Genomic DNA, 57,671 nt, shown 5'->3' on the forward strand with positions numbered 1-57,671 from the left:
ACGACGACACCGCGTTCTTCTGGGAGGGCGTCGCCGCGGGCGAGCTGCGGATCCAGCGGTGCGCCGACTGCGGGACGTTGCGCCACCCGCCGGGCCCGGTCTGTCCCTCGTGCCGCTCGACCGCCCGCACGTACGTTGAGGCGAGCGGCGAGGGCGAGGTCTACAGCCACGTCGTCCACCACCACCCCCCCGTTCCGGGACGGGAGACGCCTTTCGTGGTGGCCGTGGTGGAACTGCCGGAAGGGGTACGGATCGTGGGCAACGTGGTGGACTGCGCTCCTTCGCGGGTGGGTATCGGTATGCCGGTGCGGGTGACGTACCGCCGGATGGACGACGAGCTGATCCTGCCCATGTGGGCCCCCCGGGAGGCGTGATGCGGACACTCACCCGCGACGAGGTGCGGACCGGAACCCTCCTTCCGGAACTCGCGATCGAGCTGAGTCCCACCGTGGTCGTCTCGACCGCGCTGGCGACCATGGACTTCACCCCCGTCCACCACGACGTGCACCGGGCCAGGGCGCAGGGGTCGAAGGACGTCTTCCTCAACATCCTGACCACCATGGGCCTGGTCGAGCGCTACGTCACCGACTGGGCCGGGCCCGAGGCGCTGATCCGCGGCATCAACGTGAAGCTCGGCGTCCCGGCGTACGCGGGCGACCGGCTGGTCTTCACCGGCACGGTGCTCACCCGCGAGGAGGGCGAGTTCACGGCCGAGGTCCGCGGCAGGGTCAGCCTCGGCGACCACGCCTCGGGCACCGTCAGGTTCGCCCTCCCCACCCACTGAGCCGCTCCCGCTCCCCGAGCCCTCTCGTCCGCCCAGCCCTTCCCACCCCCCTGAGCCTTCTCTGAGCTCTTCCGATCCACCGAGCCCTTCTCATCCACGCGGAAAGGCCCCATCACCGTGGTCTCCTTGTCGGGGCGCGCGGCCGTCGCCGGGATCGGCGCGACCGAGTTCTCCAAGCAGTCAGGCCGGTCCGAGCTGCGGCTCGCCGCCGAGGCGGTGTTCGCGGCGCTCGACGACGCGGGCCTGGCGCCCGCGGACGTGGACGGCATGGTCACCTACACCCAGGACGCCAACCAGGAGATCGCCGTGGCCCGCGAGGTGGGCGTCGGCGACCTGTCGTTCTTCTCCCGCGTGCACTACGGGGGCGGCGCGGCCTGCGGCACCGTGCTGCACGCGGCGATGGCCGTGGCCACCGGGGTCGCCGAGACCGTGGTCTGCTACCGGGCGTTCAACGAGCGCTCCGGCCAGCGGTTCGGCAGGCCCGACGCCCGGATCGGCGGCGAGCCCTCCTCCCAGGGCCTGGAGATGAGCTGGCACGTGCCGTACGGGCTGATGACCCCGGCGGCCTGGGTGGCGATGTTCGCCCGGCGGTACATGCACGTCTACGGCGCCACCTCCGAGGACTTCGGCCGGGTGGCGGTCGCCATGCGCAGGCACGCCGCCACCAACCCGGCCGCGTGGTTCCACGGGCGGCCGATCACGCTCCAGGAGCACCAGGCGTCGAGGTGGATCGCCGAGCCCCTGCACCTGCTCGACTGCTGCCAGGAGAGCGACGGCGCGGTGGCCCTGGTGGTCACCTCCGCCGAGCGGGCCAGGGACCTGCGCAGGTCACCGGCCCTGATCGCCGCGGCGGCCCAGGGCGCGGGCGCCGGTCAGATGATGATGACCAGCTACTACCGCGACGACATGACCGGCCTGCCGGAGATGGGGGTGGTCGCCCGCCGACTCTGGGAGCAGTCCGGGCTCGGACCGGCCGACATGCAGACGGCCATCCTGTACGACCACTTCACCCCGTTCGTCCTCACCCAGCTGGAGGAGCTGGGCTTCTGCGGGCGCGGTGAGGCGCGCGACTACATCGCCGACGGCGGCATCGAGATCGACGGGCGCCTGCCGGTCAACCCGCACGGCGGCCAGCTCGGCGAGGCGTACATCCACGGCATGAACGGGATCGCCGAGGCGGTCCGGCAGATCCGCGGCACCTCGGCCAACCAGGTCCCCTCCGTGAGGAACGTGCTGGTCACCGCGGGGACGGGCGTGCCGACCAGCGGGCTGGTGCTGTCCTCGGAGTGAGCGCCGCGAACGTCCCCGAGTACCCGGACGTCCCCGATACCCGGACGGCCGCGTGCCCGGCAGGGGGCACGCGGCCGCCGGAGCCCGCGGGGGAGGGGCCGTGCGCCCGGAGGCCGGGCGCACGGCGGTGGTTCAGCAGCTCAGGTTGCCACCGGGGGCGACGCCGAGGATCTGGGTGAAGCGCTGGTAGGAGTTGATCCGGCTCTGCACCTGCGCGGGGTTGCGGCCGTCGCACTCCAGGCTGCCGTTGATGCTGCGGATCGTCTGGCCGAAGCCGTGGCCGTTGACCATCGCGTTGTGCGGGGTCATCGTGCCGGGGCCGTTCTGGGTGTTCCAGTACCACAGGGCGGTCTTCCAGGCCACCGACGCGTCGTTCTGCACCAGGTACGGGTTGGCGAGCAGGTTGATGCCGAGCGCGTCGCCCGCGGCCTTGTAGTTGAAGTTCCAGCTCAGCTGGATCGGGCCGCGCCCGTAGTAGGCCGCCTGACCGGCCGGGCAGCCGTACGGCTGGCTCGTGTCGCAGTAGTGCGGGTAGTTCGCGGTGTTCTGCTCCACGACGTGGACCAGGCCGCCGGTCTCGTGGTTGGCGTTGGCCAGGAACGCCGCGGCCTCCTGACGCCGGACGGTCTCACTGCCGGTCTTGGCGAAGCCCGGGTAGGCGCTCAGCGCCGCGGTCAGGCCGCTGTAGGTGTAGAAGGGGTTCCGGTTCGGGAACATCTGGTTGAACTGGGCCTCGCTCACCACGAACCCCGAGGTGGGGGGCGGGTCGGTGGGCGTCGTGCCGCCACAGGTGTGCGGCTCCCAGTACCAGGTGCTGATCACCGGGTCGTAGCCCGGGTTGTCGTGCTCGGCCCGGTAGTACTTGCCGTCGGTGTACCTGACGATGCTCCCGGCGGTGTACCAGGTGCCCGCCGCCCAGTTGGGGTGGTTGCAGTTGCCCGTGGGCGGGGGAGTGGTGGTGCCGCCGCCGCAGGCGCCCCTGTCGGCCCACACGGAGTTGGTGCCCGGCGCCTCGTTCTGGGTCCACCACTGCGCGAACCAGTTGCGGCCGTTGTGGGAGGCGGTCATGCCGTTCGTGTAGACCGTCGAGGAGTTCCACGCGGCCACACAGGCCGCGGCGGCACTCCGGGCGGAGTTCCCGACGGAGCTCTCTGCAGTGCTCCCGGCGGCGCTCCCGGCGGTGCTTCCGGCGGCCGAGGACATCGGCAGGGCGACCGACAGTCCGCCCGTGACCGCCAGGGCGGCGAGGGTGGCCATGATGCGCTGTCTCAACACTTGATCACTCCTTCGTGCGGCAGGGGCCGCGGAGGGTCGGCGAGGGGGGTCGGTCCGTACGGGAGCCGTCGCGCCACGCTCGTCCCACCGCTGCGCCGTCCCGCTCCGGGTGGGCGTCCCACCGGGTCGGGGCGGCGTATGGCCGAGGGCGAGAGCGGACCGCACGGAAGGCTTGCCGGCCCGGTCAGGACGGGCGGTGCGGGGGTGCGTCGCATGAGCGCTCCCAGTGGGGGAAACCGGTGGGCGTGGTGCGTCCGGACGGTCGGACCATCCCGCGACGACGGTTCGCGTCGCCGGGGTTCGCGCAGCTCCAGGTCGGATCGGGTGGATCGTGCAGCGGGTCGTGGAGGTCCCCGCTTAACTTTCTCTTAAGAAAGTTTCCTAAGAGTTACCGTGATCCTAGCCTTGACAGATCGTTGTCACAACCCCCTGCGGACCGTCGGGCACAGGCTCCGTCCCCGGGTGCGTTCCGCGCCTGCCACGGTTCGGCCGGGTGGGTTCACGGCCGCTTCCTCTGTGTCGCCGGCCCCGACGGGCTCACGCCCCGGCCGCTCCTTTCGTGTCACCGCTCCCGACGGGCTCACGCCCCGGCCGGTCCGGTCTTCTCGTACCGGCCGGGGCGTCCTCTTCCGCCGGCCGGCCCGGCGTGCCGCGTCCGGCCGTACGGGGCGAGCGGGCGACGCGCTCGTCCCTCACCGACAATTTTTCTTGTATTGACTTTTTAAATGGTCGGTCACTATCGTCGTGGCATGGCCGGAGCCGGGGTGATCGACAAGGCCGGTGCCGCCGGGACGGAACCCGGCCGGTCCGGGTCCGGTCGCCCGCCCCGGTGAGCCGCCACCACGGCGAACACCCCCGGCACCCGGTCACCACCGGACGGTCGGGCCGTCACCGCCGGCTGGCCGGGCCGTCACCGCCGTCACCCGAGCCCGTGCTCGGCCACCGCCTCGCGATCACGCGGGCGGCGACGACACCAAGGAGTCCTGAGATGTCACACGAATTCCGCCTCACCCATGACGTCGAGCTCAAGGCCACCCCGGGACAGGTGTGGGAGGCGATCGCGACCGGTCCCGGCGTCGACTCGTGGTTCATGGGCAGGAACGAGATCGAACCCCGCGAGGGCGGCAGGGCGTCCATGTCGATGCCCGGCTTCACCGGCGAGTCCACGGTCACCGCCTGGGAGCCTCCGCACCGGTTCGCCTACCGCTCCGACCCCGGCGAGGACGGCGCGTTCATGGCGTTCGAGTACCTCGTCGAGGGCCGCGACGGCGGCACCACCACACTGCGGTTCGTGCACAGCGGCGTGCTGACCGGCGACTGGGAGGCGGAGTACGACGCGCTCCGCAAGGGCAACCCGCTCTACCTGCGGACCCTCGCGCAGTACCTGGAGCACTTCCCCGGTCGCACCGCCGTGCCGGTCACCGCGTTCGGCCCGCAGCGGCCCGGCCCGGGCACGGCCTGGACCGGCCTCACCCGCGCCGTGGGTCTGGCCGAGCAGGTCGAGGAGGGCGACAAGGTGCACTTCACGGTCGCGGGCCGGACCGTCGACGGCGTGGTCGACACGGTGCTCGCCCCCACCTTCCTGGGCGTGCGCACCGACGACGCGCTGCTGCGGTTCGTCGACGGCGGCGGCCTGATCATGACCGGCCACCACGTCTTCACCGACGTCGACCCGGCCGAGGCCGAGCGGACCTGGGGCGCCTGGCTCGCGTCCGTCCCGGCCTGAACCACCCGAACACGAAGACCGCTTCCGAGTACGAGGACCTCACCATGAGCACCGCCCACCCTGCGATTCCCCGCACCGGCGCCGCCACGTGCGAGCCGGCCCACCGGATCGGAGCGTCCCGATGAGCCGCCCGTGGATCGGCCTCGCCGTCCTCGCCCTGCCGACCCTGCTGCTCTCGCTCGACATCAGCGTGCTCTACCTGGCCCTGCCGCAGCTCGGCGGCGACCTGCGCGCCGACGCCACCGAGCAGCTGTGGATCCTCGACATCTACTCGTTCATGATCGCTGGGTTCCTGGTCACCATGGGGGCGCTCGGCGACCGGATCGGCCGGCGCCGGCTGCTGCTGATCGGTGCCGCCGCGTTCGGGGTGGCCTCGGTGGTGGCGGCCTACGCCACCAGCCCAGGCATGCTGATCGCGGCACGGGCACTGCTCGGCGTCGCCGGTGCGACGCTGATGCCCTCGACGATGGCGCTGATCCGCAACATGTTCCCCGACCCCAAGCAGATGGGCCTGGCCATCGGGGTCTGGTTCAGCTGCTTCATGGGCGGGATGACGCTCGGCCCGCTCGTCGGCGGCGTACTGCTCCAGCACTTCTGGTGGGGGTCGGCGTTCCTGCTGGGCGTGCCCGTCATGGTGCTGCTGCTGATCGTCGGCCCGTTCCTGCTGCCCGAGTTCAAGGCCGAGCGGCCCGAACACCCGCTCGACCTTCTCAGCGTCGTCCTGTCGCTCGCCGCCATCCTGCCGGTCATCCACGGCCTCAAGACCCTCGCCCGCGACGGCTGGCAGCCCGTCGCGCTCGCGGAGATCGCCGTCGGCCTCGCGATCGGCGTCGTCTTCGTCCGCCGGCAGCGGGCACTGGCCGAGCCCCTGCTCGACCTGCGCCTCTTCGCCGACCGCACGTTCAGCACGGCCCTGGGGATCATGCTCCTCGGCGGGGTCGTCATGGCGGGTCTGTCCCTGCTGTCCTCGCTGTACCTGCAGAACGTCACGGGCCTGTCGCCCCTGGCGACCGGGATGTGGCTGATCCCGCAGAACGTCGCCATGGTCGCGGGCTCGATGGCCGCACCGGCCCTGGCCCGCAGGCTTCCGGCGTCCACCGTCGTCGCGCTGGGGCTCGCGATCTCCGCCGCCGGCCTGCTGGTGGTCACGCGGGTCACCGTGGCCGACTCCGGCATGCTCGTCGCCGGGCTGGTGCTGGCCTCCGCCGGGATCTCGTTCCCGATGGCGCTCACCATGAACCTGATGCTCGCCGCCGCGCCGCCGGAGAAGGCCGGTTCGGCCGCGTCGGTCTCCGAGACCAGCGGGGAGTTCGGCGTCGCCATGGGCATCGCGACGCTCGGCAGCCTCGGGACCGTGGTGTACCGGTCGGTCCTCGCCGGTGACCTGCCCGCGGGGATCCCCGGCGAGGTGGCGCGCACGGCGACGTCGAGCCTCACCGGGGCGGTGTCGGTCGCCGGTGAGGTCCCCGGGCTGCTCGACGCGGCGCGGAACGCGTTCACCAGCGGGCTCAACGTCGTCGGCGCGGTAGGCGCGGCCGTCTTCGCCGTGCTGACGCTGGTCGCCGCGATCACGCTCCGGACCTCCGCCGTCGAGGCGCCGGTGTCCGAGGAACAGCCCGCCTGAGCCGTCGTCCGTCCGTGACCCCGCGGCGGTCCCGCCGGAACCCGTCGCGGCTCCACCGTGGCCCGTTCCGCTGTTCTCGGTCCGCTGTTCTCGGTCCGCCGCCCGCCGCCCGCCGTCCTCCGTCCGGAGGGCGGCGGGCGTCGCGCGTGCGCGGAGGCCGGGAGGTCCGGGTCTCCGTGCGGGTCCGAGGACGTCAGGGAGCGGTCATCATCGGCACGGCGAAGAAGACGATCATTGCGATCGCCACCGCGATGACGAAGCCGGCCACCTCCCACGCCCAGTCGTGGTGGGAGGTCTTCACCTTGGTCCTGCGGGCGTGCGACGCCCGGCTCCCGCGCCTGTGGGACGCGGCCCGTCCGGAGGGGGAGGGGGCCGGCTGTTCCGTCCGTGTCGTCGTCTGCTCCGCGGGCTCCGGTCGCGGCGCCTCGGTACGGCCGTTCCACGGGAACTCCGGGGGCAGGGCCGGACCGGGCGGGGGCACCGGGGGTGCGGAGGGCGCAGGGGCCGCCGGGGGCGCCGGGAGCGCCGGGAGCGCCGCCGCGGGCACGTCCACCGGGGCGGTCGTCCATCCGTCGTGCCGCGTCTCGTACGGCGTCGGCGTGGGGTTCTGCGGGACGGGCCGGAGCGGGGCCCCGGAGGGCAGGTCCTCGGGGAGATGGTCCTCACACACGACCCAGCTGGGCAGGCGGAACCGCGCCTGGTTCGCCGGGGCGCTCAGGTGGTCCGGCCGGGGCGTCCAGAGCGGGAGGGCGGTCGGCATCTCGCCGGTCACAGTTCCGGAGGAGGTGTCCGCGAACCAGTCGACGGCGTGCGGCCGTACGGGATCGGACGTCCCGGAGGCAGGGGGGCCGTCGGGCGAGGGAACGACAGGGGGTGCGAACTGGGAGGCCGGGGAGGGCAGGGGAGCCGGGGGGACCGGCGCGGCGAGGACGGCCGGGACGGCCGGGGTGATCGGGGCGGTGGGCGCGGGCGGCACCGGAGTCACCGAGGCCACCGAGACCGACGGGGCCACCGGGGACGACGGCCGCGCGTGGCGCTCGCGCTCGTCGGCGGCGAGGGCGTCGAGCTGGTCGGTCTGCAGCGGCCAGCCGGGGAGCGGGTGCGCGGCCGGTAGGTCGTCGAGCACGTCCCCGGAGGCGCCTGCCGGTTCGAAGGGGACAAGGGGGCGTGCCCGCCCGGAGCCGCCGAGGGTGCCTGCCTGCCCGGAACCCGTCCGGTCTCCGAGGGCCGGGAAGGGGGACTCGGTGACGTGCTCCCCCGGAGGGCGTTCCCCGTCCCGGGGAGCGGCGGCGACCAGCCTGTCGGTGTAGGCGCGGGCCGCCCGCGCCTGTGGGGTGGGCGGGCGGAACAGGTCCTCCTGTCCGTCCTGCCGCCCGGGGGCGTCGTCCAGCACGTCGCCGGGGATCGGGGCGGGCATCGGGGCCGCCCTGCGCGGCCGGGGACGCTGGAGCCTGCGGCGGGGGCGCAGGGCCGCCGCGTCCAGGGCGGTGAGCACCGAGTCGCCCAGCTTGGGCATCGGCTCCGTGCTGGCCTCGTGCGCGGACAGGACGTCCGGGTCCGGCGGTGCGAAGGGATCGGGGAAACGGTCCTCGGGCGCCTCGGGCGCAGGGAGGGCCGGCGCACCGGAGAGCGGGCCGAACGACGCTTCGGGCGCGGTGCCGTTCTCCACCGACGGCAGGGGCCACTGGGGCGTCGTCGGCCACAGCTGCCTGACCAGCGGGGCCATCGGCCGCCTGATCGCCGGGGCGATCGAGGCCCGGGGCCCCAGCACGGCGGAGCGCAGCCGCGCCGGCGGGGTGGCCCAGGGGGCGAGGTTGAGCACGTCGCGGACCGGCGCGACGGCGAGGGCGCCGAACACCTCGGCCAGGTGCCCGGGGATCCGGGCCGAGGCCAGGGCGAGGCTCAGCGACTGCGACAGGCGGCGGCAGGCGCTCACGGTCAGCTCGTCGGCGGTGTCGGCCGCCACGTCCAGCACCCAGGAGAGCTCGGCGGCGTCCATCTCGCACACACCCGACAGGTACAGCACCTCGCGCTGGTGGGTGCGCAGGTCGGCGAGGACGCGCTGGACCAGGGTCGCGACCGGGTCGAGGCCGGTGACCGGCGGCGAGTAGACGATGTCACGCTGGTAGATCTCACGGCGGGCGAGCGCGTACAGCGCCGCGCGCGGCGGCTCGGTGTCCGAGACGTTGGAGAGGACGGCCACCAGGACGTCGGAGGCCGAGCCCGCGTCGCCCAGCTGGTCGTGGGCGTAGGCGAACAGCCCTGCTGCGTGACGGTCGTACAGCTCGGCGATCAGTTCGGTGCGCGAGCGTTGACCGAGGAGCGGTTGGGTCACGGGACCGGATCCTCTGGTGTTTCGGCGAGCGGGGGGGAGAGCGGGGGACGTCTGTGAAGCCTGCGACGTACGGTGCCGGTGGGATCAACTTCAGCGATGTGGGTCATCATGTCAACTCCTGGCCACCTCACGCACTACTGAATGCCCTTTTGCCGAGAAATACACATGACGATCTAGCTCGGCAAAGCAGGGAAGACAGGCCGGTTAAGTCGGGCATAGGCTGACCCGGGCGGGATCATGGGGACGGTTGTGACAGGGGAACCGCAATCCTGTCGAAAAAAGAGGTTGCGCATGATCACATTCAATGGTGTCACCAAGCGCTACGCCGACGGGACCGTCGCCGTGGACGATCTGAACCTTGAGGTGCCCACCGGAGAGATGACCGTCTTCGTCGGACCCTCGGGGTGCGGCAAGACCACGTCCCTCCGAATGATCAACAGAATGATCGACCCGAGCGGCGGGCGGATCCTGCTGGACGGCGTGGACGTCACGACGATCGACCCGCCCACGCTGCGGCGCGGTATCGGCTACGTCATCCAGCAGGCCGGGCTCTTCCCGCACCGCAAGATCGTGGACAACGTGGCGACGGTGCCCCTGCTGCTCGGCTGGGACAGGAAGAAGGCCCGCGCCCGGGCGATGGAGCTGCTGGAGAGGGTCGGGCTCGACCCCAAGATGGCGGGACGCTACCCCTTCCAGCTCTCCGGCGGGCAGCAGCAGCGCGTCGGCGTGGCCCGCGCGCTCGCCGCCGACCCGCCCGTGCTGCTGATGGACGAGCCGTTCAGCGCGGTCGACCCGATCGTGCGCACCAGCCTTCAGGACGAGCTGCTCCGGCTCCAGGCGGAGCTGAACAAGACCATCGTGTTCGTCACGCACGACATCGACGAGGCCATGAAGCTCGGCGACCGGGTGGCCGTGCTCCGCGTCGGCGGGCGGCTGGCCCAGCTCGACGACCCCGCGACCCTGCTGGCCAGGCCCGCCGACGACTTCGTCCGCGAGTTCCTCGGCCGGGACCGGGGCATCCGGCGGCTCTCCTTCATCTCCGACGAGGGGGTGGGGCTGCGCACCGACCTGCTGGTCCCGGCCTCCACCGACGTCGCCTCGGCCCGCGCCTCCGGCGAGGAGTGGCTGGCCGTGGTGGACGAGAGGGAACGGCCGCTGGGCTGGGTCGCGACCGGGGACCTGCCCGCGTCCGGCACCCTCGCCGACCTGGAGCTCGCGCCGTACGGGACGTACGTCAGCGGGCGGGACTCGCTGCGCGGCGCGCTGGACGCGACGCTGCTGTCCCCCTCGGGCAACGCGGTCGCGGTGGACGGCTCGGGCAGGGCGGTGGGCGTCGCCACCCGCCGGTCACTGGACGAGGCGCTGACCGAGGTCGCGGCGGGCGCGGGCTCGCCCGCCAAGGGCTCCGGTGGTCGGGGAGGCGTCGATGGATGAGGAGCCGCTGGTCCGCTGGGACTGGATCGGGCGCAACTGGCCCACGATCCAGGAGCTCCTCGCCGACCACGTCGTGATGGCGTTGGTGCCGGTCCTCGTCGGGCTGCTCATCGCGCTCCCGCTCGGGCTGGCCGGGGTCCGCTGGCGGTGGCTCTACCAGCCGACCGTCGGCCTGATGAACGTGATCTACTCGCTGCCCTCGCTGGCGGTCTTCATCGTGCTCATCCCGCTGACCGGCCTGGCGACCCGGCTGACCGTCATGGTCCCGCTCACCTTCTACGCCATGGCGGTGCTGATCCCCGCGGTCGTGGACGGCCTGGGCTCGGTCCCCGACCACGTGCGCCAGTCCGCGGTGGCCATGGGCTTCACCCCGCTGCGCAGGCTGCTGCAGGTGGAGCTGCCGATCGCGGTGCCGGTCGTGCTGGCCGGGCTGCGGGTGGCCACGGTCGCCGGCGTCAGCCTGGTCAGCGTCGGCGCGCTGGTCGGCAGGGGCGGGCTCGGCTACCTGTTCATCGACGGCTGGCAGCGGCAGTTCTACACCCCGATCGTCGTCGGCATCGTGCTGGTCGTCGTGCTCGCCGGGATCGCGGACCTGCTGCTGATCCTGGCGCAGCGCCTGCTCACCCCGTGGTCGCGGGCAAGGAGGTCCGCGTGAACTGGCTGCTCGAATTCTTCGGCGACCCGGCCACCTGGTCGGGGCCCGACGGGATCCCGGCCCGGCTGCTGGAGCACCTGGAGTTCGCCGGGCTCTCGCTGCTGCTGGCCACGCTGATCGCGCTCCCGCTGGGACTGCTGATCGGCCACACCGGCAGGGGCGCCGTGCTGGTGGTCTTCGCCGCCAACGCGGCCCGCGCCCTGCCCACGCTCGGCCTGCTGGTCCTCATCGTGCTGCTCATGGGCGTCGGGACGATCCTGCCGGTGCTGATCCCGCTGGTGGCGCTGGCCGTCCCGCCCATCCTGGTCAACACCTACGAGGGCATCCGCGGGGTCGACCCCGAGCTGCGCGACGCCGCGTACGGGATGGGGCTCAAGGGCGGGCAGGTGCTCGGGCGGGTACTGGTGCCGGTCGCGCTGCCGCTCATCCTGCTGGGGCTGCGGCTGGCCGCGATCCAGGTGGTGGCGACCGCGACCGTGGCCGCGTACGTGGGCCTGGGCGGCCTGGGACGGTTCATCATCGACGGCCTGGCCACCAAGAACTTCCCGAGCACGATCGGCGGGGCGGTCCTCGTAGCGCTGCTGGCGCTTCTCGTCCAGCTCGGGTTCACTCTGGTTCAGCGCGTGACGGTCTCCCCGGGGGTGAGCGAGCGCCAGACCATCCGATAGTCTCCTATACCCCCCGCTTTGGAAGGGAATAGCACGATGAAGCGCCTGATCAGCACCGCGGCGGTCCTGTTGTCCGCGGCGCTCACACTTACCGCATGCGGCGGCGGAGATCCGCTCACCAGCGCCTCCCCGGCGCCCGCCGGATCCGGATCTGCCTCCGCGCCCGCAGCCGGGGGGAAGGTCGTCATCGGTTCGGCGAACTTCCCGGAGAACGTCCTGCTGGCCGAGATCTACTCCCAGGCCCTGGAGGCCAAGGGCGTCCAGGTCGAGGAGAAGCTCAACATCGGCAGCCGCGAGGTCCTGTACGACCAGGTCAAGAGCGGCGGCCTGACCGTCCTGCCGGAGTACATCGGCTCGCTGCTGGCGTTCGTCGACAAGAGCACCACGGCCAAGTCCAAGGACGAGGTCGTGGCCGGCCTGAAGGAGAAGCTGCCGGCCGAGCTGGAGGTGCTGACCCCGGCCGCGGCCGAGGACAACAACTCGCTGACGGTCACCAAGGAGACCGCCACCAAGAACGGCCTGACCACGATCGAGGACCTGGTGAAGGTCTCCAAGACCTTCTCGGTGGGCGGTCCCCCGGAGTTCCAGAGCCGCCAGGAGAAGAACTTCAAGGACACCTACGGCCTGGAGTTCAAGGAGTGGAAGAAGACCGGTGACGCCACCGCCGACGCCATCAAGGACGGCACCGTCCAGGTCGGCAACGTCTTCACCACCGACCCGAAGATCATCGTCAACGACCTGGTCTCCCTCCAGGACACCAAGAGCGCCTTCGCCGCCGAGAACATCGCCCCGCTGGTCAACAAGGCGGGCGTGAACGACACGGTGCGCACCACGCTCGACGCGGTCTCGGCCAAGCTCGACACCCCCGGCCTGGTCGCGCTGATGAAGCGCGTCGCGGTGGACAAGGACGACGCGGCCACGGTCGCCAAGGACTGGCTCACCCAGAACGGCCTGCTGTAGCGGTGACGCGCTCCGCGTGACGGTCTCGACGGAAGGCGGGTAGACCTCCACCCGCCTTCCGTCGTTCCCGGCGTGGAATCACGGGGGACCGCCGTCCCGGGGAGCGGGTGTCTCCACGGGCGGTCCCGCCCTCACGAAGACGGCGTCGTCCTGTCCGCCTTCTCCTTCCCCTTCGCGGGGGTCGGCGTCGTCGTCGGCATCGTCGGCATCGTCGGTGTCGTCGGTGTCGTCGGTGTCGTCGGTGTCGCTCGGCTCCGTCTACGCCTCCGCCGGGACGGCGTCGTCCCACAGGCCGGTGCCGTGGGCGCCGACGAGAGCGCCGACGCGGGCGAGGACGTCGGCGGCGGGCAGCGGGTCGAGGCGGCGGCCGTCGCGCAGGCGCAGGGTGACCTCGCCGACGGCGGCCTCGCGCGCGCCGATGACGACCTGGTACGGCACGAGCCTGGCCTCCCGTACGCGGGCGCCCAGGCTGCCGCGTTCCGGACCGGCGATCTCCGCCCGCAGGTCCAGGCCGGCGCATCGCCGGGCGAGCGCCTCGGCGTCCGGCAGCTCGGCCTCGGAGACCGGCAGGATCACCAGCTGGACGGGGGCGAGCCAGGCCGGGAAGGCGCCGCCGTGCTGCTCGATGAGGTGGGCGACGGCCCGCTCCACGCTGCCGACGACGCTGCGGTGGACCATGACCGGCCGGTGCTTCGCGCCGTCCGCGCCGATGTAGTGCAGGTCGAACCGTTCGGGCTGGTGGAAGTCGACCTGGACGGTGGACAGGGTGGACTCCCGGCCCGCGCCGTCGGCGACCTGGACGTCGACCTTGGGCCCGTAGAACGCGGCCTCTCCCTCGGCGGTCTCGTAGGGCAGGCCGGAGCGGTCGAGGACCTCGGTCAGCAGGGCGGTGGAGCGCCGCCACATCTCCGGGCCGGCGACGTACTTCCCTCCGGGGCCGGGCAGGGAGAGCCGGTAGCGGGCCCGGGTGATCCCGAGCGCCTCGTACGCCCGGCGGATCATCTCCAGGGCCCCGCGCGCCTCGTCGGCGACCTGGTCCGGGGTGCAGAAGATGTGCGCGTCGTTGAGCTGGATGGCCCGCACCCTGGTCAGCCCGCCGAGCACGCCCGAGAGCTCCGAGCGGTACATGCCGCCCAGCTCGGCCATGCGCAGCGGCAGCTCACGGTAACTGTGCGAGCGGGAGCGGTAGATCAGCGCGTGGTGCGGGCACAGGCTCGGCCGCAGGACGACCTGCTCGGCTCCCAGCTCCATGGGCGGGAACATGTCGTCGGAGTAGTGAGACCAGTGCCCGGAGATCTCGTACAGCTCCCGTTTGCCCAGCACGGGCGAGTACACGTGCCGGTATCCGGCCCTGCGCTCGGCGGCGCGGACGTACTCCTCCAGGGCGTGCCGTACGGCCGCGCCGTCGGGCAGCCAGTAGGGCAGACCCGCGCCGATCAGCGGGTCGGTGTCGAACAGCTCCAGCTCGCGGCCGAGCCTGCGGTGGTCGTGCATGGTGATCTCCTCGCGTACATCGGGCGAGTGATCCCACAACGAAGCCCCGGGGCACTCGCCCCGGGGCTTCGGACAGAACATCGGTCAGCGCGCCGGGACACTCTCCGGCGTCGTCGTCATGGCGGCGCGCTTCATGCCGGAAACGGTAGCAGAGACGCCGCGATGTCCACGAGGACGTTTCCCGGCGGAGGTCCGCCCGGACACGGTGGGGCGAGCGGCCGACCGGCTCCGGGATGATGGGGGCATGAACCACTTCGTCGAGGCCATGGCCCAGGTGGTGACCGGTGTGACGGTCGTCACGGTGAAGGACGACCGCGACGACGTGGGGGTCACGGTCGCCACCTTCACCTCGGTCTCGCTGGATCCACCGCTGGTGATGGTGAGCCTGGACAACGAGGGGTACCCCAACGAGCTGCTGCTGCGGCAGGACCGCTGGGCCGCCAGCGTGCTGTCGGCGGGGCAGAAGGCGATCGCCAGCCGGTTCTCCACGGCGGGACGGCCGGGGGCCCGGCTGCTGCTCGCGGGGACCCCGCACCACCGGGGGAGGCTGAGCGAGGCCCTGGTGGTGGACGGGGGCGTCGCCGCGCTGGAGGCCGAGACGGTCACGGTCGTCCCGGCCGGGGACCACACGCTCTTCATCGCGAAGGTGCTCGGGGTCGACTACGTCGACGCGTCGGTCACGCCGCTCTCCCGCTACCGGGGCCGCTACCGCTGACGGCCCGGTGTCCCGGAGCGGCCGCGGTACGGCCACGGGTCACCCGTGGCCGTCGTCTGGCCGTCGTCTGGCCGTCGTCTGGCCGTCGTCTGGCCGTCGTCTGGCCGTCGTCCGGCCGTCGTCCGGCCGTCGCCGGTGCGCGACCGGGGGTCAGCGGATCGTCCACCAGCCCGGCAGCATCAGCGGGCCGTACGACGGCAGGCCCAGCTCGCCGGCCAGGTGGGCGATCGGGCCCCACGCCTCCAGGCGGACCTGGGCCAGGGCCGCGGCCTTGTCCTCGCTGGACTCCGCGGGACGCAGCCGCTCCAGCGGGCTCAGCTTCGGGTAGGCGCGCACCGGCGCGTCCACGGGCAGCCCGGCCTTCTTGCGGGCCAGGGACAGGGCGTCCTCCAGGCCGCCGAGCTCGTCGACCAGGCCCCGCTCCAGGGCGTCGGCCCCGGTCCAGACCCGGCCCTTGGCCAGCTCGTGGGCGCGTTCGCGGGACAGGCCGCGGCCCTCGGCGACCTTGTTCACGAAGTCGTCGTAGACCCGGTCGAGCCAGGCGTTGATCCGCGCCCACTGCGCCTCGGAGAAGCCCTTGGTGGAGGAGAGCATGCCGGAGTTGGCGCCCTCGCCGACGGTCTCGGAGGAGACGCCGATCTTCTCCAGCAGCCCGCTGATGACCGCCTTGCCGCCGAAGACGCCGATGGAGCCGGTGAGCGTGCCCGGCTGGGCCACGATCGCGTCGGCCGCCATCGAGACCATGTAGCCACCGGAGGCGGCCAGGTCTCCCATGGAGATCACGATGGGCTTGCCCGCCTTGCGGGTGAGCACGACCTCGCGCCAGATGGCGTCGGAGGCCGTGTACGAGCCACCGGGGCTGTCGACGCGGAAGACGACGGCCTTGACGTTGTCGTCGCGGCGGGCCGCGCGCAGGGCGGCGCAGATGGTGTCGGACCCCATCGCGCCACCGCCCCCGAGCGGGCTGCGGCCGCTGCGGCCGAGCCGGATCGCGCCGCTGCCGTGGACCAGCGCGACGGTCTGCTCGCCGGGGTGGGGGAGCTTCCTGGCGGTCAGCGCCTTGGCGTAGCGGCCGACGTACTGCAGGATCGCGTCCTCGCCGACGGCGCTCTTGACCTCGTCGTAGACCTCGTCGCGGTAGGCCATCCGGTCGACGAGCCCGGCCTCCAGGGCCTCGGCGCCGATGAACGGGCCCTGGTCGATGAGCTCGCGCACCCTGACCGCGTCGATGCCGCGTCCCTCGGCGATGCCCGCGACGACCTGCTCGGTGACCGACTCGGTGATGCGGCTCATCGACTCGCGGTGGGCCTCGGTCATGTGGTCCTGGGTGAAGGTGTTGGCGGCCGTCTTGTACTCGTGCCGCTGGCCCACCTGGTACTCGACGCCGAGCTTGCCAAGCGCTCCCCGCAGGAAGCGCTGCTCCATCGCCACGCCGGTGAGCCCGACGTCGCCCGAGGGCTGCAGGTAGACCCGCTCGAAGCCGCTGGCCAGGTAGTAGGGGACGGTGCCCGCGCCGAGCTCGCCGAAGCTCTCGGCGAAGGCGACGGTCAGCTTGCCGGCGTCCCGGAAGTACTTCACCGCCTGGCGGAGTTCCTGGACGACGGCCAGCCCCGGCGACTGGGTGCCGATCTTCACGATCAGCGCCTTGACCCGGTCGTCCTTCCTGGCCCGCTTCAGGCCGGAGAGCACGTCGGTCAGGCTGGTCTTGCGCATCGCCATGATCGCGCTGAGCGGATCGGAGGGAGGACCGTCGGTGAGGCCCTCGGTGAGGTCGAGCTCAAGCACCAGCGGAGCGGTACGTCGCTGCCGGAACCGCTCGACGGAATCGATGATCACCTTGGTCGCGTCCATGCTCTTCACCCTAAGCGACACATACCGGGCTTACGCGGCCCGGCGGCGGCGACCTGTGAGGCGGTGGGCTCAGGCGGGCCTGCGGGCGTTCACCTGCTTCCTCAGCAGCGAGGTGGACGCGGCCGGGGCGGAGCCCTTCAGGCGCTGCCTCTCCACCGAGGTCAGCACGGCCTTCAGAGTGCCCTTCCCCTTGATCGTGGTGGTGAGGTTCACCGCGCCGTTCGCCCAGTTCAGCCAGGAGGCGAGCAGCTCTCGCTCCATCACGGCCCGCGCGGTCCTCTTCGCCGGGACGAGCACCCGGTACGCGGCCGCCGGGCCGGAGGCGCGGGTGATCTCGGGGAAGACCTTGCTGGCCTTGCCCACCAGGCCGAGGTAACAGCCGAGCGTCGCGTCCGGGATCCTTCCCTTGCCCCGGCCCATCTCGGCCGCCCACTGCGCGGCCGTCAGCGTCCTCGTCGTTCCCGGGGTCCCTGCGGTCCCTGCGGTCCCCGTGGACCTGCCGCGGGTGCACACCGCCGGCGCTCCCGCCGACGCCCCGGGCGGGGGGACGGTCACGGTCACGGTGATCGTCACCGTCGGCAGCGGGATCGGGCTGGGCGCCGGGTCGTCCGGCGTGGTCGTCGGGGAGGGACCCGAGCTCGGCTCCGGGCTGGGGTCGGTGCCGGGGTCGTCGGCGGGAGGGTCGGCCGGGGGGTCGCCGGGGCCGCCCGGGTCGTCGGCGGCGGGCGGGGGCGGGGTGACGGGGGAGCCGGGGGTGCCCCCGGCGAGCGCGGCGTTCAGGTCGAGGCGCGGGGTGGTCACCGTGCCGTGGACGATCGGCCTGCCCGACCTGGTGAGCACCTCGGCCAGCGCGTCCGGGGTCCCCGGGGCCTTCTGGGCCGCCAGCGCCAGTGCGCCGGTGACGAACGGGGTGGACATCGAGGTGCCGCTGTAGACCTGGTGGCCGCCGCCCGGCACCGCGGACTCGATCTCCAGGCCGGGGGCGAACAGGTCGAGCACGGAGCCGTGGTTGGACCACGGGGGAACGCCGTCGTCGTCGCCCGTCGCGCCCACGGTCACCGCTCCGGAGAAGCAGCCGGGCGCCCCGGCTCCGGCGACGCCCTCGTTCCCGGCCGCGGCCACGACGGCCACGCCCTTGGCGCGCAGGTCGTCGACGCGGCCTTTCATCGCGCTCAGCTCGGGCTCGGCGTCGCACGCCCCCTCGTACAGGCCGCCGCCGAGGCTCATGTTCACCGCGGCGACGTTCCTGCCGCCTTCCTTGAGCCTCGCGACGTGCTCCAGGGCGAGCAGGATCGTGGACTCGAAGGCGGTCAGGCAGGCCGCGCCGGTGCCGTCGCAGTCGTCGACCCTGCTGAAGACCTGGAGCGCCACGATGTCGGCGTCCGGCGCGACGGCGTGGGCGATACCGGCCACGTGGGTTCCGTGGTCGCACAGGTTGACCTGGCCGTCCACGCAGGCGGGGGTCTCGGCGTCGGCGGATCCGAGATCGCTGGTCTGCCCGTTGGGGCACAGGGACCGGGCGCCGTCGTCGGTGGCGGAGAAGCAGGCCTGCTCCACGACCTTGCCCCCGAAGTCGGGGTGGTCGGCGTCGATCCCGGTGTCGATGATCGCGATCGTCTGGCCCTGTCCCCGGGTACCGGCGGCGTGCGCCCTGTCCGCGCCGATCAGCTGGAGGCTGGAGGCCAGCGTGGCCGCGGCGGAGGCCGACGCGAGGGAGGTGCGCGAGCCCGGGGAGACGGCGGAGACGGCGGAGTAGGTGCGGTCGCGCCGGATGGAGCGGACGCGCGGGTCCTCGGCCAGCCGCTCCAGGGACTCACCGGTGGCCTCGACCACGATGAACGAGGTGTCCGCCGGTTCCAGGACGACCTCGGAGTCGGGCAGCGACCGTGCCTGGCCGGCCACCGGGGCCGCCTCGGCGGGAGCGGCCAGCTCGACGATGACCCGGGTCCCGTCGTCGTCGCCGGCCGGCCCGTCGCCGGCCAGCCCGGCCTCCAGCTTCGGCAGGGCGGCAGGGGGGCCGCCGTCGGAGGGGGTCTCGGCGGGCGGGGCGGTGGTGCCCGTCGTCCCGCCGTCCGGGGGTGTCACGGGTGGCGGGGAGGTCGCGCTCGCCGACGCGGCCGGAGGGGCCGGTGTGCCGTCGGCGAGGGCGGGCACCGCCGGAGCGACGCTGAGGATCATCGCCATGGCCACGAGAGCTCGAAGTCGCACGCGTCCTCCGGGGGGATGAAACAGGCGATTCGGAGTCTAAGCAGACGTATGTCCCGCGTGAATACCTTGCCGTGAATTGAGAGGATCTTCGGAGAAAAGCTCGACCCTCCGCGGCGTGACGCGCACGGAGGGTCGAGTGGTCGGAATGTTACTTGAGCCCGTTGGCGATCGCGGTGATGAGTTCGCCGTTGGTGGTGTCGCCGCTGGTCTCCCAGAAGAACGCACCGCCCAGACCCTGGTTCTTGGCGTAGGTCATCTTCCCGGCGATGGTGGCGGGGGTGTCATAGCTCCACCAGTTGCCGTTGCAGAAGGCGTACGCCGTGCCGCCGACGGTGCCGGTGGGCGGGCACTTGGTCTTGAGGACCTTGTAGTCGTCGATCCCGGCCTCGTAGGTGCCCTGGGCCGCGCCGGTGGCGCTGCCGCCCGGAGCCGCCTGGGTCACGCCGGTCCAGCCGCGGCCGTAGAAGCCGATGCCCAGCAGCAGCTTGCTGGCCGGGATGCCCTTGGCCTTGAACTTCTGGATCGCCGCGTCGGAGTTGAAGCCGGCCTGGGGGATGCCGGGATAGGAGGTGAGCGGGGAGTGCGGAGCGGTCGGACCCTGAGCGTTGAACGCGCCGAAGTAGTCGTACGTCATCGGCATGAGCCAGTTCAGGTCGTTGATGGCCCCGGCGTAGTCGGCGGCGTCGATCTTGCCGCCGTTGGAGCCGTCGGCCGTGGTGGCCGCGGTGATCAGGGCGCTGGAACCGAACTTGGAGCGCAGCGCGGAGATGATGTTCTTGAACGCCGCCGGACCGCTGTTGTCACAGGTCAGGCCACAGGCGTTGGGGTACTCCCAGTCGATGTCGATGCCGTCGAACACGTCGGCCCAGCGCGGGTCCTCGACCAGGTTGTAGCAGGAGTCGGCGAACGCGGCCGGGTTCTGCGCGGCCTGGGTGAAGCCACCGGACCAGGTCCAGCCGCCGAAGGACCAGATGACCTTGATGTTCGGGTAGGCCTTCTTCAGCTTGCGCAGCTGGTTGAAGTTGCCGCGCAGCGGCTGGTCCCAGGTGTCGGCCACGCCGTCGACGCTCTGGTCGGCGGTGTAGGCCTTGTCGTAGTCGGCGTAGGAGTCGCCGATCGTGCACCTGCCGCCGGTGGTGTTGCCGAAGGCGTACAGGATGTGCGTCAGCTTCTCCGCGGAGCCGTTGGTGACCAGGTTCTTCACGTGGAAGTTACGGCCGTAGACGCCCCACTGGGTGAAGTAACCGACGATCTTCTTGCCGCCGGGCGGCTGGACGGTCGGGGTGACCGTCGGGGTCGGGGTCGGCGTCGGGGTCACCGTGGGGGTGACCGTCGGCGTCGGGGTGGGGGTCGGGTCGGTGGTCCCGCCGCCGCTGCAGGGGGCGCCGTTGAGCTTGCAGTTCAGCACGCCGGAGATTCCGCCTCCGGTGCCGTTGAAGCCGAAGCTCGTCGAGGCGCCCGCGGCCAGGGCGCCGTTCCACGCCTTGTTGACGAAGGTGTAGTGGTTACCGCTCTTCGTCAGGTCCGCGTCCCAGGCCGAGCCGATGGACGTGCCGGAGGGGAGGTCGAACTCCACCTTCCAGCTCGTCAGCGCGCTCGTCCCCGCCTTCACGACGACCTTGCCCTCGAAGCCGGAGCCCCAGTTCGAGGAGGTCGAGTAGGTCGCGGTGGCGGGTGTGGCGGCCGTCGCGGTGCCGATTCCCAGTGGAACCAGCAGCGCAGCCGCCGCGATGAAGGAGCCGATGGTGATTCGTCGCAAGGGTCGCTCCAGGTCAGAGAGTGCCTAGCCCCCGTATTCATAGGAAAGTTTCCTATTAGTTTCCAGAGCGTAAGTGTCCGGTGCACCGACGGTCAATGCCTTGTTCGCGGATATAAGGCCGATTTAAGGTTTTTGGCGGTGCACAGAAGGGCCGATGCCGCCGGGGATGACGGTCCGTGAACAGGCCGGGGCGGGCACCGGCCCGGAGGACGTGCGCCCGGTACGGAGAAGGGGCGGGCGGGGGACGCGGACGGGCCGGTCGCACCGGGGTGCGACCGGCCCGGGGCCGTTCCCGCGGCATCCTTGCGGACGGGGAGAACCTCGGGTCAGGCGGGTCCGGCCGGCGGTCCGGTGACCGGCGCGGGCGCGGGGGCCGGTTCGGCCGCCGCCTCCAGCCGCTCCACGGCCATCTCCTGCTCCGTCCGCTCCAGGACCGTCCCCTGCTCCACGACCCCGGCGGTCTCGGCCGCGTCCTCCACGACGGCGGGCTCGGGCATCCCGGGGTGGCGCAGCCACAGGGCGCCCAGCGGCGGGACGCTCAGCGAGGCGGAGTACGGCAGGCCGTGACGCGGCTCCTCGACGGCCTCGACGCTGCCGAGGTTGCCCACGCCGCTGCCCGCGTAGTCGTAGGCGTCGGTGTTGAGCACCTCCTCCCACCGGCCGGGGAAGGGCAGCCCGAGGCGGTAGTCCCGGTGCGTCGCGCCGGAGAAGTTGGCCACGCAGGCCACCGCGGAGCCGTCCTCGGCGTACCGCAGGAAGGAGAACGTGTTGCCCAGCGCGTCGTCGGCGTCGATCCAGCGGAAACCCTCCGGGGAGGTGTCCAGGCTCCACAGTGCCGGGGACTCCCGGTAGACCCGGTTCAGGTCGCGGACCAGCCGCTGCACCCCCCGGTGCCCGTCGAAGTCCAGCACCCACCAGTCCAGGCCGCGCTCCTCGGACCACTCCGAGCCCTGGCCGAACTCGCACCCCATGAACAGCAGCTGCTTGCCCGGGTGCGCCCACATGAAGGCGTAGAGCGCGCGCAGGTTCGCGAACCGCTGCCACTCGTCACCGGACATCTTGCCGAGCAGCGACCCCTTGCCGTGCACCACCTCGTCGTGCGACAGCGGCAGCACGAAGTTCTCCGAGTACGCGTACATCAGCGAGAACGTCATCTGGTGGTGGTGGTACTGCCGGAAGACCGGCTCGTGCTTGAGGTAGGCCAGGGTGTCGTGCATCCAGCCCATGTTCCACTTGAACCCGAAGCCGAGCCCGCCCAGGTGGACCGGGCGGGAGACCCCCGGCCACGCGGTCGACTCCTCGGCGATGGTCACGATGCCCGGCGCCTCGCGGTAGGCGACCGCGTTCATCTCCTTGAGGAACGCCACGGCGTCGAGGTTCTCCCGGCCGCCGTACTCGTTGGGCGTCCACTCGCCCTCGCGCCGCGAGTAGTCCAGGTAGAGCATCGAGGCGACCGCGTCCACCCGCAGCCCGTCGACGTGGAACTCGCGCAGCCAGTACACCGCGTTGGCGACCAGGAAGTTGCGCACCTCCCGGCGGCCGAAGTCGAAGATGTAGGTGCCCCACTCCGGGTGCTCGCCGCGCGCCGGGTCGGCGTGCTCGTACAGCGGGGTGCCGTCGAACCGGGCCAGCGCCCAGTCGTCCATCGGGAAGTGCGCGGGCACCCAGTCGACCAGCACGCCGATGCCCGCGGCGTGCAGGCTGTCGACCAGGTGGCGGAAGTCGTCGGGGGAGCCGAACCGGGACGTCGGCGCGTAGTAGGACGTCACCTGGTAGCCCCAGGAGCCGCCGAACGGGTGCTCGGCCACCGGCATGAGCTCCACGTGGGTGAAGCCCATCTCCGTCACGTACTCGACGAGCTGGACGGCCAGCTCCCGGTACGACAGGCCCGGACGCCACGAGCCGAGGTGCACCTCGTAGACGCTCATCGGCTCGTGCGTCGCGCCGCCCGCGGCCCGGCGCCGCATCCACTCCTCGTCGTGCCAGTCGTACTCCGACCTCTCGATGATCGAGGCGGTCGCGGGCGGCAGCTCGGTGCGCCGGGCCATGGGGTCGGCCTTGGCGCGCCAGACCCCGTCGGCGCCCAGGATGCTGAACTTGTACCGGTCGCCGGGGCCCAGCCCGGGGACGAACAGCTCCCACACGCCCGACCTGCCGAGCGAGCGCATCGGGTACGCCACGCCGTCCCAGTGGTTGAAGTCGCCGATGACCCGGACGCCGCGGGCGTTGGGCGCCCACACCGCGAAGGCGGTGCCCTCGACGTCCTCGTGCCGGATGACCCGGGCGCCGAGGACCTCCCAGAGCCGCTCGTGCCGTCCCTCGCCGATGAGGTGCAGGTCCACCTCGCCCAGCGTGGGCCAGTGCCGGTAGGGGTCGAGGGCCTCGTACGGCTCGGCACCGGGGTAGGAGACCCGGAACCGGTAGTCGGGGACCTTGTCCAGGCCGGGGATCGTCACCGCGAACACGCCGTGGGCGACGTGCTCCATGTCGTGGGCCTCGCCGTCCACGAGCACCTGGACCTGCTGCGCCATCGGCCGCAGCGTCCGGACCGTCACGCCCTCGGGACCCGGATGGGACCCGAGGATCGAGTGCGGATCATGGTGCGCTCCGCCCGCGAGCCGGTCCAGGTCCAGGTGCGCGTTCATGCTTACTCCCGTAGATCGTTGGCCCCTACCTTGCCCTACTCGGGTGCTCCACCCATGCCCCTGTCCGCTATCACCATGCGCGTCGGGAAAACGTGCGGAGGAGAGTGAGGTGAAAGTCACGATGACGGGTCGTGCGGGGCCTGTCCCAGCACTTTCCGCCGACCGTATCCGATCATGGATCGACTCCGGGGAGGACGCTCCGGACGGGCGGAGCGGTCTGGGGACGGGTTTCGGCGGCGGCGCCGGGTGGAGCCCGGTCCCGGGCCTCGGGACCGGGGCAGCGGGGACTCAGTACGGGTTCTTGGCGGTGACGTCGCGCGGGGTGATGCGGAACCCCTGCCAGTGGCTCGGCATCGGGTCGGCGTCCTCGTCGCGCGGGACGTGGTGGAAGCCGACGTTGACCCACAGGACGGGGTCGGCGACCCGCTCCCCGTTGACGTAGCGGTCGACGGACCGGGCGCACCGCGGGGACGGGTTGACCGTCGCCAGCCGCTCGCAGGCGTGGTAGTCGGTGACGTAGAGGTCGGCCCGGGTGAAGGCCTCGTCCGCCGGGCCGCGGTACTGCGCGCTGTCGGAGTTGTTGATCTCCCAGGAGACGGGGTGCCGGTCGGCGTTGCGCACCTTGCGGTCCACCACCCGCCACCAGCGCATCGGCTTGCTCACCGTCGCGGTCTCGGTGGTGAACGCCGTCCGGGAGAGCCGCCGGTTCGCGGTGCCGGAACCGGTGAAGTCGTACTGCTCCACCACGTCGTCGGCCCGTCCCGCCACGTCGAAGTCCAGCCGCCAGAAGACGTTGTGCGTGTGACTGGCCTCGAACTTCGTCTCGCCCACCCCGATCGGCCAGCCGTACTCCGGCGTGGTGGTGAACCCGGCGAGGGACCCGGTGGCCCCCACCCGGGGGGTGATCGCGCCGTCGTCGGCGAAGGCCCACTCGGCGAGGTAGGTGTACCAGCCGACCTGGAAGGCGGCGAACACCACCAGCTCACGGCCCTGGGCCGTCACGTTCAGCCGGTCGGGGACCGCCTTGAGGTGCGCGTGGCCGCGGGCCCGGGTCGTCACGCAGACGAACTGCTCGCGGCGCTCGCCGAGCGGGCAGTCGGCGGCCCGCAGCGGGACGGCGGTGTGCCCCAGCGACCCGATGTCGTGGTAGCGCGGGCGGCCCCGGTCGTACGGGACGTGGATCTGGGCCAGCGAGGTGCTGCGCAGCACGGTGAGCGCCCGCTGGCCCCGGGGGGTGTAGACGATCCTGCTCAGGGTCAGCCCCTCGACGTTGCGCATCTCCCAGCACAGCTGCCAGCGCGCCCCGTTGGGCAGGGTCTTGTCGATCCGGTACGGCGCGTTGCACGGCGCCGCGGGAGGCGGGGTGGGCACCGCCCCCGCGGGGGCGGCCATCGGAGGCCGGCCGGACGCGACGGCCGATCCCGGCGGCCCGGCGGTCGTGGCCGCCGCGGTGGCCGATCCCGGTGGCCCGGTGGTCGCGGTGGCCGCGGTGGCCGCGGTGGCCGCGGCGGTCGCCTCCGACGGCGCGGCCGGTGCGGTGAGGACCCCGGCGAGCAGGGCGCAGGACAGCAGGAAGCGCAGGGACACCGGTCACCACTCCAGGGTGTGGATCTTCTTGGCGGACAGGTCGACGACGATCCGGCTGGTGTCCAGCCAGGTGCCGTCGGGCAGCCGGACGAACAGCCGCAGGCACCGGTGGGTCTCGCACTCGCGCGCGGACCCGCTCTCGCCGGACGGGGTGAAGATCAGCCCGCGCAGCCCCAGGGCCGTCGCGGACCGCAGCGGACCGCCCCCGGCCTTGGCGTACGCCTCGCGCAGCCCCCTGGCGTACTCCCGGTCTCCCAGCAGGAGCCCGGCCGCGGTGTTCTCCTCCTCCTTGGACGGCGGCGGCTGCACCCCCCGCGCCACGGTCTCCCGCACGACCGTGCCCCGGCCGAGGTCCACGGTCCGCACGATGAGCCGGTCGCCGCCGTAGTCGTACAGGTAGGCGTCGGCGCGGCGGTGGCCCGCGGAGTCCTTGTCGTCGTCGCGCTCCACGTAGAGCAGCTTGGTCCGGCCCGCGGCCAGGTGCGACCGGGAGCCCGCCGACGCGATCGCGCCGGCCCGCGCCACCTCCTGCCCGGTCAGCGGGTCCTCCAGCGCCGGCAGGCGCGCGGAGGAACCGGCGGCCCGCGACCCCTGTTCGCCCGAGGCGAGCAGCATCGCCCCGGCGGCGGCGACCACCCCCGCCCCGGCGGCCATGACGATCAGCCTTCGTCCCATCAGCGCCCCTTTACTCACCGTTGACATTCCCTTGCGAAGGGTAGCGATCGAGGAAAGTCGGGACGGCTTGAAAGGGGTATTGCGCCATTGGTCGCTGTAGTCGGCGTTTGCGCACTCGATCCGCTTCCGTGGTACGCCGCACGCTTTCGCGGCATACCGCGAGACCTTCACGACATGTCAGGAAGCTTCCGGCGGGTCGGGCGGTTCTACGGCATGCCGGGGAGCAGGTCCCACTCCTCCCAGGAGACGTCCCGGCCCGGCCAGCGGACCGAGGTGTACGGCCAGGAGCCGGCGAGCCAGGCGCGGACCGCGACCTCCAGTTCCTCCTCCAGGCCGGTGCCCTCCTCGTCGGCCCGCACCCAGAACGACACGTCGGCGTCGGCCCCGCGCTTCTCCGGCGGCTCGACGTAGACGCACCCGAGCAGGCGCGACCCGTCGGGGCTCGTCACCGCGTAGTTGAACGACCTGCGCAGCAGGGCCTCCTTCTGGTGCCAGGCCAGGTCGATCAGGTTCTCCTCCAGCGTCATGCCGTCGAGCGGCCAGCCGCCTCCCAGGGGGAAGCGCTCCCGCAGCCGGGCGGCGCTGCTCATCACGGCGTCGAAGTCGCGTACGGCGTCGTGCACCGTGATGGGCCGGATGTGGAACCGCCGGTGCCGGACGCCCGGGGGGATCTCGTGGGTTCTCGGTAGGAACGACATGCGGGCAGCCTGTCGCGCCGGCCTTGGCACCGGCTGAACCAGCGCTTGGCGAAGGCCGGCGGCAGGACCGAAAACAGAGACCGAACATGATTCGGTCATCTTTTTCCTCAATCTTCGGATGTCCGCTAATCGCATTCGTCCCCGTGATTACGTTGTCGCGCCGTGATGGAAGGGCGCCGGACGGTGAAACTCCGCGCATCGACCGCAGGTCGGAGGGGTGAGTTGACGCCCATCCGGATGCCGCGCTTTCCGGAGACGGGAAGAGGGTGTATTTCCCGTGACCGGCGGCCTGCGCCACGTGGAAATTTGTGCGTCCCCTCCCGCTCCGGAACCACCATCTCCACAGGGACGAGCGATGGCAGAAGAATCTCCGTATGACCGGCTTGCCCCGATTGGAGCGCTGTATTAGCATCTGCGATGCAAAGCGCGGGGAAGTGAAGAGATAGAGGGTACAGGGAAGCAGAACACGGGGTCGTCTCAGTCCGATACAACGCAGTCCGATCTCGACGCAGGCTGGACGTACCCTTTTCACAGGTGACCTCCGACCTGCGGTCGACCATGCTCCAGAAACTGTTCTTCTCTCGTGGAAGGCGCTCTTGACATGACGTTCGTAGGACCACTCCAGGAGCCTGTTTCCGTCGGGGAATCGGTGTCGGAACTGACCGCCGCATCGAGTTACCGGCCGACCGGGAATCCCTATGTGAACGACACCCCCTATCACCGTCCAATGGACGCGGAACGGCTCTCCAGGATCAAGTGGGATCAGCCGTTGTCGGAAGAGGGTCTGCTTTCCGATGAAAGCCTGGTCGTCAACCGGCTGCTGATGAACATTTACGAGAGCGACGCGCTCTTCCTGCCGTCCTCGGGACTCGCCGGAAAAGAGAAACAGTTCGAGGAATTCTACGGGCGGAAGGCGCGGCTCCATTCCGACATCGTGCGGCCGGTCGCCGAGTCCTATGTGTTCGACTCCCTCGGGTCGGACGTCCGAATAAACGGACGCTGGGACTGCGACGCCTTGGAGGCGCACGTCCTGGCCGCCATCGACGAGGCGGTGAACGACGACCGCCCGGCGCTGCGCGCGATCGAGCAGGCGGCGGACCCGCGGCGGGCGGCCGAGATGATGATCGCGCAAATGGCGCTCGACGGCCTCACCGAGGCGACCGCGATGTCTCAGAATCTGGGCGGCGCGTACGGGCCGGAGCAGAGCGAGGTCTTCAAGATATTCATCGACGAATTCGGGTACGGCGTCTTCGACGCGAAGCACAGCACCCTGTTCGTCGAGCTGTGCCGCAGCGTGGGAATGAGCGCCGAACCGCACCACTACTGGTTCTCCTACCTGCCCAGCTGGATGGCCGGGAACAACTACTTCTACAAGGTCACCAAGAACCGGTCGGAGTTCTTCCGCTACATCGGCGGCATGGCCTTCCTGGAGGCGACGTTCGCGCCGTCCTTCGCCGCCATGACGAAGACGTTCCGCGCGGTCTACGGCGACGGGATCGACACCCGCTACTTCGACGAGCACGCCCACATCGACCAGCACCACGGCCGGATGGCGGTGAACGACCTCCTGCTGCCGCTCGCCCGCAAGCACGGCGACCACGCCATCCGCGAGCTGCTGCGCGGCATCGAGGACGTCCGCGCCCTGGGCAGGCTCAACGACGCGGACCTGGTCGGGCAGCTCACCTGGCGGCCGGAGGCCGTCACCGCGGACACGGGCTCCCGCGAGGACCGGGACGACCCGCGCGAGATCGACTCCGGCACGCCGTTCGAGACGATGGTCAGCGACCACGACATGACCGTCTCGGTGCTGGCCGGTACCGCCGAGCTGCACTGGAGCGCCACCGGGGGGCCGCTGGAGGTCACCGCGGGCCAGGCGGTGCGCGTCCCCAGGGGGCGGCTGTACGGCCTGCGGTCCGAGGGGGGCGCCACGCTCGCCTTCACCCGGTCGGCCACGCGGGCCGGCTCGTGAGCGCTCGCGTCCGGGTGGAACTGGAGTGGCCCAGGCACAACGCCGTGCGCGCCGGTGACGAGACGTACTTCTTCCTGGAGCGTTCCGGTTCCGTCCACCTGATCCACAGCCGCTGCCCGCACCGCGGCGGCCCGCTCCACCTCGGTGAGATCGAGGACGAACGGCTGCGGTGCCCCTGGCACGGCAGCACCTTTCGCGTCGACCGCCTCTGCGACCGCGCCGTCCCCACGATCCAGCGCGGTTCCAGCGTCGTCGCCTACCTGCCGGCCGGTCTCGGCGAGGCGGTCCCGGTACACCAGATGGTCTTCGCGAGCTAGGGGCGATTCATGACACCCATCATCAAGAACGTCGAGGGCTCACCGAAGGGCCCGGAGCCCGCGGCCGAGTCGCTCTTCTGGTCCGAGGTCGCCGGTGCCGAGGCCCTGCTGAAGCACGGCATGGACGCGATGAACCGGCGCGACTACACCACCGCCGCCAACCTGTTCGCGGGGGCGGGAGGGGCACAGCCCGGGTACGGCCCGGCGAACCTCCTGTTCAACCGCGCGGTGCGCCAGCTCGTGCCGCGCTGGCACTTCGCGATGCTCAACGACCAGGCCCGCAACGAGGCCTACCGCAAGGCCATCTCCGCCGTGGTGCGCCCCGGTGACCTGGTGCTGGACATCGGGACCGGGGCCGGGCTGCTGTCGCTGCTGGCCGTCGAGGCCGGTGCCGGGATGGTGGTCACCTGCGAGATGGAGCCGGTCATCGCCGCGATCGCCCGGCGGACCATGGTCGTGAACGGCGTGGACTCCCGGGTGAAGGTCGTGGAGGCGAAGTCGACCGATCTGCGGGTGGGCGTCGACCTCCCCCGCAGGGCGGACGTGCTGCTCACCGAGATCTTCGACTGCGCGCTGCTCGGCGAGGGCGCGCTGCCGAGCCTGGAGCACGCCCGCCGGGAGCTGCTGCGCCCGGACGCCGTCGTCGCGCCGCAGGGCGCCCGGCTGTGGGGCCGGCTCGTCGAGAGCGAGGAGCTGTTCGCCCGCAACCACGTGGGCAACGTCTACGACTTCGACATGACGCTCTTCCAGCAGTTCAGGTCGATGGAGTACTTCTCGACGTACCTGACCGGTTACCGGCACCGGCTGCTCGGCGACCCGTTCCCGCTGTTCGACTTCGACTTCCGTACCGGGGAGTGCGAGCGGGAGCGTGTCGTGCCGGCGCCGGTGACGGCCGACGGCACCTGCCACGCGATCGTCATGTGGTTCGAGCTCGACCTGGCCGAGGGCATCACCCTGTCCAACGGTCCCGAGGACCACGGGACGCACTGGCGGCAGGCGGTGCAGACCTTCGAGCGGCCCCTGCCCTGCCGCGCCGGCGAGCCGCTGCGGCTGCTCGCGTCCCACGACGACGACCGGGTGCTGGTGCGGCCCGGACCCCTCGGTGCCGCCCCGGGCGGCGAGTCCGTTTCCGGACACAGGTAGCCGACAACCCCCGAGGATGGGCGGGCGTCCACCGTCGTCCCCGTACTTCCGCCCATATTGAGGAGAAGATGAGTACCACGGCTGATTCATCCAAGGAACTGCACAAGACCCTGACGATCAGCCGGGGCGTCGGCCTGGCGGTCAGCATGATCGTCGGCAGTGGGCTGCTGGTGCTCCCGGGACTCGCCTACGCCTCCGTCGGATCCGCGGCGGTCTTCGCCTGGGTCGCGGCGGCGATCATGGTGATCCCCCTGCTGCTGGTCTTCTCGAAGCTCGGCTCGCGCTACCCCAGCGCGGGCGGGGTGATCGGCTTCATGCAGGCCGCCTTCGGAAGGCGCGTCGCCTCGCCCGTCGCCTACGTGCTGCTCGGCGCCACGGCCTGCGGCGGGGCGGCGATGGCGATCACCGGGGGCAACTACACGGCCGTGCTGCTCGGCATGCCCGACGCCGTCTTCCCGGCGACGCTGGCCTACCTGGCGGTGGTGGCCGTGCTGAACGCCCTGGGGTCGCGGCTGGCGGGCGGGGTCCAGACGGTCGTCACCGCGCTGCTGGTGCTGCTCATCGCGGTCGTCGCGGCCGTGCCGTTCGTCACCCCCGGTTTCGAGATGCAGGGCTCGGTGTCGCTGCCGGTGAACTGGCTCGACCTGCTCCCCGCGGTCGGGCTGGTCTTCTTCGCCTTCACCGGCTGGGAACTGGTCGCCTCGACCACGGAGGAGTACCACAACCCCCGGCGCGACCTGCCGCTGGTGCTGGCCGCCTCCTTCGTCGTCATCGTGGTCCTGTACGTCGGCATCGCCACCGCCGTGCAGGTGTCGCTGGACCCGAACGACCCGATGGTCCGGCAGGCGCCGGTGGCGGCGGTCCTGAAGCAGGTCTTCGGTGCCGCGGCCGGGACCGCGGCCGCGGTGCTGGGCGCCCTGATCGTCTTCGCGACGCTGATGGGCGGCACCTGGGCCACCTCGCGGATCATCTTCGCCACCGCCCGGGAGCGCCTGCTGCCCGCGCGGCTGACCGTGTGCAACAGGGTCAACGGCGCCCCCGTCGCGGCCATCGTGGTCGCCGTGCTGATGTTCGGCACGGTCGTGGTGCTGCACGGCGTCGAGGTGCTCACGCTGGACCAGGTCTTCCGGCTGTCGGCGGTGAACTTCATCATCGGCTACGCCATGTCGGCCCTGGCCTACGGCACCCTGTTCCGGGGGCCCAGGAACTGGCTGCTGGTGGTGCTGGCGTGCGCCCCGGTGGTGGTGCTGCTGATCGGCTTCGGCTGGATGCTGCTCTACCCCCTCGGGCTGCTGATCGCGGGCTCGGTGGTGCACGTGCTGACCGCCGAGAAGGACCCGGTGCCGGTGGCGGCGCCCCCGGCCGACTGAGCCGGTTCCGGTGTACCGCACGGCCTGCCGGGTAGCACCGGACCGGGTCCACCGGTCCGGTGCCACCCCGGACCGCGCGTCCGCCCCCGTCTGGGCACACGCTCCCGGCGGGGCACCGTGCGGTGACCGCGGTGACCGCGGACCGGGCGGGCGGAGTGGGCACACGGACGGAAGAGGGATGACAGCCATGGCACTGGTCGATCGGGACGACGTCCGCGAGCTGCTGGGGTCGCCGGACCCCGACGCGACGCTGGTCTACGTCGAAGGCGCCTGCCGGGTCGTCCCGGCGGACCGGGTCGAGGGACTGAGCGTCGTCAGCCGCCGCGAACTGCAGGAGCAGCTCGGCGAGGACGCGGCGGGCGGCGGGCTGAGCGACGAGCGGCTCGACGAGCTGGCGCACCGGCTGGACACCGTGGTCCGTGAGCTCGGTGGCTGACCGGCCGCCGGCCGGGCGGGACCCGTGGTGGCGTACCGCCGCCATCTACCAGATCTACCTGCGCAGCTTCGCCGACGGCGACGGCGACGGCGTGGGGGACCTGGCGGGGCTGCGCGACCGCCTGCCCTACCTGGCGGAGCTCGGCGTGGACGCCCTGTGGATCACCCCGTGGTACCCGTCGCCGATGGTCGACGGCGGCTACGACGTGGCCGACCACCGCGACATCGACCCGGTCTTCGGCACGCTCGCCGAGGCCGGGAGCCTGATCGAGGAGGCCCACGCGCTGGGCGTCCGGATCGTCATCGACATCGTGCCCAACCACTGCTCCGACCGGCACCCCTGGTTCCAGGAGGCGCTCGCGGCCGGGCCGGGGTCGCCCGCGCGCGAGCGCTTCTGGTTCCACGCCGGTGACGAGCCGCCGAACGACTGGCCCGCGGCGTTCGGCGGGCGCGCGTGGACCCGGGTGCCGGACGGCGAGTGGTACCTGCACCTGTACGCGCCCGAGCAGCCCGACCTCAACTGGAACCACCCGGACGTGCACGCGGACTTCGAGCGCACCCTGCGCTTCTGGCTCGACCGCGGGGTGGACGGCTTCCGCATCGACGTCGCCCCCGCCCTGGTCAAGGCAGAAGGGCTGCCGGACCTGGCCGGCTACCCGGGGCACGTGCCCTGGAAGGACCAGGAGGCGGTGCACGAGATCTACCGCACCTGGCGGGCCGTGGCCGACTCCTACCCCGGCGAGCGGATCTTCGTGGGGGAGATCTGGCTGCCCGACCAGGCGCGCATCGCGCGCTACCTGCGCCCGGACGAGCTGCACACGGCCTTCAACTTCGCCATGCTCACCTGCGCCTGGGACGCGGGAGACCTGCGCGAGGTGATCGACACGACGCTGGCCGAGCACGCCAAGGTGGGCGCCCCGCCGACCTGGGTGCTGTCCAACCACGACGTCCCCCGGCTCGTCACCCGCTACGGGCGGGCGGACACCACCTTCGGCCCGCACTACTTCTCCGACGTGCACGGCTCGCCCGCCGACCTCGAACTCGGCACCCGGCGCGCCAGGGCCGCCGCGCTGCTGAGCACCGCCCTGCCCGGCGGCGTGTACGTCTACCAGGGCGAGGAGCTCGGCCTGCCCGGCGTCGAGGACCTGCCCGCGGAGGTGCTGCGGGACCCGACCTGGGTCCGCTCCGGTCACACGGTCAAGGGCCGCGACGGCTCCCGGGTGCCGCTGCCGTGGTCGGGCCCGGAGCCGCCGTTCGGGTTCGGCACGGGTGAGCCCTGGCTGCCGCAACCGGCCGGATGGGCCGCGCACACCGTCGAGGCGCAGACCGGCGACCCGGACTCGACGCTCGCCCTCTACCGCGCCGCCCTGCGCGCCCGGCGCACCGTCACCGGCGACCTGACCTGGCTGGACACCGGTGACGTGGGCGAGGTCGCGCCGGACGTGCTGGCCTTCTCCAGGGACGCGGGCTTCACCTGCATGATCAACCTCTCCGGCGACGCGGTGCCGCTGCCGCCGTACGAGAGCGTCGTGCTGGCGAGCGGCCCGCTGGAGGGCGGGCGGCTGCCGCCCGACACCGGGGTGTGGCTCATCCGCTGAGCACGCTCCCGGCGGAGCGCCCGGCGGTGCTCTCGCGGATCACCAGCCGGTGCGCGGTCACGATCCTGCGCGCCGGCGGACGGGTGGGCGCCACGGCCGGGTCCGCTGGCTCCGCGGGCTCCGCGGTGCCGGCGGGATCCGGCGCGGCCGGCTCCCCGGTGCCGGGATCCGCGGGCTCCGGTACGGCGGGGGCGGCGGCCGTCCGGTCGAGGCGGTTCGTGCCGGGGACCGGTGGCTTCAGCAGCCGGTCGACCAGGCAGGCGACGGCCCTTTTTGCGATCTCCGCCTTGTCCGGGGCCACGGTGGTCAGCGACGGGGTGGCGTACCGCCCGTCCTCGATGTCGTCGAACCCGCACACCGCCAGGTCCCCCGGCACGGCCAGGCCGCGTTCCAGCGCCACCCGCATCGCCCCCAGGGCGAGCTGGTCGCTGAAGCAGACGATCGCGTCCGGGGCGTGCCCCTCGTCCAGCAGCCACCGCATGGCCCGTGCCCCGTCGGCCCGGTGCAGGGCGTCCACCGCCACCTCCAGGGCGGGGTCGTGAGGCGCGCCGGCGTCGCGCAACGCCTGGCGGTACCCCGTCACCCGCTGCCGCGCCGTGCCGTTGGCCAGGTGCGGCTGCACGCCGATCGCCGCGATTCGGCGGCGGCCCAGATCGATCAGGTGCCGGGTCGCCTCGGCGGAGGCGGCCACCGAGTCCACGCTCACGTGGTCGATCAGCCCCGCGGCGTCCTGCTCGCCGAGCAGGACCAGCGGCACGGCGTCGGCACGCCGCCGCAGGTCGGCCGGGGACAGGCCCCAGGGGCTCATGATCAGGCCGTCGATCATCTGCCCCGGCATGCCCTCGAGCAGCCGGCGCTCGCGGTCGGGGTCGCCGTCGGTCTGGTCGACCAGCAGCGTCCAGGAGTGCTCCTGCGCCTCCTGCACCAGCAGGGACGCCAGCTCCCCGAAGTAGGGCGAGTCGATCTCCGGTATGACCAGCCCGATGAGCCCGGACCGGCCGCCGCGCAGCCGCCGCGCCGCCGCGTTCGGGCGGTAGCTCAGCTCCTCCAGGGCCTTCTGCACGCGCCGCCGCGTCTCGGGGGCGACCAGCGGGAAGTCGTTGACGACGTTGGACACCGTCCGCACGGAGACCCCGGCCCGTGCCGCCACGTCCTTGAGACCGGCCACCGGCCCTCCTCACATCCGCCTCGTCCGCCCGGGACCGGCCCGGCGGGCCGCGCGTAGCGGCACCCGGGCACCGATCATCGATCCTATTCTGCCACCGACACTTGCAACGTTGCATGCCACGATGCAATATAGAAGGATCCGGCAGATGAGGAGAGTGCCATGACCGACACGACACATCGCGCGACGGCCCCGGAGGCCGCCGGAGAAGCCCCCGCGGGTCCCGTACGGGCGGGCTGGAAGAACGCGCACATGGACGAGGCGGGCACGGCCCAGGCCGTCGAGGACCTGTACCGCGACGGGATCACGGCCCGTCAGGGCGCCTTCGAGGCCGCATGGGTGGACCAGGTGGCCGAGGACATCGACATCGCCTTCAAGGACGCGCTCACCCGCGAGGGCGGCGCGGTGGGCCGCGGCCCGAACCGCTTCTACGTCGAGATCCACCCCGAGCAGATGCGCGGTTTCGTCGACCTGGTCACGCACCCGTGGGTCGTCGCGGTCTGCACGGCCGTGCTCGGTCCCCGGTACGAGATCGTCGAGCTGGGCTTCGACGTGCCGCTGGCCGGGGCGGTCGACCAGCCCTGGCACCGCGACTTCCCGATGCCCGAGGAGACCCGGGCGAACCGCAGGCTCACCTCGCTGGCGTTCAACCTCACGGCCGTGGACACCGAGCCCGACATGGGCCCCTTCGAGATCGCCCCGGGCACCCAGTGGGACGACGAGCCGTCGTTCGACCACGGCATGTTCCCGCCCCGGGACACCTGGTCGCGCTACGTCGAGCGCGCGGTGCGCAAGTACCCGAGGCGCGGCGACATCTCGGCCCGCTCGGCCCTGACGATCCACCGGGGCACGGTCAACCGCTCGCAGAAGTCCCGGCCGGTGCTCGTCCTGGGCGTCGACGCCCCCGGCGCGGGCAACGCCGCGCACCACGACATGGCGGTCACCCACGGATACCGGGAGAGCCTGCCGGCCCAGGTGCGCGACCACCTGCCCTGCCCCGCGGTGGACGAGCTGCGGCCGATCGTGCAGAAGCACACGATCGAGGGCCTGGTGATGGGGGAGGCGTGAGCCTTCGCGGTGCCCGCCTTCGCGGTCGCGGCCCTGGTCGCGGCCCCGGTCCCGGTTCCGGCGAGGGGCGTCCGCGGGCGGGGCGTTTCGTCACTCCGGGGGTGCGAACTCCTCCCCGCACGTCCCGCAGACGATGGAGCCGCGTTCCCACACCGCGGGGGTGACCTGCAGGCGGCGGGCCGGGATGCAGCAGCACGTGACGGCGAACCGGGTGCCGTCGCGGCCGCGCGGCTCCCGCCCCGGGGCCTCCTGCGGCGCGTCGCCGGGCACCGGGAGCGAGGCGCCCAGGGCCGTGCCCTGGTCGCTCTCGGACGGGCGCAGCCGGGCCCGCTGCGGGCTGTCGAGGTAGGGCAGGCGCTCGGCGTCCAGGGCGTCGATCTGTGCCCGGTAGGACTCGGCGGTGGCGTCGGTGATCGTGCAGTCGGAGTAGCCGGTGATCGGGGCCGGCCGGTCAGGCCCGGCCAGGCCCAGCTCGGCGGCCAGGCGCACGAACCGCTTGTTGTGGTAGCGGTACCCGTTGCTGGTCTCCTTGATGCCGCGCACGTGGGCCAGGGCGTGGGCGGCCTCGTGCAGCAGGGCCTGCATCACGTGGCGCCCGCCGAGGCCGATCAGCTCCCCGGAGGCGAACAGTTCCGGGGAGCTGCCGGACTGCGCGGTCCAGGTGTCGGGCCCGAAGTGGCCCCAGTTCATCCACCGGCCCTCGCGCCCCTGACCGGTGATCATCACCACCCGGGGGACGTCGGGGTGGCGGGCGCGGACCGTGGCCCACGCGCCCTCCAGCACGGTGATGATGTGGCTGCCGTGCTCACGCTCCGGCTCGTGCGGGACGTCCGGCCCTCCCGCGGGCCCGTGCCCGGTCCCGGGACCTCCCGCGGGCCCGTGCCCACCCGCGGGCTCGCCCCAGCACCCGGTCTCCGGCGCGTGCACGGGCTCACGCGCGGTCTCGTGCTCACGCACGGGTTCGGCGGGGACGGGCGTCTCCATTCGTCTTTCTTAACATGTACATGCTAAGAACGGCGTTCCTGCCCCGTCCAGGAGGCGGCCTGCTCGGCACGCATGTGCTCGGCGTAGACGTCGTACACCTTGAAGGGGTCGAGGATGAGCGTGACGGGCATCCGGCCGCACAGGCATCCCACGGGGAAGACGTCCTCCCCGGCCTCGGCGGAGGCGATGATGTCCTGCTCCCCGATCACCGGGCCGTGCGCGCGGTGGTCGATGAGCGGATCCTCCCGCCAGTGGGCGGCCGCGCGGCCCGTCCTCATCCGCCGCCCCGGACGTCACGGCACGGACCCGTTCCGGCCGAAGGCCGCGTTCCCGGGGAAGGCTCCGGGAGGGACCGGCGGGGCGAAGGCCCGGCACCGGCATGAGGATGATCCATGTGACGCCCCTCGTGTCCCGGAACGAGGTGTCCACTGTAGTGAACACTTGATCGGTGTTATCGTTCCCTCTGCTTTCGCCTTCTGTCAACCTTGAGCGACCGCGAGGATCGGGGTGGGGTCGTGACGTCGCCGCCGTTGGCCGAGCGGCTCAACCGGCTGTTCGCGGCGACCCCGAACCCGGAGACCGGCCGGCCCTACAAGCTGCGCGAAGCCGCCCGGATGATCACCGCGGGGAAGGCCGCGGACGGCACGGACTTCCCGCCGACGCCGATCGTCGTGGGCTACCTGTCGCAGCTGACCTCCGGCCAGCGCAGCGGGCTCTCGCTTGACAAGGCGCTGGGCATCGCGTGGTTCTTCGGCATCGACGTCCAGGAGCTGGCGACGGCCCGCCACCCCGGCCGGACGGCCGCGCCGGACACCCGCCTGACGAGCGAGCCCACCCATCCCTACCCGGCCTCCTCGGTCTTCCTGGCGCACCGGCCCGCCGAGCAGGTCGGGCCGAACCGGCTCGGTGCCCGGCTGCGGAGCATGCGCGACGAGCACGGCCTGACGGCGGCCGAGGCCGCGGACGCGATCGGTGTCGACGAGAGCGTGGTCACCGGCATCGAGGACGGTACCGCCGAGCTCCAGCCCACCGACCTGGAGGAACTGCTGCTGCTGTACGGGGTGAACGACCCCTACCAGCGGGAGCTGCTGGCGGCGGTGGCGCGCGGCGAGCACGACGACGCCTGGTGGTACGACGACGTGAGCAGGCTGCCGCTGTGGCTGCTGGTCAACCTCGCGGTGGAGGACGGCGCGGAACTGCTGCGCTCGTACAACAACGACACCGTGCCTGCGCTGCTGCAGACCGAGCGCTACGCGCGCGCCTCCCGCCTGGCGGTCCACCACCCCGATCCCGCGCCGGAACAGATCGACCTGGCCTGGCGGATCCTGCGCAGGCGCCAGGAGCGGGTGCGCGACGGGACGCTGAGGATCTGGGCGGTGGTGCAGGAGCACGCCCTGCTGGACCCGATCGGCGGCCCGGACGTGCTGCTGGAGCAGCTCGCCCACCTGGCCGAGGCGGCCGAGCGGCCGCACGTCGCCCTGCAGGTGAACCTGACCCGGGACGGCCGCTACCGGCCGCGGGGCGGGGCGTTCAGCCTGTTCGGCGTCGGCCAGGGGACCGGCCAGGGGACGGACTCCGTGTACGTGCCGCAGCTCGTCACCGACAACATGATCACCGATCCGCTGCAGGTCGCCGAGTACCGGATGGCCCACACCCGGCTGAGCCTGTCGGCCGAGCCCGCGGCCCGCACGCCCAAGGTCCTGGCGGAGTTCCGGCGGAGGATCCTGGACGGCACCCGGTAGGCACGGCGCCCGGCGGAAATCATTTTTGAACGGCCATTGTTTTTTCCGTGATGAAAATCTCCGTCTTCATTGGTGTACCGGATGATTTCCGCTCTACGATCAATGGCCTGTCGTGCCACCTTTCTCCCCTCAGCGCCGACGGAAGGAAACCGCATGGAGGATCGGGAACGCGCCCCCGGTATCGACCCGTCCAAGGCCAATCCGGCCCGGATGTACGACTACTACATCGGCGGCAACACCCACTACCCGGCCGACATCGCCGCGGCCGAGGCCGCCATGCGGGCCAGCCCGTACGTGCAGAAGGCGTGCAGGGAGAACCGGCATTTCCTGCGCCGGGTCGTGCGTTTCATGCGCGGTGAGGGGATCCGCCAGTTCCTCGACATCGGCGCGGGCCTGCCCACGGCCGGCAACGTCCACGAGCTCGCCCCCGACGCGCGCGTCGTGTACGTCGACAACGACCCGGTCGTGCTGATCCACGCGCAGACGCTGATGTCCGACGGCGGGAACGTGCGGGTGGTCGAGGGCGACGCCCGTACCCCCGGGGGCATCCTCTCCGACCCCACCGTCAGGGAGTTCCTGGACTGGGACGAGCCGATCGGCCTGCTGATGATCGGCCTGCTGCACTTCGTGGCCGACGCCGACGACCCGTACGGGGCGGTGCGGGAGTTCCGCGACGCCCTGCCCGCCGGGAGCCACGTGGGCATCTCCCACGGCACGGCCGTGGGCTTCGAGGAGTACGTGGAGTCGCTGGAGAAGGCGTACTCGCGGGCCTCGGCCTCCCCGTCCCTGCGGCCCCTGGAGCGGATCGTCCCCTTCCTCGACGGCCTGGAGGTGGTCGAGCCCGGCGTCGTCCCCATCACCACCTGGCACCCGGACGGCATCGCCGAGGGGCTGGGACCGGACCAGGTGGGGATCTACGGCGGCGTCGGCCGGGTCCGGTCCCCGGCCGCCTAGCGGGCCCTGACGACGGTGCGCAGGGACCGGCGGGCCTTACGACGTGCGCGGGGGCCGGGGGCCCTGACGACGGTGCGCAGGGACTAGCGGGCCTTGACGACGGTGCGCAGGGAACCGAAGCCGCGCATGTTCGCCGAGTGGACGCGCTCGGCCTCGCCGACCTCGTAGTCCTCCCGGACGGCGGCCACGAGCTCCTCCAGGACCACGCGGGCCTCCAGGCGGGCCAGCGAGGCGCCGAGGCAGAAGTGGGCGCCCGTCCCGAAGGACAGCAGGCGCGAGGTGTCCCGGCCCAGCAGGAACCGCTCGGGGTCGGGGAACACCCGCGGGTCGTGGTTGGCCGCGGCGCCGAGCAGCAGCATCCGTGACCCCTCGGGGACGACCTGCCCGTACAGCTCGACGTCGCGGGTGACGCGGCGGGCGACCATCTGCCCGGAGCTGTCGTAGCGCAGGGTCTCCTCGATCCAGGGGCCGACGCCGCCCGGGGCGAACGCCACGGCCCGTTGATCGGGGTTGCGCGCGGCCTGGTACCAGGCGTTGCCCAGCAGCTTGGCCGTGCTCTCGTTCCCGGCCACGCCCAGCAGCATCAGGACCGCGCGGACGTCGGTGACCGACAGGCGCCGGCCGTCGATCTCGGCGGCGAGCAGCGCCGAGACCATGTCGCCGCCGGGACGGGCGCGGCGCTCGGCGATCAGTTCCTCGTAGTAGCGCATCAGGACGCCCGTGGCCTCCCGGCCCGCGGCCGGCATGGTGAACGACTCGTCACGGGCGATCATCAGGTTCGACAGGCGCAGCACCTCCTCCCGGTCGGCCTCGGGGACGCCGACGAGCTCGGAGATCACGTCCACCGGGACCCGCTGGGCCAGGTCGCCGACGAAGTCGAACTCCCCGGCCTCCAGGACGACCGCGAGGCGGGCGCGGGTGAGCTCGCGGATCCGCGGCTCCAGGTCCATGACGCGCCTGGGGGAGAAGCCCCGGGAGACCAGGGCGCGGAAGTTCGTGTGCTCGGGCGGGTCCATGCTGATGAACGAGGACCGTTCCCTGGCCTGGGGGGACCACAGCTCCAGGGAGACGCCGTAGGCGCTGGAGTACAGCCCGGTGTCCCGGAACGCCGCCCAGACGTCCGCGTGCCGCGACAGTGCCCAGAACGGCAGCTCGGGGATGGTGCTGAGGTACAGCGGCGCCTCCTCGCGCAGGCGCTCGTAGACGGGGTAGGGATCCTCGTGGAGCGCGTGGTCGAAGGGGTTGTAGCCGATCGGCGTGTGGGACACGGGACCTCTCAGGTCGTGGGGCTCCCGGGGACGGGGCGAACACCACATGATGTTCGTCCCCGCCCGTGTCGATCAAGCCCTCGTCCGCGCCAGGACCGCCTCCGGACCGCCTCCGGGTCGCTCCGGAGGGGACCCGGCTCCGGCTCCGGCGCGAGTGATCCACGGAACAGAACCTAAGCTCTGGGGTGTGGCGAAATACTTCGATGTGCATCCGGACAGTCCCCAACCACGGCTGATCGGCCAGGTGGTCGATCTCCTGCGCGCGGACGGGTTGATCGCGTACCCCACGGACTCGGGCTACGCGCTGGGATGCCAGATGGGCAGCAAGGAGGGCATCGACCGGATCAGGGAGATCCGCGACCTCGACAGCGACCACCACTTCACCCTGATCTGCCGGGACTTCGCGCAGTTCGGCACCTTCGTTCAGGTGAGCAACGCGCTGTTCCGCTCGGTCAAGTCGGCGACCCCCGGCGGGTACACGTTCATCCTCCCCGCGACCAGGGAGGTGCCGCGGCGGCTGCTGCACCCCCGCAAGAAGACGGTCGGCGTCCGCATCCCCGACCACGTCGTCACGCAGGCGTTGCTGGCCGAGCTCGGCGAACCGCTGGTGTCGAGCACCCTGCTGCTGCCCGGCGAGACCGAGCCGCAGACCCAGGGCTGGGACATCAAGGAGAGGCTCGACCACGTGGTGGACGCCGTCATCGACTCCGGTGAGTGCGGCGCCACCCCGACGACGGTCGTCGACCTCTCGCAGGACGAGCCCGTGATCCTCCGCCGGGGCAGCGGGGACCCGTCCCCGTTCGAGTAGAGGCCCGGCGCGCCGCGGAACCGGGACCTAGCGGCCCATCTGGAAGGCCGACATCGGGATGTGCATCCAGGTGGGCCGGTTGCGGGCCTCGTAGAGGACCTCGTAGGCGGCCTTGTCCAGCTCCAGGGCGCGGAGCAGGACGGCGTCCTCGGCGCGCAGGTGGCCGCCGCCGGCGGAGTAGCCGGCCAGGAACGACGAGCGGTTGAGCTCGGCCCACTCCACCGCGCGGGGGCGCAGCTCGTCGGCGTTGGAGTGGTCGGCCAGCAGGTGGCGGGCGGCGTAGTCGAAGGAGCGCAGCATGCCGGCCACGTCCCGCAGCGGGGAGGCCAGGGCCCGGCGCTCGGCCATGGGCTGGCCCGGCTCGCCCTCGAAGTCCAGGACGATCCAGTCGGTGGTGGTGCGCATCACCTGGCCCAGGTGGTAGTCGCCGTGCACCCGCTGGACCCGCGTCTCGGAGGCCACGTCGGTGACGCGCTGGTAGGCCTCCTCGGCCACGTGGGCGTACTCGCCCAGCTCGGGCACCTCCTCCACCGCGGTGCCCAGGCGGCGGCGGAACTCCTCGACCATCCGCTTGACCTCCTGCGGCTCGATCGTGTCCGTCGGGAAGGCGCCTGCGAGCTCGTGGTGGATCTGGGCGGTGGTGATCCCCAGGCGGTAGGCCTCGGAGCTGAAGTCGCCGCCCGCGTCGGAGGCCGACCCCTCCAGCGACCCGTACAGGTCGCGGACGCTGGCCAGCGCCAGCGCCCAGCCGTCGTTGGCGTTCGGCAGGAACTCCTGGGTCATCGCCAGCGTGGTGGGCTCGCCGTCCAGGTCGGCCTCGATCCAGCCGTACGGGCGGGCGATGTTCCGGCCGCCGTGGCGGGCCAGGGCGGTGACGATCTCCAGCTCGGGGTTGATCCCGGGGTTCAGGCGGCGGAAGAGCTTGCAGATGTAGGTCTCGCCGTAGACCAGGGAGGTGTTGGACTGCTCGGCGCCCAGGACCAGGCTGCGCAGGGAGGTGTCGATCTCCACGCCCTCGACGTGGCGGAAGCGCAGCGGCCCCGTGTCGCGGCCCTCGGCCATGCCCTCCAGTAGGGCCACGGTGAGGTCGGCGTCGTAGGCGGCGTCGTAGTAGCCCTCGCCGATGTGGGCGGCCTTGAAACGGGCCCACTCCGGTGCCTCGCTGCCCAGCAGGAGCTGGTAACGATCGCGGGCACCGGACTGGTGGACCGAGATGATCAAATGGCGTAGGCGGGGTGACAACTCGACGTCCGAATCGACGACGAGATCGTCGATCGGGCGCCCCTTACCGGCGAACCAACGCTGATGGGTGATCCAACCGGTAAGGAGCTCCGTCAACACGGCGTTACGCCTCCTGGGACGCGGGCGGCAAGGTGAACCAGTAGAACCCATGCCCAGGGAGCGTCAAAAGATACGGAAGTTCGCCAATTGAAGGGAAGGGAACCCCGCCCATCGTCTCCACCGGAACGGATCCTTCGAAACGGCGGAGGTCGAGCTCCACCGGCTGGGGGAACCGTGACAGGTTGTTGACGCAGAGCATACGGTCGTCGCCCAGCTCTCGGACGAAGGCCAGCACGCTCGGGTTGGAGGAGTTCAGCTCGGTGAACTCGCCCAGCCCGAAGACCGGGTGCCGCTTGCGGATGTCGATCATGCGCTTGGTCCAGTGCAGCAGCGAGCCCGCGCTGCGCTGCTGGGCCTCGACGTTGAGCGCCTGGAAACCGTAGATCGGGTCCATGATGACCGGCAGGTAGAGCCGGCCCGGGTCGCACTCGGAGAACCCGGCGTTGCGGTCCGGGCTCCACTGCATCGGGGTACGGACGCCGTCGCGGTCGCCCAGCCAGATGTTGTCGCCCATCCCGATCTCATCGCCGTAGTACAGCACGGGAGATCCCGGAAGGGAGAGCAGCAGCGCCGTGAACAGCTCGATCTGGTTGCGGTCGTTCTCCAGCAGCGGCGCCAGCCGCCGCCGGATGCCGACGTTGGCCCGCATCCGCGGGTCCTTGGCGTACTCCGAGTACATGTAGTCGCGCTCGTCGTCGGTCACCATCTCGAGGGTGAGCTCGTCGTGGTTGCGCAGGAAGATGCCCCACTGGCAGTTCTCCGGGATCTTCGGCGTCTGGGCCATGATCTCGGAGATCGGGTAGCGCGACTCCCGCCTGACCGCCATGAAGATGCGCGGCATCAGCGGGAAGTGGAACGCCATGTGGCACTCGTCGCCCCCGGTGGCCGGGTCGCCGAAGTACTCGACCACGTCGGCGGGCCACTGGTTGGCCTCGGCCAGCAGCACCCGGTCGGGGTAGAGCCGGTCGACCTCGGCCCTGACCCGCTTGAGGTACTCGTGGGTGCGGGGCAGGTTCTCGCAGTTGGTGCCGTCGGACTCGAACAGGTACGGGATGGCGTCCATCCGGAAGCCGTCGATGCCCAGGTCCAGCCAGAAGCGCAGGACCTCCAGCATCGCGTCCTGCACGTCGGGGTTCTCGTAGTTCAGGTCGGGCTGGTGGCTGAAGAAGCGGTGCCAGTAGTACTGCCCACGGACCGGGTCGTGGGTCCAGTTCGACGTCTCGGTGTCGACGAAGATGATCCGGGCGTCCTTGTACAGCTCGTCGTTGTCGTTCCAGACGTAGAAGTCGCCGAACGGGCCCTCCGGGTCGTGCCGGGAGGCCTGGAACCACGGGTGCTGGTCACTGGTGTGGTTCATCACCAGGTCGGCGATGACCCGCATGCCGCGCTTGTGCGCCTCGTCGACCAGCTTCACGAAATCCCCGAGGTCGCCGAAGTCAGGCAGGATCTTCATGAAGTCGGCGATGTCGTACCCGCCGTCACGCAGCGGCGACTCGTACAGCGGCAGCAGCCAGAGGCAGTCCACGCCCAGCCACTGGAGATAGTCCAGTTTCTGGATCAGACCGCGGATGTCTCCGGTGCCGTCGCCGTTGGAATCGGCGAAGCCCCGGATGAGAACCTCGTAGAAGACGGCGCGCTTGAACCAGTACGGATCACGCGGCTTTTCCTCGTCGAAGGTGTTCGGGATGGGCTCGTGTAGCTGACTCACCAGTGGACTCCCCGCTGTTTCGCCGGTATACGCGTACCCGGCCGGCTCACCGCTGGTTCGCCGCCGCGGCACGCAGAGTGAAGACGTGCGCTGGGTGGATGTGGGGATCGAGGCGCACGTAGTTGTCCTGCCGCCAGCGGTACGACTCGCCCGACAGTTCGTCGTCCACGACGAACTCGGCTTGCCAGTCGAGACCGAGGGCCGGCATGTCCAGCGACACCGTCGCCTCATGGGTGTGGTGCGGGTCGAGGTTCACGACAACGAGGACCACGTCGCCCAGGCCGTGCCGTCGTGTGGCCGTGTCATAGGCGCCGGGCAGCCGCTTGGAGAAGCAGACCACGTCCGGATTGTTAACGCTGTGGAAACGTAGATTACGCAGTTCCTGGAGCGCCGGGTGGGCTCTTCGGAACAAGTTGAGTTGCGTGATGAGCGGGGCCAGGCTACGGCCCTCTCGTTCGGCCGCTTCCCAATCCCGGGGTCTGTACTGGTATTTCTCGCTATCTAGGTATTCTTCACTACCTGGCCTTACCGGGACATTCTCCGCAAGTTCGTATCCGGCGTACACGCCCCAGGTCGGCATGGACGTGGCCGCGAGTATGGCTCTGATCCGAAATGCCGGGACTCCCCCGTGTTGCAGGTACTCGTGGAGAATATCAGGGGTGTTCACGAACACGTTCGGCCGCATGTAGTGCGACGTCTCGTGCGAGAGCTCGCCCAGGTATTCTTCCACGTCCGCGCGGGAGTTCTTCCACGTGTAGTACGTGTACGACTGGTGGAAGCCGACCTTGGCCAGCATCCGCATCATGGCCGGCCGGGTGAACGCCTCGGCCAGGAACAACACGTCCGGGTCGGTGGTGTGGACGTCGGCCAGCAGCTTCTCCCAGAAGGAGACCGGCTTGGTGTGCGGGTTGTCCACCCGGAAGATCCGCACCCCGTGGTCCATCCAGAGCCGCACCACCCGCCTGATCTCCTCGTAGATCCCCTTGGGGTCCTTGTCGAAGTTCAGCGGGTAGATGTCCTGGTACTTCTTGGGCGGGTTCTCCGCGTACGCGATCGAGCCGTCGGCGCGGATGTTGAACCACTCCGGGTGCTCCTTGACCCAGGGGTGGTCGGGCGCGCACTGCAGGGCGAGGTCGATGGCGACCTCCATGCCCAGCTCGCGGGTCTTGGCCACGAAGGCGTCGAAGTCGTCGAACGTGCCCAGCTCGGGGTGGATGGCGTCGTGGCCGCCCTCGGCCGAGCCGATCGCCCAGGGCGAGCCCGGGTCGTACGGCTCGGGCGTGAGGGTGTTGTTGCGCCCCTTGCGGAAGCTGTGCCCGATCGGGTGGATCGGCGGCAGGTAGACCACGTCGAAGCCCATCCTCGCCACGGCGGGCAGGCGCTCGGCCGCGGTGGCGAAGGTGCCGGACTTGGGGGCGACGCCGTGCTCGATGATCGCACCCTCGGAACGCGGGAAGAACTCGTACCACGACCCGAACAGCGCCCTGCGGCGATGGACCAGGATCGTGCGCGGCGCCGAGCGGGTCACCAGGTCCCGCAGCGGGTGCGCGCGCAGCAGCGCCGCGGTCTCCGGCGCCTGCGCCACGCTGAACCGGGCGCGCGGGTCGATCTCCGGGTCGCGCAGCCGGGCGGCCACCGCCTGGAGCGCGGCGCGGTGCCCGCAGACGTGCTGCTCCGGGGCGGCCTCGGGCCGCTTGCGCCCGCCCTTGCGCCCGGCGGGACCGGTCGTCGCCACGGTGGCCGCCACCGCGGCGGTCACCGGGCGGCAGTCGGCGGGCCGGACGGCCTTGGCCGCGCGCTCGAAGAGCCGGGCCCCCTCCTCGCACATCAGGTCGGCGTCCAGATCACGAGGGATCTTGATGCCCGCGTCGTGCAGCCAGGTGGCCACGGGGTCGCCCCAGGCCTCCACGCGGAAACGCCACTCACCCTCGGTGGGCAGCGTCACCTCCACGCCCCAGCGGTCGGTGCCCGGATTGAGCTCGGCCATGGGCAGCAGCGGGCCGCGCACCTTGCCGGGGCCGGTCAGCACCACGCCCGCGGCGACCGCGTCGTGTCCCTCGCGGAACACGGTCGCGGAGATCTCGAAGGTCTCACCCGCGGCGGCCTTCGCGGGGCGGCGCCCGCAGTCGACCGTGGGGTGGATGTCCTGAATGGGAATTCGTCCGATCATCGCGTCTCAAGGTAGCGGCGGCACGCCCGGTACCGCCGGGGAAGTCAGCAAGGAAGATCTTCGTTTTTCAAGCGTTCCGGGCGGCCGTCATCGGGCAGGGCGGAACCCTGCCCAGCTGGGACGGCCGGTTCCCGAGGGCAGTAGGGCTGGCTCGTATGTCCGGTGCCCCAATAGTCCATCTTCATGCGTGGCTCTGGATAGAGTGCGAGACCTCTTACTCTCCGGCGAGCCGTCCTCACAGTTGATGACCTGTCTGTGATGTGTTTGGGACGGTTTGATACCGGTGAGGGGGAGACGCGTTGAGTGTTGAGGTCGCCCTCGTGGCGCTGAGTAACTAGGGTCTGGCACCGTGAGAGCAATCCGTAGGTTTACCGTCCGCACCGTCCTGCCCCCGGAGCTGGCCTCCCTCGGCGAGCTCGTCCTGAATCTGCGCTGGTCATGGCACCCGGAGACGCTGGACCTCTTCGGCGAGGTCGATCCGGCCATCTGGGCGCGTGTCGGCCACGACCCCGTCGCCCTGCTGGGCGCGGTGGAGGCCGACCGGCTCCGCGAGCTCGCCGCCGACCGCCGCTTCCTGCGGCGCCTGGCCGACGCCGCCGACGATCTTCGCGAGTACATGACCGCGCCCCGGTGGTACCAGACCATCCCGGACGCTCCCCGTGCCGTCGCCTACTTCTCCCCGGAGTACGGCATCGCCGCCGCCCTGCCGCAGTACTCCGGCGGCCTGGGCATCCTGGCCGGCGACCACCTCAAGGCGGCCAGCGACCTCGGGGTGCCGATCCTGGCCGTGGGCCTGCTCTACCGGCACGGCTACTTCACCCAGTCCCTCTCCCCGGAGGGCTGGCAGCTGGAGCACTACCCCTCGCTGGACCCGGGCGGCCTGCCGCTGACCCTGCTCCGCGAGCAGGACGGCGCCCCCGTACGCATCAAGATCAGCCTTCCCGAGGGCCGCACGCTGCACTCCCAGGTCTGGGTGCTCCAGGTCGGCAGGGTGCCGCTGCTGCTCCTCGACTCCGACGTGGCCGAGAACGACACCGCCGCCCGTGACGTCACCGACCGCCTCTACGGCGGCGGCACCGACCACCGGCTGCTGCAGGAGCTGCTGCTCGGCGTCGGCGGCGTCCGCGCCATCCGCGCCTACTGCCGGGTCACCGGGCACGCCGAGCCCGAGGTGTTCCACACCAACGAGGGCCACGCCGGCTTCCTGGGCCTGGAGCGCATCCGCGAGCTCACCGAGGCCAGGCTCTCCTTCGACGAGGCCCTGGAGGCGGTCCGGGCCGGTACCGTCTTCACCACCCACACCCCGGTGCCCGCCGGCATCGACCGCTTCCCCGCGGAGATGATCGCCCGCCAGTTCGGCGGCGACAACGCCTGGCCCACGGTCCCGGTCGACCGCATCCTCGCGCTCGGCGCCGAGGAGGAGGCCGGCAAGTTCAACATGGCCGCGATGGGCATGCGGCTGGCCCAGCGGGTCAACGGCGTCTCCGAGCTGCACGGCGAGGTCAGCCGGGGGATGTTCCAGGGCCTGTGGCCGGGCTTCGACACCGCCGAGGTGCCGATCGGCTTCATCACCAACGGTGTGCACGCCCCCACCTGGGTCGGCCGCGAGATCATGGAGCTGGCCGGCCAGGAACTGCCCACGCTGGTCGAGCGCGCCCAGGGCTGGGAGAGCATCGCCAAGGTCAGCGACGGCGACGTGTGGGGCATCCGCGGCAGGATGCGCGAGAGGCTGGTCCGGGCGGCCCGCGAGCGGCTGCGCCAGTCGTGGCTGAACCGGGGCGCCTCCCGGGCCGAGCTGGGCTGGGTGGACGAGGCCCTCGACCCCGAGGTGCTGACCATCGGCTTCGCCCGCCGGGTGCCCTCGTACAAGCGGCTCACCCTGATGCTGTCGGACCCCGACCGCCTGCGCGCGCTGCTGCTGGACCCGGTCAAGCCGATCCAGATCGTGATCGCGGGCAAGGCGCACCCGGCCGACGAGGGCGGCAAGAAGCTCATCCAGCAGATCGTGAAGTTCGCCGACTCCGAGGACGTCCGGCATCGCATCGTCTTCCTGCCCGACTACGACATGGCCCTGGGCCAGCTGCTCGTGCAGGGCTGCGACGTGTGGATGAACAACCCGCTCCGCCCGCTGGAGGCGTGCGGCACCTCCGGCATGAAGGCCGCGCTCAACGGCGGGCTCAACCTGTCGATCCGCGACGGCTGGTGGGACGAGTGGTACGACGGCACCAACGGCTGGGCCATCCCCACCGCCGACGGCGTCGCCGACCCCGACCGGCGTGACGAGCTGGAGGCCACCGCCCTGTACGACCTGATCGAGCACGAGGTGGCCGACCGCTTCTACGACCGCGCCGACGGCCTGCCCCGGCGCTGGCTGGAGATGGTCAGGCACACGCTGGCCTCGCTCGGCCCCAAGGTGCTCGCCGGGCGGATGCTCCGCGACTACGTGGTCGGGCTGTACGCCCCGGCCGCGGCGTCCGCGCGGGCCCTGTCCGGCGACGGCCACGAGCGGGCCAGAGGTTTCGCGGCCTGGAAGCTCAAGGTCGGCCGCGCCTGGCCGGGCGTGCGGGTCGAGCACGTGGAGACCTCGGGCCTGGGGGACACCCCGGAGCTGGGCTCCTCGCTGGAGCTGCGGGCCACCATCGCGCTGGGCGAGCTGGAGCCCGGTGACATCCGGGTGCAGGCGGCCTACGGCCGGGTGGGGGACCACGACGACCTCTCCGACCCCGCCTACGCCGACCTGACCGTCGAGTCCGAGGGCGACGACGGCCGGGCCGTCTTCGCCGGGACCGTCCCGCTGGAGCGGACCGGTCCCTTCGGCTACACGGTCAGGGTCGTCCCCGACCACCCGCTGGTGGCGTCCACGGCCGAGCTCGGCCTGGTCACCGTCCCGGAGGAGCCGGTCGGCATGACCAACGGCACCCTGCGCTGAGGAGGGCGCCCCGACGGGCCCCGGTGAGGACCCTCACCGGAGGTCCCGGCGAGGCCCTGACGAGGTGCCGGAAGGGCCCCGCCCTCCCCGCGGTCACGCCGCAGGGAGGGCGGGCCTCGAATTCGCCCGCCTTCCGCGGGGGCCTCGCCCTCCGCGGAGGTCAGGCGTGCACCTCCAGCGCGGTGCGGACGGCCGACTCCAGGGCGCCCTCGATCCAGGAGTGCTTCAGCGAGGTGTGCTCGCCGGCGAAGTGCAGCCGTCCCGCCGGGGTGGCGATGGCCGGGTGGATCTCGGTCATCTGCCCGGGGGTGAAGACGGCGGCCTCGCCGAAGGCGTAGCGGTTGCGCAGCCAGCTCTGGGTGCGGCCGTGGCCGGTGTAGAACTCCGCGATGCGCTCCCCGTACACCTCCTGAAGGCCGCGCAGCGCGTGGCCGTAGCGCTCGGTGTCGTGCATGGAGTCCCAGCGGGAGGCGTCGTCGGCCCAGGCGTAGCTCGCCAGCACGACCCCGCCCTCGCTGCCGGGCACCGGGTGGGAGGGGAAGTAGACGAACCGGTTGGCGTTGTCGGTGACCGAGCCGCCGCCCATGGTGCGGCTCGCGGTCCCCGGGCGGTAGCGGGAGCCGAGCTCCCGCCGCCAGTCGCGTTCGTCGAACTCCCACCAGCGCCTGCGGAACTCCAGCAGCACCTTGGTCGCGGAGTCGTAGTGCAGCTCGATGATCGCGCGCCGCTTGGGGTAGGGGAGGGCCGGGGCGATCTCCACGTGGCGCAGCGCCGAGAACGGGACCGTGATGATCGCGACGTCCCCCTCGAACGTCTCCGCCCTGCCCTGCGGCCGGGAGACCGACTCGGTGCTGCCGGTCTCGGTGACGGTCTCGACGCGCACGCCGCGCGCGGTCTGCTCGATCCGGGTGGCCCGGCGGTCCATCCGGATGTCGCGGCCCAGCCCGGGGCGCAGGCGGTAGGGCAGCTGCCAGCTCCCCCCGGCCATCTCCCAGTAGGTCGCCGCGGGGTTGACCAGGCTGCGGGTGAGGAAGGTGTGCATGAACGACAGCGGGAGCCGGGAGGTGAGGTTCTCCAGGGTGCCGATGCAGTCGATCGCCGCGTCGCTCAGCCCGGCCCGCTCGCGCAGGAAGCGGTTCATCGAGTGGTCGTCGAACTCCTGCAGCACCCGGGCCCAGCCCTCGATCAGCTCGGGCAGCGGCTTGTCGACCCGCCCGGAGCCGCGGACGACGGAGAAGTGGTCGCGGACCGGGTCGAGCGCGTCGTCCAGGATCCTGCCGGCCGTCCTGCGGTCGTCCAGCCCGAACGAGGCGTTGATCCTGCGCGGGTCCCTGGCGTACTCGTCACGGCGCTGGGAGATGCCGTTGACCCGGATCCAGGTGCGGTCGGCCCGCGCGGGGGCGGTGAACTCCCCGCGCGAGGGGCCCGAACGCCAGACGGGGCCCTGGCGCGGGGTGTAGACGACGGGCGGGACCGGGCCGGTGGCCGCGTCGCCGGGCCGCACGTCCACGTTGAAAAACAGCCGGCGGGGGATGCCGAGCCTGTCGATCAGCGCGAGCGTGAGCGGGTGGAAGTCGGGGATGCGCATGGCCCCGGCCTCGGCGTACTGCGAGCGGTCGGCGAACCCGGACCTGAAGGTCTTGATCCGGCCGCCGATCCGGTCGCCGTTGGCCTCGATGACGGTGACCCGGTGCCCGGCCCGCTTGAGCAGGGTGGCGGCCACCAGCCCGGAGATCCCGGCGCCGACGACCAGGACCCGCTTGGGCGAGCGGGTCCTGGGCAGGCCGTCGTCGATCAGTACCTTGAGATACCTCAGCTTGAGGTCGGAGCCGTCCTCGCCGACCAGCAGCAGGTCGCGCGCCACGGACACGCAGGTGTCCCAGCTCCTGGCCCGGCGCGGCCCCGGGCCGGGCGCGCGGACCGGGTCCGCGAGCGGGACCCCCGCCCGTGCCGCCGTTCCCGAGCCCACGGCCGAGCCCACGGCCCCCACCGCGCCCAGCCCGGCCAGCCTGGCGAACCCCCGACGGTCGATACCTGGCACGTGCCCTCCTTTGATCGTCACGAAGAGTAATGAGACGACTACTATCCGGTCACGTACGGGTATGCCAGGGTCCGCCGGGCTGTGACTCCAACCGATACGGGAAGGCTCGGTTTTTCGCGGCCTTTGTCGGGAGGGGGAGTACGGGGAGGGGCCGGGCCCGAAACGAAAAACGTCTTTTAAAGGGCAAAAGGCGCTAATAATGTCTTTTGCATTGTTCTTTAGCTCTTTACTAGGGAATCCCAATATGACGGACATATCCCTCTTGTTGGGGGCGGGCTAGTGAGCGCATGGACGTCCGAGGGACAGCCGGCCGCGCTGGGCGACACCACGGTCACCCTGGTCGAGGGGGGTTCCTTCTGCGTGTGCGCCCGTAACGGCGACATCCTGCAGGGCGGGTCCCAGGGCGTCTACCACGCCGACACCCGGCTGCTGTCGCGCTGGGAGCTGCGGGTGGACGAGCTGCCCGTGGAGGGCCTGCGGGTGGTCTCGGGCGAGCCGTACCACGCGACGTTCGTCGGCCGGGCCGGACCGCGCCCGGGGCGGGCCGAGAGCACCCTGCTGGTGATCAGGGACCGCTACGTCGGCGGCGGCCTGCGCGAGGACCTGACCCTGCGCAACCTCTCCGACGAGCCGGCCGGGTGCGTGGTCGCCCTGCACGTCGGCTCCGACGTGGCCGACCTGTTCGAGGTGAAGGCCGGACGGGTCCGGCACGTGAGCGACGTGGAGACGACCGCCGACCGGTCCGGGCTGCTGATCGTCTCGGCCTGCCGCGGGCGGGGCACCAGGGTGGTGGCCGACCCCGCGCCGTTCGCCGGGCCCGGCCTGCTCGTCTTCCGCGTCCTGGTGCCCGCGCGCGGCGAGTGGACGGCCGGACTGCAGGTCAACCCGATCCTGGAGGGTGAGGAGTCGCCCGGCCGCTTCCCCGCCCACCACCCGCTGGAGCACGCCGAACCGGTCAGGCGCCGCGTCGACTGGGAGCGCCGCAGCCCGGTGATCACCACCCCGGACCGGTTCCTGTCCGCCGTCCTGGAACGTTCCAGGGAGGATCTGGGGGCGCTGCGGCTCTTCGAGCCGGACCGGCCCGACGATCCCCCCACGATCGCCGCGGGCGCGCCGTGGTTCATGACCCTGTTCGGCCGCGACTCGCTGCTCACCTCGTGGATGGCGCTCCTGATGGACCAGTCGCTCGCGCTGGGCACGCTGCGCCGCCTGGCCAGGCTGCAGGGCACCGTCAGCGACCCGCTGACCGAGGAGGAGCCGGGCAAGATCCTGCACGAGCTCCGCTTCGGCAGGCAGGGCGGCGCCTCGCCGTACGCGGGCCGCGCCTACTACGGCTCGGTGGACTCCACCCCGCTGTTCGTGATGGTCCTGGGCGAGCTGGGCCGCTGGGGCGTGCACGACGAGGCCGTGCAGGAGCTCCTGCCCTACGCCGACGACGCCCTCGACTGGATCCGCAGGTCGGCCGACCCCTTCCTGTCCTACCGCCGCAAGACCGACCACGGGCTGGCCAACCAGGGATGGAAGGACTCCTTCGACGGCGTCAGCTTCGCCGACGGCACCCTGGCCCGCGCCCCCATCGCGCTGGCCGAGGTCCAGGGCTACGTCTACGCCGCCTACCTCGCGCGCGCCCACTTCGCCGCCAAGGCCGGGCAGGTCGCCCTGGAGGCGCAGTGGACCTCCCGCGCGGGCCGGATCAGGGACGCCTTCAACGAGCGCTTCTGGCTGCCGGACCGGGGGCACTACGCGGTCGCGCTGGACGGCGCCGGGCGCGCCGTCGACAGCCTCGCCTCGAACATGGGCCACTGCCTGTGGACCGGCATCGTGGACGAGGACCACGCCGGCCGGGTGGCCGAGCAGCTGCTCTCACCCCGGATGTTCACCGGGTACGGGGTGCGCACCCTGGCGGGCGACATGGGGGCCTACAACCCGATGAGCTACCACAACGGCTCGGTCTGGCCGCACGACAACGCCCTGATCGCGGCGGGCCTGATGCGCTACGGCTTCGAGCGGGAGGCCGGCCGCATCACCTACGGCCTGCTGGACGCGGCCGAGGCGTTCGGCTGGCGGCTGCCCGAGCTGTTCTGCGGGTTCGACCGGGCCGAGTTCACCTGGCCCGTGCCCTACCCGTCCTCGTGCTCACCGCAGGCCTGGGCCGCCGCGGCCCCGATCCAGCTCCTGCGCAGCATGCTGCGGTTCGACCCCTCGATATCCGGCGGGCACCTGCGGCTCTGCCCGGCCGACCTGGAGGGCCTGCGGATCGAGGGGCTCTCGCTCGCGGGCTCCGACGTCACGATCGAGGTGGGCGCCACCGGCGCGTCCGTCCGCGGCCTGCCCGAGGGGATCACCCTGATCGAGGAGCCGCGCGGCCCGCCGGCCAGGGCGATGTGGCCGGTCCACTGACGCGCGCGTCCCCGCGCGTCCCCGCTGTTCCCGTGTCCTGTCCGTCCTTTCGTGTCCTTCCGTGCCCTTGCAGGTGAGGTGGCCATGCTCTCTTCCACAGACATCCCGGACCGGTCCGGCTGCATGCGCGTCCTGCTGGTCGCGCCGCCCTGGTACGACGTGCCGCCCCGCGGCTACGGGGGCATCGAGACGATGGTGGCCGGTCTCGCCACCGGGCTGACCCGGCGCGGGCACGACGTCACGCTGATCGGGGCGGGCCGCGCGGGCACGCCCGCGCGCTTCCTGGCCACCTACGGGCGGGCGCCCTCCGAGCGGATCGGCGAGTCGCTGCCCGAGGTGCTGCACGCGGCCAGGGCCCACGCGATGAGCGCGGGGCTGGCGGTGGACGTCGTCCACGACCACTCCCTGGCCGGGCCGCTGTACGCGCCCGCCAGGTCCGTCCCGACCGTGGTCACCTGCCACGGGGAGGTCGAGGGCGAGTTCGGCGACTACTACCGGGTGCTCGGCGCCACGGCCTCGATGGTCGCCATCTCCGAGGCGCAGCGGCGCATCGCCCCCGACCTGAACTGGGTGGGGGTCGTGCACAACGCCGTCGAGGCCGGGGCCTTCCCCTACCGGGAGTGCAAGGAGGACTGGGTGCTCTGGCTGGGCAGGCTCAGCCGGGACAAGGGCGCGCACCTGGCCATCGACGCGGCCCGCGCGGCCGGACGGCGCATCCTGCTCGCCGGCAAGCTCGTCGAGAGGAGCGAGCACGCCTACTTCGACGCCGAGGTCGGCCCCAGGCTCGGTCCCGACGCCGAGTACCTCGGGGAGGCCGGCACCGCCCGCAAGCGCGAGCTGATGGCGGCGGCCAGGTGCCTGATCTTCCCCGTCCTGTGGGAGGAGCCGTTCGGCATGGTCATGATCGAGGCCATGGCCTGCGGCACGCCCGTGGTCGCCCTGGGCAGGGGAGCCGTGCCCGAGGTGATCGTGGACGGGGTCACCGGCTTCGTCCGGAGCGACCCCGCCGGGCTTCCCGCCGCGATCGAGGCGGCGGGCACGCTCGACCCGCGCGCCTGCCGCTCGCGGGTGGAACGCTTCTTCAGCGTGGAGGCGATGACCCGCGGCTACGAGGCGATCTACCGCAGGACGATCGCCGGGCTGCCCAGAAGGGCCGGGGAGAGCAGGGACCTGGCCCTGCCCGTCAACTGAGCCCGCGCCCTATGTTGGATCACGGCACGGTGGACCACGACACGGTGGGACACCCGCGGCCGGCCGCGGGCCGGCCGCGTGAGGCGGGTTCGGCGAAGGGACGTTCATGGGTGAGTTCGTGCGGGTGGAGACGGACGGCGGGGTCGCGACGATCAGGCTCGACCGGCCGAAGATGAACGCGCTCAACCTGCAGGTCCAGCGGGAGCTGGCCGAGTGCGCCCGGCAGGTGGACACCGACGCGGGCGTGCAGGCCGTGGTCCTCTACGGAGGGCCGGTCTTCGCGGCCGGGGTGGACGTCAAGGAGATGGCCGGCATGTCGTACGCCGACATGGCGTCCCACTCGCGGGCCCTGCAGGACTGCTTCACCGCGGTGGCGCGGATCGGCAAGCCCGTGGTCGCCGCGGTGAACGGCTACGCCCTGGGCGGCGGCTGCGAGCTGGCGCTGTGCGCGGACGTCAGGATCGCCGGCGAGTCGGCCAGACTGGGCCAGCCTGAGATCCTGCTCGGCATCATCCCCGGCGCGGGCGGCACCCAGCGGCTGCCCCGGCTGATCGGCCCCTCCCGGGCCAAGGACCTCATCTTCACCGGCCGCCACGTGCCCGCCGCCGAGGCCCTGGCCCTCGGCCTGGTGGACCGGGTCGTCCCCGACGAGGAGGTGTACGCCGAGGCGCTCGCCTACGCGGGCCGGTTCGCCGGCGGCCCGGCCCTGGCGCTGCGCGCCGCCAAGCAGGCGGTCGACCACGGCCTGGAGACCGACCTCGACACCGGCCTGGAGATCGAGCGCCTGCAGTTCTCCGGCCTGTTCGCCACCGAGGACGCCAAGGCCGGGATGCGGGCCTTCTCCGAGAAGACGAAGGCGGAGTTCACCGGCCGCTGACAGAGCCGAGAGGCGCCGAGAACGCCGGAGGGCGCCGAAGGGCGCCGGGAGGACGGCCAGGGGTGTGGTGGGCGCCGGGTGGGAGCACCGGCGGCGCCCACGGGCCCCGGGCGGGCGCAGGGCGGGCACCGCCGGGCATCGGTGGAGGCCGCCGGGCATCGAGAGCGTCGCCGGGTCGCCGAGGGCCGTGAGCCTCGCGAGATTGGCCGGATAGATCCGGCATTGCCGGTATCGTGCCAGCATGGTGCGGTTGGTGAAGCGCGCGCTGGTGCCCGCCCGGCTGCGACGGGCGGTCCTCGGATGGTTCGACGCCCGGTACATCTCCAGGGCCGATCACCGGCAGGACGTCAAGGACGCGCTCTGGGAGGTCCGGACGCTGGCCAGGGAGGTCACCTCGCTGCGCGCGGAGGTCGCCGACCTGCGCGCGCAGGTGGCCCGGGTCCGGCCGGACCCGGCGCGGGCCGGGCGCTGGGACGACGCCCACCGGCTGGCCCAGGAGACCGCGGTCGCGCTGGAGGAGGTCCTCAGGAACGAGGTGCTGCTCTGGCAGGCCGTGGACCGCGTCACCGCCGAGCCGGACCGGACCCCGGAACCGGCACGGACCCCGGAAACGGGACGTGCCCCGGATCCGGCACGGACCCCGGAACCGGCCCGGATCCCGGAGACGGGACCCGCCCCGGAGCCGGAACGGGACCGGCGGGCCGCCGGAAGCGCCGGAAGCGGCGGAGGCACCCGGGCCACCGGGAGTGCCGGGAGCACCGGATGAGGGTGACCTGGACGGCCGACGGCGACACCTGGCGGATGGCCTTCCGGCTGGACGCCGAGGACGACGTCACCGGCCGGTGCGCCGACGGCCAGCCGCTGAGGCTGGCCACGAACTCCTTCCGGATCGAGATCCCGCGGGCCCCGCGCGAGATCCACCCCGACCTGCTCGCCCTCGCCGCGTGGACCGTGGCGGCCCCGTGGACCCGGCGCAGGATCGTCTTCGACCGGCCTATCTCCGACGGCCTCGCCGGGGCGATCGGCGACGGCTGGGGGGTCGAGGCCGGTCCGACGGGTACGGGCGCGCGGTCCGGCGGCAGGCTGGCGATCTCCTACAGCGGCGGCGCGGACTCGGTCGCGGTGGCCGCGATGCTGCCGGACGCGCCGTTCGTGCACTTCCAGCGGGTCTCCCACCCGCGGGTGCCCAACCGCTGGACCCACTACCGCTCCGACGTGCTCGCCGAGCTGGCCGCCGCGACCGGTCGCGAGCTCACCGTGGTCCGCTCCGACCTGGAGTTCACGCTCGCCGAGCCGCGGCCCGGCTACCCCGAGCACCACGCGGTCGCCGCGGGCGCGCTGCTGATGGCCGACGAGCTCGACCTGGGCGGCCTGGCGTTCGGCTACGAGCTGGGGTCGCGCTGGCTGGGAGGCGACCGCTACCTGCTGCGCTACACCCCCGACAACCCCATGTGGGCCCCGCACGGAGCCTGGGGACGGGCGTTCGCCGCGGCCGGGGTGCACCTGGTGCTCCCGGTGGGCGGGGTGAGCGAGGCCGTCACGATGCGCCTGGCCCTGAACTCCGAGCTGCGCGGCCAGGTCCGCTGGTGCCTGCGCGGCGTCGGCGGCCCCTGCGGGACCTGCGGCAAGTGCCTGTACAAGGAGCTCATCCAGGCCGCCGTCGAGCGCCGCCCGCTGCGCACCACGATCACCGCGGGCCGCCCGGTCGCCCGCAGGTGGCAGGAGCCGCCGCCGTACGGGGGCCAGGAGATGATCGAGTACGGCTGCGCCCGGGTGCCCGGGGTCGAGGACACGGTCTTCGGCGCGGCGG

44 protein-coding genes (2 of these 44 running past the window's edge) are annotated in these 57,671 nt (G+C 72.0%); 26 read left to right on the forward strand and 18 right to left on the reverse strand.

Going from position 1 to position 57,671, the window contains the following annotated elements; genetic code table 11:
• From ACZ6RT_RS06950 to ACZ6RT_RS06960, 3 genes are all read left to right on the forward strand, one after another.
• On the forward strand, positions 1–374 hold the 3' portion of the coding sequence (locus ACZ6RT_RS06950) for a bifunctional MaoC family dehydratase N-terminal/OB-fold nucleic acid binding domain-containing protein (RefSeq protein ID WP_470152509.1). The gene continues 673 nt to the left of window position 1, outside the view; 374 of the gene's 1,047 nt are visible here — the last part of the coding sequence; the start codon falls outside the window, past its left edge; the stop codon is at positions 372–374.
• Positions 374–784 (forward strand): MaoC/PaaZ C-terminal domain-containing protein, encoded by a 411-nt coding sequence (locus ACZ6RT_RS06955; RefSeq protein ID WP_399186576.1) that lies wholly within the window; start codon positions 374–376, stop codon positions 782–784. Before ACZ6RT_RS06950 ends, ACZ6RT_RS06955 begins: the two co-directional genes overlap by 1 nt.
• Positions 785–901: 117 nt before the next feature.
• Positions 902–2,074, forward strand: coding sequence for a lipid-transfer protein (locus tag ACZ6RT_RS06960; RefSeq protein WP_470152510.1), 1,173 nt, complete (start codon positions 902–904; stop codon positions 2,072–2,074).
• Between the two features lie 132 nt (positions 2,075–2,206).
• Here the strand turns inward: ACZ6RT_RS06960 and ACZ6RT_RS06965 are convergent, their stop codons facing one another.
• Positions 2,207–3,349 carry a glycoside hydrolase family 19 protein gene (locus tag ACZ6RT_RS06965; RefSeq protein ID WP_470152511.1) on the reverse strand — a complete coding sequence of 381 codons (1,143 nt, stop codon included), beginning with the start codon at positions 3,347–3,349 and terminating at the stop codon, positions 2,207–2,209.
• A gap of 988 nt (positions 3,350–4,337) precedes the next feature.
• On the opposite strand from ACZ6RT_RS06965, the gene ACZ6RT_RS06970 reads away from it, so the two are divergent.
• The gene (locus ACZ6RT_RS06970; RefSeq protein ID WP_470152512.1) at positions 4,338–5,075 is read left to right on the forward strand and encodes an SRPBCC family protein; all 738 of its coding nucleotides are present in this window, start codon (positions 4,338–4,340) and stop codon (positions 5,073–5,075) included.
• A 121-nt stretch (positions 5,076–5,196) separates the two neighbouring features.
• Positions 5,197–6,699 (forward strand): MFS transporter, encoded by a 1,503-nt coding sequence (locus ACZ6RT_RS06975; RefSeq protein WP_470152513.1) that lies wholly within the window; start codon positions 5,197–5,199, stop codon positions 6,697–6,699.
• A gap of 193 nt (positions 6,700–6,892) precedes the next feature.
• Here ACZ6RT_RS06975 and ACZ6RT_RS06980 read toward each other — a convergent pair whose 3' ends face one another.
• Positions 6,893–9,034: a hypothetical protein gene (locus tag ACZ6RT_RS06980; protein ID WP_470152514.1), complete on the reverse strand. Its 2,142-nt coding sequence runs from the start codon at positions 9,032–9,034 to the stop codon at positions 6,893–6,895.
• A gap of 291 nt (positions 9,035–9,325) precedes the next feature.
• On the opposite strand from ACZ6RT_RS06980, the gene ACZ6RT_RS06985 reads away from it, so the two are divergent.
• Genes ACZ6RT_RS06985 through ACZ6RT_RS07000 form a run of 4 tightly spaced genes read left to right on the forward strand, consistent with a single transcriptional unit; the run spans position 9,326 to position 12,751 of the window.
• Positions 9,326–10,468 (forward strand): ABC transporter ATP-binding protein, encoded by a 1,143-nt coding sequence (locus tag ACZ6RT_RS06985; protein ID WP_470152515.1) that lies wholly within the window; start codon positions 9,326–9,328, stop codon positions 10,466–10,468.
• Entirely contained in the window at positions 10,461–11,123 is a 663-nt protein-coding gene (locus tag ACZ6RT_RS06990; protein ID WP_399186569.1) for an ABC transporter permease, read from the forward strand. Before ACZ6RT_RS06985 ends, ACZ6RT_RS06990 begins: the two co-directional genes overlap by 8 nt.
• Positions 11,120–11,791: an ABC transporter permease gene (locus ACZ6RT_RS06995; protein ID WP_399186568.1), complete on the forward strand. Its 672-nt coding sequence runs from the start codon at positions 11,120–11,122 to the stop codon at positions 11,789–11,791. The genes ACZ6RT_RS06990 and ACZ6RT_RS06995 overlap by 4 nt, the downstream gene beginning before the upstream one ends.
• A 36-nt stretch (positions 11,792–11,827) precedes the next feature.
• Positions 11,828–12,751 (forward strand): ABC transporter substrate-binding protein, encoded by a 924-nt coding sequence (locus ACZ6RT_RS07000; protein ID WP_399186567.1) that lies wholly within the window; start codon positions 11,828–11,830, stop codon positions 12,749–12,751.
• A gap of 258 nt (positions 12,752–13,009) precedes the next feature.
• Here ACZ6RT_RS07000 and thrS read toward each other — a convergent pair whose 3' ends face one another.
• Entirely contained in the window at positions 13,010–14,326 is a 1,317-nt protein-coding gene (thrS, locus tag ACZ6RT_RS07005) for a threonine--tRNA ligase (RefSeq protein ID WP_470152516.1), read from the reverse strand.
• Positions 14,327–14,489: 163 nt separating this feature from the next.
• On the opposite strand from thrS, the gene ACZ6RT_RS07010 reads away from it, so the two are divergent.
• Positions 14,490–14,960 (forward strand): flavin reductase family protein, encoded by a 471-nt coding sequence (locus ACZ6RT_RS07010; protein ID WP_399186565.1) that lies wholly within the window; start codon positions 14,490–14,492, stop codon positions 14,958–14,960.
• Between the two features lie 150 nt (positions 14,961–15,110).
• Here the strand turns inward: ACZ6RT_RS07010 and sppA are convergent, their stop codons facing one another.
• The 7 genes from sppA to ACZ6RT_RS07045 all read right to left on the reverse strand — a co-directional run bounded on the left by sppA (position 15,111) and on the right by ACZ6RT_RS07045 (position 26,383).
• Positions 15,111–16,811, reverse strand: a complete 1,701-nt coding sequence (gene sppA / locus ACZ6RT_RS07015) for a signal peptide peptidase SppA (RefSeq protein WP_470152517.1) — start codon at positions 16,809–16,811, stop codon at positions 15,111–15,113.
• A 69-nt stretch (positions 16,812–16,880) separates the two neighbouring features.
• Positions 16,881–19,019 (reverse strand): S8 family peptidase, encoded by a 2,139-nt coding sequence (locus ACZ6RT_RS07020; RefSeq protein WP_470152518.1) that lies wholly within the window; start codon positions 19,017–19,019, stop codon positions 16,881–16,883.
• A gap of 148 nt (positions 19,020–19,167) precedes the next feature.
• On the reverse strand, positions 19,168–20,778 hold the full coding sequence (locus ACZ6RT_RS07025) for a glycosyl hydrolase family 18 protein (protein WP_399186562.1): 1,611 nt from the start codon (positions 20,776–20,778) through the stop codon (positions 19,168–19,170).
• 326 nt (positions 20,779–21,104) lie between these two features.
• Positions 21,105–23,423, reverse strand: a complete 2,319-nt coding sequence (glgB, locus tag ACZ6RT_RS07030; protein WP_470152519.1) for a 1,4-alpha-glucan branching protein GlgB — start codon at positions 23,421–23,423, stop codon at positions 21,105–21,107.
• Positions 23,424–23,711: 288 nt separating this feature from the next.
• Entirely contained in the window at positions 23,712–25,010 is a 1,299-nt protein-coding gene (locus ACZ6RT_RS07035; RefSeq protein ID WP_470152520.1) for a copper amine oxidase, read from the reverse strand.
• A 3-nt stretch (positions 25,011–25,013) separates the two neighbouring features.
• Positions 25,014–25,685, reverse strand: coding sequence for a hypothetical protein (locus ACZ6RT_RS07040; RefSeq protein ID WP_470152521.1), 672 nt, complete (start codon positions 25,683–25,685; stop codon positions 25,014–25,016).
• A gap of 206 nt (positions 25,686–25,891) precedes the next feature.
• A complete protein-coding gene (locus tag ACZ6RT_RS07045; RefSeq protein WP_470152522.1) occupies positions 25,892–26,383 on the reverse strand; it encodes a GNAT family N-acetyltransferase in 492 nt (163 codons plus the stop codon).
• A gap of 727 nt (positions 26,384–27,110) precedes the next feature.
• Here ACZ6RT_RS07045 and ACZ6RT_RS07050 point away from each other — a divergent pair.
• The 6 genes from ACZ6RT_RS07050 (at position 27,111) to ACZ6RT_RS07075 (ending at position 33,215) form a co-directional block, all read left to right on the forward strand.
• On the forward strand, positions 27,111–28,352 hold the full coding sequence (locus tag ACZ6RT_RS07050; protein WP_399186557.1) for an iron-containing redox enzyme family protein: 1,242 nt from the start codon (positions 27,111–27,113) through the stop codon (positions 28,350–28,352).
• Positions 28,349–28,669, forward strand: a complete 321-nt coding sequence (locus ACZ6RT_RS07055; RefSeq protein ID WP_344893906.1) for a Rieske (2Fe-2S) protein — start codon at positions 28,349–28,351, stop codon at positions 28,667–28,669. Before ACZ6RT_RS07050 ends, ACZ6RT_RS07055 begins: the two co-directional genes overlap by 4 nt.
• Before the next feature lie 9 nt (positions 28,670–28,678).
• Complete coding sequence (locus ACZ6RT_RS07060) at positions 28,679–29,812, forward strand: 50S ribosomal protein L11 methyltransferase (protein ID WP_399186556.1); 1,134 nt, start codon at positions 28,679–28,681, stop codon at positions 29,810–29,812.
• Positions 29,813–29,880: 68 nt separating this feature from the next.
• Entirely contained in the window at positions 29,881–31,182 is a 1,302-nt protein-coding gene (locus tag ACZ6RT_RS07065; protein WP_470152523.1) for an APC family permease, read from the forward strand.
• Between the two features lie 187 nt (positions 31,183–31,369).
• Positions 31,370–31,618, forward strand: coding sequence for a hypothetical protein (locus ACZ6RT_RS07070; protein WP_399186554.1), 249 nt, complete (start codon positions 31,370–31,372; stop codon positions 31,616–31,618).
• Positions 31,602–33,215 (forward strand): glycoside hydrolase family 13 protein, encoded by a 1,614-nt coding sequence (locus ACZ6RT_RS07075; RefSeq protein ID WP_470152524.1) that lies wholly within the window; start codon positions 31,602–31,604, stop codon positions 33,213–33,215. The genes ACZ6RT_RS07070 and ACZ6RT_RS07075 overlap by 17 nt, the downstream gene beginning before the upstream one ends.
• On the opposite strand, the gene ACZ6RT_RS07080 is transcribed toward ACZ6RT_RS07075, so the two are convergent.
• Positions 33,205–34,383 (reverse strand): LacI family DNA-binding transcriptional regulator, encoded by a 1,179-nt coding sequence (locus ACZ6RT_RS07080; protein ID WP_470152525.1) that lies wholly within the window; start codon positions 34,381–34,383, stop codon positions 33,205–33,207. The two genes, ACZ6RT_RS07075 and ACZ6RT_RS07080, sit on opposite strands and share 11 nt — an antisense overlap.
• Before the next feature lie 159 nt (positions 34,384–34,542).
• Here ACZ6RT_RS07080 and ACZ6RT_RS07085 point away from each other — a divergent pair, with 159 nt between their 5' ends.
• The gene (locus ACZ6RT_RS07085) at positions 34,543–35,448 is read left to right on the forward strand and encodes a phytanoyl-CoA dioxygenase family protein (RefSeq protein WP_399186551.1); all 906 of its coding nucleotides are present in this window, start codon (positions 34,543–34,545) and stop codon (positions 35,446–35,448) included.
• 90 nt (positions 35,449–35,538) lie between these two features.
• Here ACZ6RT_RS07085 and ACZ6RT_RS07090 read toward each other — a convergent pair whose 3' ends face one another.
• Together ACZ6RT_RS07090 and ACZ6RT_RS07095 are read right to left on the reverse strand one after the other, a co-directional pair.
• Positions 35,539–36,432: a hypothetical protein gene (locus ACZ6RT_RS07090; RefSeq protein ID WP_470152526.1), complete on the reverse strand. Its 894-nt coding sequence runs from the start codon at positions 36,430–36,432 to the stop codon at positions 35,539–35,541.
• Between the two features lie 23 nt (positions 36,433–36,455).
• Positions 36,456–36,710, reverse strand: a complete 255-nt coding sequence (locus ACZ6RT_RS07095; protein WP_399186549.1) for a hypothetical protein — start codon at positions 36,708–36,710, stop codon at positions 36,456–36,458.
• A gap of 237 nt (positions 36,711–36,947) precedes the next feature.
• Here ACZ6RT_RS07095 and ACZ6RT_RS07100 point away from each other — a divergent pair, with 237 nt between their 5' ends.
• Entirely contained in the window at positions 36,948–38,174 is a 1,227-nt protein-coding gene (locus ACZ6RT_RS07100) for a helix-turn-helix domain-containing protein (RefSeq protein WP_470152527.1), read from the forward strand.
• Positions 38,175–38,327: 153 nt separating this feature from the next.
• A complete protein-coding gene (locus tag ACZ6RT_RS07105; RefSeq protein WP_399186547.1) occupies positions 38,328–39,128 on the forward strand; it encodes an SAM-dependent methyltransferase in 801 nt (266 codons plus the stop codon).
• 83 nt (positions 39,129–39,211) lie between these two features.
• Here the strand turns inward: ACZ6RT_RS07105 and ACZ6RT_RS07110 are convergent, their stop codons facing one another.
• Positions 39,212–40,396 (reverse strand): cytochrome P450, encoded by a 1,185-nt coding sequence (locus ACZ6RT_RS07110; protein WP_470152528.1) that lies wholly within the window; start codon positions 40,394–40,396, stop codon positions 39,212–39,214.
• A gap of 187 nt (positions 40,397–40,583) precedes the next feature.
• On the opposite strand from ACZ6RT_RS07110, the gene ACZ6RT_RS07115 reads away from it, so the two are divergent.
• On the forward strand, positions 40,584–41,204 hold the full coding sequence (locus ACZ6RT_RS07115) for an L-threonylcarbamoyladenylate synthase (RefSeq protein ID WP_399186545.1): 621 nt from the start codon (positions 40,584–40,586) through the stop codon (positions 41,202–41,204).
• 27 nt (positions 41,205–41,231) lie between these two features.
• Here ACZ6RT_RS07115 and ACZ6RT_RS07120 read toward each other — a convergent pair whose 3' ends face one another.
• From ACZ6RT_RS07120 to ACZ6RT_RS07130, 3 genes are read right to left on the reverse strand one after another with little or no spacing between them, the layout of a single operon-like run.
• Positions 41,232–42,596: a maltokinase N-terminal cap-like domain-containing protein gene (locus ACZ6RT_RS07120; protein ID WP_399186543.1), complete on the reverse strand. Its 1,365-nt coding sequence runs from the start codon at positions 42,594–42,596 to the stop codon at positions 41,232–41,234.
• Entirely contained in the window at positions 42,550–44,253 is a 1,704-nt protein-coding gene (gene treS / locus ACZ6RT_RS07125) for a maltose alpha-D-glucosyltransferase (protein WP_399186542.1), read from the reverse strand. The genes ACZ6RT_RS07120 and treS overlap by 47 nt, the downstream gene beginning before the upstream one ends.
• 46 nt (positions 44,254–44,299) lie before the next feature.
• A complete protein-coding gene (locus ACZ6RT_RS07130; protein WP_470152529.1) occupies positions 44,300–46,423 on the reverse strand; it encodes an alpha-1,4-glucan--maltose-1-phosphate maltosyltransferase in 2,124 nt (707 codons plus the stop codon).
• Between the two features lie 349 nt (positions 46,424–46,772).
• On the opposite strand from ACZ6RT_RS07130, the gene glgP reads away from it, so the two are divergent.
• Positions 46,773–49,352, forward strand: a complete 2,580-nt coding sequence (glgP, locus tag ACZ6RT_RS07135) for an alpha-glucan family phosphorylase (protein ID WP_399186540.1) — start codon at positions 46,773–46,775, stop codon at positions 49,350–49,352.
• Between the two features lie 160 nt (positions 49,353–49,512).
• Here the strand turns inward: glgP and ACZ6RT_RS07140 are convergent, their stop codons facing one another.
• Positions 49,513–51,393: a flavin monoamine oxidase family protein gene (locus ACZ6RT_RS07140; RefSeq protein ID WP_470152530.1), complete on the reverse strand. Its 1,881-nt coding sequence runs from the start codon at positions 51,391–51,393 to the stop codon at positions 49,513–49,515.
• 279 nt (positions 51,394–51,672) lie between these two features.
• On the opposite strand from ACZ6RT_RS07140, the gene ACZ6RT_RS07145 reads away from it, so the two are divergent.
• The 5 genes from ACZ6RT_RS07145 to ACZ6RT_RS07165 all read left to right on the forward strand — a co-directional run.
• Positions 51,673–53,793, forward strand: a complete 2,121-nt coding sequence (locus ACZ6RT_RS07145) for an amylo-alpha-1,6-glucosidase (protein ID WP_470152531.1) — start codon at positions 51,673–51,675, stop codon at positions 53,791–53,793.
• Positions 53,794–53,877: 84 nt separating this feature from the next.
• Entirely contained in the window at positions 53,878–54,984 is a 1,107-nt protein-coding gene (locus tag ACZ6RT_RS07150; protein ID WP_470152532.1) for a glycosyltransferase family 4 protein, read from the forward strand.
• 106 nt (positions 54,985–55,090) lie between these two features.
• A complete protein-coding gene (locus tag ACZ6RT_RS07155; RefSeq protein ID WP_470152533.1) occupies positions 55,091–55,861 on the forward strand; it encodes an enoyl-CoA hydratase/isomerase family protein in 771 nt (256 codons plus the stop codon).
• Between the two features lie 241 nt (positions 55,862–56,102).
• Positions 56,103–56,627 (forward strand): hypothetical protein, encoded by a 525-nt coding sequence (locus ACZ6RT_RS07160; RefSeq protein ID WP_470152534.1) that lies wholly within the window; start codon positions 56,103–56,105, stop codon positions 56,625–56,627.
• Positions 56,624–57,671, forward strand: the 5' portion of a protein-coding gene (locus ACZ6RT_RS07165) for a DUF6395 domain-containing protein (protein ID WP_470152535.1). Its footprint extends 176 nt past the window's final position; only the first 1,048 of its 1,224 coding nucleotides appear in the window; its start codon is at positions 56,624–56,626; the stop codon falls past the right edge of the window. Before ACZ6RT_RS07160 ends, ACZ6RT_RS07165 begins: the two co-directional genes overlap by 4 nt.

Source organism: Streptosporangium sp. NPDC050148 (assembly GCF_055586505.1).

Bases quoted from the DNA above. Each gene is read 5' to 3' on its own strand.
- ACZ6RT_RS07050 (WP_399186557.1), top strand. From the start codon at position 27,111: ATGGACGCGGAACGGCTCTCCAGGATCAAGTGGGATCAGCCGTTGTCG.
- ACZ6RT_RS07065 (WP_470152523.1), top strand. From the start codon at position 29,881: ATGAGTACCACGGCTGATTCATCCAAGGAACTGCACAAGACCCTGACG.
- ACZ6RT_RS06975 (WP_470152513.1), top strand. From the start codon at position 5,197: ATGAGCCGCCCGTGGATCGGCCTCGCCGTCCTCGCCCTGCCGACCCTG.
- sppA (WP_470152517.1), bottom strand. From the start codon at position 16,811: ATGGACGCGACCAAGGTGATCATCGATTCCGTCGAGCGGTTCCGGCAG.
- ACZ6RT_RS07155 (WP_470152533.1), top strand. From the start codon at position 55,091: ATGGGTGAGTTCGTGCGGGTGGAGACGGACGGCGGGGTCGCGACGATC.
- ACZ6RT_RS07045 (WP_470152522.1), bottom strand. From the start codon at position 26,383: ATGTCGTTCCTACCGAGAACCCACGAGATCCCCCCGGGCGTCCGGCAC.
- ACZ6RT_RS06990 (WP_399186569.1), top strand. From the start codon at position 10,461: ATGGATGAGGAGCCGCTGGTCCGCTGGGACTGGATCGGGCGCAACTGG.
- ACZ6RT_RS07010 (WP_399186565.1), top strand. From the start codon at position 14,490: ATGAACCACTTCGTCGAGGCCATGGCCCAGGTGGTGACCGGTGTGACG.
- ACZ6RT_RS07120 (WP_399186543.1), bottom strand. From the start codon at position 42,596: ATGGGTTCTACTGGTTCACCTTGCCGCCCGCGTCCCAGGAGGCGTAAC.
- ACZ6RT_RS07070 (WP_399186554.1), top strand. From the start codon at position 31,370: ATGGCACTGGTCGATCGGGACGACGTCCGCGAGCTGCTGGGGTCGCCG.
- ACZ6RT_RS07150 (WP_470152532.1), top strand. From the start codon at position 53,878: ATGCTCTCTTCCACAGACATCCCGGACCGGTCCGGCTGCATGCGCGTC.
- ACZ6RT_RS06955 (WP_399186576.1), top strand. From the start codon at position 374: ATGCGGACACTCACCCGCGACGAGGTGCGGACCGGAACCCTCCTTCCG.
- thrS (WP_470152516.1), bottom strand. From the start codon at position 14,326: ATGTTCTGTCCGAAGCCCCGGGGCGAGTGCCCCGGGGCTTCGTTGTGG.
- ACZ6RT_RS07040 (WP_470152521.1), bottom strand. From the start codon at position 25,685: ATGGGACGAAGGCTGATCGTCATGGCCGCCGGGGCGGGGGTGGTCGCC.
- ACZ6RT_RS07000 (WP_399186567.1), top strand. From the start codon at position 11,828: ATGAAGCGCCTGATCAGCACCGCGGCGGTCCTGTTGTCCGCGGCGCTC.
- ACZ6RT_RS07085 (WP_399186551.1), top strand. From the start codon at position 34,543: ATGACCGACACGACACATCGCGCGACGGCCCCGGAGGCCGCCGGAGAA.
- glgB (WP_470152519.1), bottom strand. From the start codon at position 23,423: ATGAACGCGCACCTGGACCTGGACCGGCTCGCGGGCGGAGCGCACCAT.
- ACZ6RT_RS07130 (WP_470152529.1), bottom strand. From the start codon at position 46,423: ATGATCGGACGAATTCCCATTCAGGACATCCACCCCACGGTCGACTGC.
- ACZ6RT_RS06970 (WP_470152512.1), top strand. From the start codon at position 4,338: ATGTCACACGAATTCCGCCTCACCCATGACGTCGAGCTCAAGGCCACC.
- ACZ6RT_RS07105 (WP_399186547.1), top strand. From the start codon at position 38,328: ATGGAGGATCGGGAACGCGCCCCCGGTATCGACCCGTCCAAGGCCAAT.
- ACZ6RT_RS06985 (WP_470152515.1), top strand. From the start codon at position 9,326: ATGATCACATTCAATGGTGTCACCAAGCGCTACGCCGACGGGACCGTC.
- ACZ6RT_RS07160 (WP_470152534.1), top strand. From the start codon at position 56,103: ATGGTGCGGTTGGTGAAGCGCGCGCTGGTGCCCGCCCGGCTGCGACGG.
- ACZ6RT_RS07060 (WP_399186556.1), top strand. From the start codon at position 28,679: ATGACACCCATCATCAAGAACGTCGAGGGCTCACCGAAGGGCCCGGAG.
- ACZ6RT_RS07090 (WP_470152526.1), bottom strand. From the start codon at position 36,432: ATGGAGACGCCCGTCCCCGCCGAACCCGTGCGTGAGCACGAGACCGCG.
- ACZ6RT_RS07095 (WP_399186549.1), bottom strand. From the start codon at position 36,710: ATGAGGACGGGCCGCGCGGCCGCCCACTGGCGGGAGGATCCGCTCATC.